Source organism: Kribbella sp. DT2 (genome assembly GCF_049844575.1).
GTDB lineage: Bacteria > Actinomycetota > Actinomycetes > Propionibacteriales > Kribbellaceae > Kribbella.
Window position 1 is genome coordinate 448,265 of sequence record NZ_JBNCLH010000002.1, and the last position, 57,006, is coordinate 505,270.

General features: G+C 69.4%; 46 protein-coding genes and 1 tRNA gene (1 of these 47 running past the window's edge). 24 read left to right on the forward strand and 23 right to left on the reverse strand.

What is annotated here, in order from left to right:
* Positions 1-709: the 3' portion of a DUF6923 family protein gene (locus ACLQ2O_RS10885; protein ID WP_425829923.1), read on the forward strand. Its footprint begins 500 nt before the window's first position; the window shows 709 of its 1,209 coding nt (coding positions 501-1,209); the start codon falls outside the window, past its left edge; the stop codon is at positions 707-709.
* 355 nt (positions 710-1,064) lie between these two features.
* Entirely contained in the window at positions 1,065-3,761 is a 2,697-nt protein-coding gene (locus ACLQ2O_RS10890) for an ATP-binding protein (RefSeq protein WP_425829925.1), read from the forward strand.
* A gap of 94 nt (positions 3,762-3,855) precedes the next feature.
* Here the strand turns inward: ACLQ2O_RS10890 and ACLQ2O_RS10895 are convergent, their stop codons facing one another.
* A complete protein-coding gene (locus ACLQ2O_RS10895; protein WP_425829927.1) occupies positions 3,856-5,910 on the reverse strand; it encodes a phosphocholine-specific phospholipase C in 2,055 nt (684 codons plus the stop codon).
* A gap of 201 nt (positions 5,911-6,111) precedes the next feature.
* Between ACLQ2O_RS10895 and ACLQ2O_RS10900 the strand changes: the two genes are divergently transcribed.
* Together ACLQ2O_RS10900 and ACLQ2O_RS10905 are read left to right on the forward strand one after the other, a co-directional pair.
* Positions 6,112-6,927, forward strand: coding sequence for an amidohydrolase family protein (locus tag ACLQ2O_RS10900; protein WP_425829929.1), 816 nt, complete (start codon positions 6,112-6,114; stop codon positions 6,925-6,927).
* 29 nt (positions 6,928-6,956) lie between these two features.
* Complete coding sequence (locus tag ACLQ2O_RS10905) at positions 6,957-7,676, forward strand: histone deacetylase (protein ID WP_425829931.1); 720 nt, start codon at positions 6,957-6,959, stop codon at positions 7,674-7,676.
* On the opposite strand, the gene ACLQ2O_RS10910 is transcribed toward ACLQ2O_RS10905, so the two are convergent.
* Both ACLQ2O_RS10910 and ACLQ2O_RS10915 read right to left on the reverse strand, forming a co-directional pair.
* Positions 7,612-8,058: a multidrug transporter gene (locus ACLQ2O_RS10910; protein WP_425829933.1), complete on the reverse strand. Its 447-nt coding sequence runs from the start codon at positions 8,056-8,058 to the stop codon at positions 7,612-7,614. The genes ACLQ2O_RS10905 and ACLQ2O_RS10910 overlap by 65 nt on opposite strands.
* Positions 8,059-8,110: 52 nt before the next feature.
* A complete protein-coding gene (locus ACLQ2O_RS10915; RefSeq protein WP_425829935.1) occupies positions 8,111-8,767 on the reverse strand; it encodes a DUF2306 domain-containing protein in 657 nt (218 codons plus the stop codon).
* A gap of 114 nt (positions 8,768-8,881) precedes the next feature.
* Here ACLQ2O_RS10915 and ACLQ2O_RS10920 point away from each other — a divergent pair, with 114 nt between their 5' ends.
* Positions 8,882-9,751: a phosphotransferase enzyme family protein gene (locus tag ACLQ2O_RS10920; RefSeq protein WP_425829937.1), complete on the forward strand. Its 870-nt coding sequence runs from the start codon at positions 8,882-8,884 to the stop codon at positions 9,749-9,751.
* A gap of 51 nt (positions 9,752-9,802) precedes the next feature.
* Here ACLQ2O_RS10920 and ACLQ2O_RS10925 read toward each other — a convergent pair whose 3' ends face one another.
* Positions 9,803-11,935: a M6 family metalloprotease domain-containing protein gene (locus tag ACLQ2O_RS10925; RefSeq protein WP_425829939.1), complete on the reverse strand. Its 2,133-nt coding sequence runs from the start codon at positions 11,933-11,935 to the stop codon at positions 9,803-9,805.
* A gap of 189 nt (positions 11,936-12,124) precedes the next feature.
* Here ACLQ2O_RS10925 and ACLQ2O_RS10930 point away from each other — a divergent pair, with 189 nt between their 5' ends.
* Both ACLQ2O_RS10930 and ACLQ2O_RS10935 read left to right on the forward strand, forming a co-directional pair.
* Positions 12,125-13,483: an NAD-dependent succinate-semialdehyde dehydrogenase gene (locus tag ACLQ2O_RS10930; RefSeq protein ID WP_425829941.1), complete on the forward strand. Its 1,359-nt coding sequence runs from the start codon at positions 12,125-12,127 to the stop codon at positions 13,481-13,483.
* 84 nt (positions 13,484-13,567) lie between these two features.
* Complete coding sequence (locus ACLQ2O_RS10935; protein WP_425829943.1) at positions 13,568-14,410, forward strand: phosphotransferase enzyme family protein; 843 nt, start codon at positions 13,568-13,570, stop codon at positions 14,408-14,410.
* Here ACLQ2O_RS10935 and ACLQ2O_RS10940 read toward each other — a convergent pair.
* Positions 14,407-15,573, reverse strand: coding sequence for an MFS transporter (locus tag ACLQ2O_RS10940; RefSeq protein ID WP_425829945.1), 1,167 nt, complete (start codon positions 15,571-15,573; stop codon positions 14,407-14,409). The genes ACLQ2O_RS10935 and ACLQ2O_RS10940 overlap by 4 nt on opposite strands.
* A gap of 106 nt (positions 15,574-15,679) precedes the next feature.
* Positions 15,680-16,582 (reverse strand): hypothetical protein, encoded by a 903-nt coding sequence (locus tag ACLQ2O_RS10945; protein WP_425829947.1) that lies wholly within the window; start codon positions 16,580-16,582, stop codon positions 15,680-15,682.
* A 186-nt stretch (positions 16,583-16,768) separates the two neighbouring features.
* On the opposite strand from ACLQ2O_RS10945, the gene ACLQ2O_RS10950 reads away from it, so the two are divergent.
* Together ACLQ2O_RS10950 and ACLQ2O_RS10955 are read left to right on the forward strand one after the other, a co-directional pair.
* Positions 16,769-17,389, forward strand: coding sequence for a papain-like cysteine protease family protein (locus ACLQ2O_RS10950; RefSeq protein ID WP_425829949.1), 621 nt, complete (start codon positions 16,769-16,771; stop codon positions 17,387-17,389).
* A gap of 2 nt (positions 17,390-17,391) precedes the next feature.
* Positions 17,392-18,114 carry a hypothetical protein gene (locus tag ACLQ2O_RS10955; RefSeq protein ID WP_425829951.1) on the forward strand — a complete coding sequence of 241 codons (723 nt, stop codon included), beginning with the start codon at positions 17,392-17,394 and terminating at the stop codon, positions 18,112-18,114.
* Between the two features lie 67 nt (positions 18,115-18,181).
* Here ACLQ2O_RS10955 and xylA read toward each other — a convergent pair whose 3' ends face one another.
* The 4 genes from xylA to ACLQ2O_RS10975 form a co-directional block, all read right to left on the reverse strand.
* Positions 18,182-19,348, reverse strand: coding sequence for a xylose isomerase (gene xylA / locus ACLQ2O_RS10960; protein ID WP_425829953.1), 1,167 nt, complete (start codon positions 19,346-19,348; stop codon positions 18,182-18,184).
* Positions 19,349-19,369: 21 nt separating this feature from the next.
* Positions 19,370-20,257 carry a carbohydrate ABC transporter permease gene (locus tag ACLQ2O_RS10965; RefSeq protein ID WP_425829955.1) on the reverse strand — a complete coding sequence of 296 codons (888 nt, stop codon included), beginning with the start codon at positions 20,255-20,257 and terminating at the stop codon, positions 19,370-19,372.
* A gap of 1 nt (position 20,258) precedes the next feature.
* Positions 20,259-21,101, reverse strand: coding sequence for a carbohydrate ABC transporter permease (locus ACLQ2O_RS10970; RefSeq protein ID WP_425829957.1), 843 nt, complete (start codon positions 21,099-21,101; stop codon positions 20,259-20,261).
* A gap of 83 nt (positions 21,102-21,184) precedes the next feature.
* Positions 21,185-22,531: an extracellular solute-binding protein gene (locus ACLQ2O_RS10975; RefSeq protein WP_425829959.1), complete on the reverse strand. Its 1,347-nt coding sequence runs from the start codon at positions 22,529-22,531 to the stop codon at positions 21,185-21,187.
* Positions 22,532-22,738: 207 nt separating this feature from the next.
* On the opposite strand from ACLQ2O_RS10975, the gene ACLQ2O_RS10980 reads away from it, so the two are divergent.
* The gene (locus tag ACLQ2O_RS10980; protein WP_425829961.1) at positions 22,739-25,111 is read left to right on the forward strand and encodes a glycoside hydrolase family 3 N-terminal domain-containing protein; all 2,373 of its coding nucleotides are present in this window, start codon (positions 22,739-22,741) and stop codon (positions 25,109-25,111) included.
* 4 nt (positions 25,112-25,115) lie between these two features.
* A complete protein-coding gene (locus tag ACLQ2O_RS10985; RefSeq protein ID WP_425829963.1) occupies positions 25,116-26,162 on the forward strand; it encodes a LacI family DNA-binding transcriptional regulator in 1,047 nt (348 codons plus the stop codon).
* Here the strand turns inward: ACLQ2O_RS10985 and ACLQ2O_RS10990 are convergent.
* A complete protein-coding gene (locus ACLQ2O_RS10990) occupies positions 26,152-27,198 on the reverse strand; it encodes a GntR family transcriptional regulator (protein WP_425829965.1) in 1,047 nt (348 codons plus the stop codon). The two genes, ACLQ2O_RS10985 and ACLQ2O_RS10990, sit on opposite strands and share 11 nt — an antisense overlap.
* Before the next feature lie 116 nt (positions 27,199-27,314).
* Here ACLQ2O_RS10990 and ACLQ2O_RS10995 point away from each other — a divergent pair, with 116 nt between their 5' ends.
* From ACLQ2O_RS10995 to ACLQ2O_RS11005, 3 genes are all read left to right on the forward strand, one after another.
* A complete protein-coding gene (locus ACLQ2O_RS10995; protein ID WP_425829967.1) occupies positions 27,315-29,654 on the forward strand; it encodes a polysaccharide lyase 8 family protein in 2,340 nt (779 codons plus the stop codon).
* Positions 29,655-30,400: 746 nt separating this feature from the next.
* Complete coding sequence (locus tag ACLQ2O_RS11000) at positions 30,401-30,913, forward strand: CBS domain-containing protein (protein WP_425829969.1); 513 nt, start codon at positions 30,401-30,403, stop codon at positions 30,911-30,913.
* A gap of 1 nt (position 30,914) precedes the next feature.
* A complete protein-coding gene (locus tag ACLQ2O_RS11005) occupies positions 30,915-32,201 on the forward strand; it encodes an SLC13 family permease (protein WP_425829971.1) in 1,287 nt (428 codons plus the stop codon).
* Here the strand turns inward: ACLQ2O_RS11005 and ACLQ2O_RS11010 are convergent.
* Positions 32,174-32,746, reverse strand: coding sequence for an SPFH domain-containing protein (locus ACLQ2O_RS11010; protein WP_425829973.1), 573 nt, complete (start codon positions 32,744-32,746; stop codon positions 32,174-32,176). The two genes, ACLQ2O_RS11005 and ACLQ2O_RS11010, sit on opposite strands and share 28 nt — an antisense overlap.
* A gap of 180 nt (positions 32,747-32,926) precedes the next feature.
* On the opposite strand from ACLQ2O_RS11010, the gene ACLQ2O_RS11015 reads away from it, so the two are divergent.
* Both ACLQ2O_RS11015 and ACLQ2O_RS11020 read left to right on the forward strand, forming a co-directional pair.
* Positions 32,927-33,874 carry a HAMP domain-containing sensor histidine kinase gene (locus tag ACLQ2O_RS11015; RefSeq protein ID WP_425829975.1) on the forward strand — a complete coding sequence of 316 codons (948 nt, stop codon included), beginning with the start codon at positions 32,927-32,929 and terminating at the stop codon, positions 33,872-33,874.
* On the forward strand, positions 33,871-34,515 hold the full coding sequence (locus tag ACLQ2O_RS11020) for a response regulator (protein WP_425829977.1): 645 nt from the start codon (positions 33,871-33,873) through the stop codon (positions 34,513-34,515). Before ACLQ2O_RS11015 ends, ACLQ2O_RS11020 begins: the two co-directional genes overlap by 4 nt.
* Before the next feature lie 68 nt (positions 34,516-34,583).
* Here the strand turns inward: ACLQ2O_RS11020 and ACLQ2O_RS11025 are convergent, their stop codons facing one another.
* Complete coding sequence (locus ACLQ2O_RS11025) at positions 34,584-37,433, reverse strand: ATP-binding protein (protein WP_425829979.1); 2,850 nt, start codon at positions 37,431-37,433, stop codon at positions 34,584-34,586.
* A 220-nt stretch (positions 37,434-37,653) separates the two neighbouring features.
* On the opposite strand from ACLQ2O_RS11025, the gene ACLQ2O_RS11030 reads away from it, so the two are divergent.
* Both ACLQ2O_RS11030 and ACLQ2O_RS11035 read left to right on the forward strand, forming a co-directional pair.
* The gene (locus ACLQ2O_RS11030) at positions 37,654-40,599 is read left to right on the forward strand and encodes a S8 family serine peptidase (protein ID WP_425829981.1); all 2,946 of its coding nucleotides are present in this window, start codon (positions 37,654-37,656) and stop codon (positions 40,597-40,599) included.
* Between the two features lie 140 nt (positions 40,600-40,739).
* Positions 40,740-41,516: a phytanoyl-CoA dioxygenase family protein gene (locus tag ACLQ2O_RS11035; protein WP_425829983.1), complete on the forward strand. Its 777-nt coding sequence runs from the start codon at positions 40,740-40,742 to the stop codon at positions 41,514-41,516.
* A 124-nt stretch (positions 41,517-41,640) separates the two neighbouring features.
* On the opposite strand, the gene ACLQ2O_RS11040 is transcribed toward ACLQ2O_RS11035, so the two are convergent.
* Positions 41,641-41,988, reverse strand: a complete 348-nt coding sequence (locus tag ACLQ2O_RS11040; protein ID WP_425829985.1) for a TraR/DksA family transcriptional regulator — start codon at positions 41,986-41,988, stop codon at positions 41,641-41,643.
* A 26-nt stretch (positions 41,989-42,014) separates the two neighbouring features.
* Here ACLQ2O_RS11040 and ACLQ2O_RS11045 point away from each other — a divergent pair, with 26 nt between their 5' ends.
* The gene (locus ACLQ2O_RS11045; protein ID WP_425829987.1) at positions 42,015-42,320 is read left to right on the forward strand and encodes an NIPSNAP family protein; all 306 of its coding nucleotides are present in this window, start codon (positions 42,015-42,017) and stop codon (positions 42,318-42,320) included.
* Between the two features lie 54 nt (positions 42,321-42,374).
* Here the strand turns inward: ACLQ2O_RS11045 and ACLQ2O_RS11050 are convergent, their stop codons facing one another.
* Together ACLQ2O_RS11050 and bla are read right to left on the reverse strand one after the other, a co-directional pair.
* A complete protein-coding gene (locus ACLQ2O_RS11050) occupies positions 42,375-42,578 on the reverse strand; it encodes an antitoxin (protein ID WP_425829989.1) in 204 nt (67 codons plus the stop codon).
* Between the two features lie 174 nt (positions 42,579-42,752).
* A complete protein-coding gene (bla, locus tag ACLQ2O_RS11055) occupies positions 42,753-43,682 on the reverse strand; it encodes a class A beta-lactamase (protein WP_425830940.1) in 930 nt (309 codons plus the stop codon).
* A gap of 94 nt (positions 43,683-43,776) precedes the next feature.
* Here bla and ACLQ2O_RS11060 point away from each other — a divergent pair, with 94 nt between their 5' ends.
* The 3 genes from ACLQ2O_RS11060 to ACLQ2O_RS11070 all read left to right on the forward strand — a co-directional run bounded on the left by ACLQ2O_RS11060 (position 43,777) and on the right by ACLQ2O_RS11070 (position 45,799).
* On the forward strand, positions 43,777-44,715 hold the full coding sequence (locus tag ACLQ2O_RS11060) for a LysR family transcriptional regulator (RefSeq protein WP_425829991.1): 939 nt from the start codon (positions 43,777-43,779) through the stop codon (positions 44,713-44,715).
* Positions 44,712-45,590 (forward strand): serine hydrolase, encoded by an 879-nt coding sequence (locus tag ACLQ2O_RS11065; protein ID WP_425829993.1) that lies wholly within the window; start codon positions 44,712-44,714, stop codon positions 45,588-45,590. Before ACLQ2O_RS11060 ends, ACLQ2O_RS11065 begins: the two co-directional genes overlap by 4 nt.
* 123 nt (positions 45,591-45,713) lie before the next feature.
* Positions 45,714-45,799, forward strand: a tRNA-Leu gene (locus ACLQ2O_RS11070).
* On the opposite strand, the gene ACLQ2O_RS11075 is transcribed toward ACLQ2O_RS11070, so the two are convergent.
* Both ACLQ2O_RS11075 and ACLQ2O_RS11080 read right to left on the reverse strand, forming a co-directional pair.
* Positions 45,781-47,082: a recombinase family protein gene (locus ACLQ2O_RS11075; RefSeq protein WP_425829995.1), complete on the reverse strand. Its 1,302-nt coding sequence runs from the start codon at positions 47,080-47,082 to the stop codon at positions 45,781-45,783. The two genes, ACLQ2O_RS11070 and ACLQ2O_RS11075, sit on opposite strands and share 19 nt — an antisense overlap.
* 260 nt (positions 47,083-47,342) lie before the next feature.
* Positions 47,343-47,540: a hypothetical protein gene (locus tag ACLQ2O_RS11080; protein ID WP_425829997.1), complete on the reverse strand. Its 198-nt coding sequence runs from the start codon at positions 47,538-47,540 to the stop codon at positions 47,343-47,345.
* 681 nt (positions 47,541-48,221) lie between these two features.
* Between ACLQ2O_RS11080 and ACLQ2O_RS11085 the strand changes: the two genes are divergently transcribed.
* The gene (locus ACLQ2O_RS11085) at positions 48,222-49,307 is read left to right on the forward strand and encodes a hypothetical protein (protein WP_425829999.1); all 1,086 of its coding nucleotides are present in this window, start codon (positions 48,222-48,224) and stop codon (positions 49,305-49,307) included.
* A gap of 987 nt (positions 49,308-50,294) precedes the next feature.
* Here the strand turns inward: ACLQ2O_RS11085 and ACLQ2O_RS11090 are convergent.
* Complete coding sequence (locus ACLQ2O_RS11090) at positions 50,295-50,855, reverse strand: hypothetical protein (protein WP_425830001.1); 561 nt, start codon at positions 50,853-50,855, stop codon at positions 50,295-50,297.
* 175 nt (positions 50,856-51,030) lie between these two features.
* On the opposite strand from ACLQ2O_RS11090, the gene ACLQ2O_RS11095 reads away from it, so the two are divergent.
* Entirely contained in the window at positions 51,031-52,140 is a 1,110-nt protein-coding gene (locus ACLQ2O_RS11095; RefSeq protein WP_425830003.1) for a toprim domain-containing protein, read from the forward strand.
* A 117-nt stretch (positions 52,141-52,257) separates the two neighbouring features.
* On the opposite strand, the gene ACLQ2O_RS11100 is transcribed toward ACLQ2O_RS11095, so the two are convergent.
* The 4 genes from ACLQ2O_RS11100 to ACLQ2O_RS11115 all read right to left on the reverse strand — a co-directional run bounded on the left by ACLQ2O_RS11100 (position 52,258) and on the right by ACLQ2O_RS11115 (position 56,521).
* On the reverse strand, positions 52,258-53,733 hold the full coding sequence (locus ACLQ2O_RS11100; RefSeq protein WP_425830005.1) for a carboxylesterase/lipase family protein: 1,476 nt from the start codon (positions 53,731-53,733) through the stop codon (positions 52,258-52,260).
* A 15-nt stretch (positions 53,734-53,748) separates the two neighbouring features.
* Positions 53,749-55,371 (reverse strand): carboxylesterase/lipase family protein, encoded by a 1,623-nt coding sequence (locus tag ACLQ2O_RS11105; protein ID WP_425830007.1) that lies wholly within the window; start codon positions 55,369-55,371, stop codon positions 53,749-53,751.
* Positions 55,372-55,392: 21 nt separating this feature from the next.
* Positions 55,393-56,019, reverse strand: a complete 627-nt coding sequence (locus tag ACLQ2O_RS11110; RefSeq protein ID WP_425830009.1) for a TetR/AcrR family transcriptional regulator — start codon at positions 56,017-56,019, stop codon at positions 55,393-55,395.
* A gap of 61 nt (positions 56,020-56,080) precedes the next feature.
* Positions 56,081-56,521 (reverse strand): hypothetical protein, encoded by a 441-nt coding sequence (locus ACLQ2O_RS11115; RefSeq protein ID WP_425830011.1) that lies wholly within the window; start codon positions 56,519-56,521, stop codon positions 56,081-56,083.
* Between the last annotated feature and the right edge of the window lie 485 nt (positions 56,522-57,006).

Genomic DNA, 57,006 nt, shown 5'->3' on the forward strand with positions numbered 1-57,006 from the left:
GGGGATCGGGTCGGCGAAGATCGTCAGCATCGATCCGGGCAGCGGGGTGATGCGGGCGGTCGCGACCGTCCGGGGCGTGCCGTCGATCGCGTCGTACAGCTCGGTGGTGATGTCGGGGAGGACGCTGTACGCCGTGCACACGCACCCGGGGCTGAAGAGCCGGCTGGTGCGGATCTCGCTGTCCGGGGACGCGCGGGAGGTGAGCTCGTTGCCGTCGGCCTGGAGCAGCGACGCTGCTGGTTGCCTTCAGCAAGTAGCTGCGCCGCCGCCTCCTCCGCCGCCGCCACCCCCGCCGCCTCCACCTCCGACGCCGACGCCTCGGCCGCCGAAGGTGACGCCGAAGCCGCCGGCTCCGCCGAAGACTGTTCGGCCGCCGATTCCGCGGCCGCCTGCGCCGACGCCCACGCCTCGACCGTCCACCCCTCGGCCGACACCGTTGCCTTCGCCAACGCCGAGTCCTACCCCGACTCCGACGGAGGCGATCGAGTTGCCGGTGCCGCCGACGCCGACTCCCATGCCGACCCCGACGCCCAGGCCGGAGCCGCCGGAGGCGACGCCGCCCGTGATCAGCGTGGCGCCGCGGATGGCGTCGGTCCCGGAGGACGAGGACCGGACCGTGCAGGTGCTGCGCCGGTGGTCGATGGCGACGCTGCTGGTGATCCTGAGCAGCGGTGCGGCGATGGCCGCTCAGCGCCGGATGCGCCGATGAGGAGGTACCGGGCGACCGGATGCGCCGGCGAGGAGGAGGTGCCCGGCGGCCGGACGCGCCGATGAGGAGGAGGTGCCCGACGGCCGGCTTCCTCCGACGGCCGGCCGGCGGCTCGGCCTCCCGGGGCCGATCTGCGACCGGGTCGCGTGAGGCGATGGTCCACCGGGAGATTGAAGGTGAAACCGGCTCAGTTCGACTGGGGGTCGGCGGTGCTCGGAAACAGGGAGCGGTCACACTATGTGCGTGATGCGGTTGACTGAGAGTAGTTTGAACGAAACAAACGGCCACCGGGCCGCCGTACGGACACGGAGGGTGGCCACCGGCCGCCCGGCTGGGTCGTACTAGGCGAGTGGCGGTGCGTCGGGCGAGCGGGGACCGGCCGGAGGGTCCGCGGCTGGTCGGGAGGGAACGCGAGACGCGGCTGCTCCGGGCCGCGCTGGCGGCGGCGCCGAGTCTGGTGCTGGTGGTCGGAGAGGCAGGGACCGGGAAGAGCAGGCTCGTCGACGAGCTCGCGCGGGACCACCCGGCGCGATGGCTGACAGGTCAGTGTCATCCGGTGCAGGACCAGGCGCCGCTGACTCCTGTGCTCGAGGCGCTGGCTCCGGTGCTGGACGCGCGACCGGGGACCGGTACGCCGTGGCGTGGCGAGCTGGTCCCGGGGATGCGGCACTCGGTGTTCGCGCGGGTGACCGAGGTGCTCGGCTCGCTCGGGCCGGCGGTGCTGTTCATCGAGGACCTGCACTGGGCCGATCGCGGGACGCTGCAGCTGCTGCGGTTCCTGGCGAGCCGGTTGCCACGGGAGGTTCGGCTGGTGGGCACGTACCGGCCGGAGGACACGCGATCGGCGGGGGAGATCACGGCTCTGGCGGGCTGCGTTCGGGCCGGGACGCGGACGGCCGAAGTGCGGGTGCAGCCGTTGCCTGCGGTCGCCGTACGGGAGATGGCTGGGCAGTTGCTGGGTGTGGATGCGTTGCCGGAGGCGTTGGCCGGTGAGTTGTTCGAGCGGACGGGTGGGTTGCCGTTCGTGGTGGAGGAGTTTCTGCGGGATGTGCAGGTCGGACCGGACGGGCTGATCTCGGCGGTGGAGCGCGCTCTGGCCGAGACCCGGGCGCCGGTGGCGTTGCGGGCCTCGGTGACGATCAAGCTGGAGCAGGTGACCGAGGCGTGCCGACGGGTGGTGTGGGCGGCCGCCGTACTGGATTCTCCCGCGTCGGACAGCTTGATCGGTGCGGTGGCCGAGGTGCTGGGGATGCAGCTGACCGAAGCGGTCGACGTCGCGCTGGCGCGCGGGTTGCTGGGGCAGGTGCGGCCGGGGCTGTACGACCTGCGGCACGCGCTGGCGCAGCGGGCGGTGTACGAGACGATCCCGCCGGACGAGTTGCGGCGGTTGCACCGGCGAGCGGCTGAGGCGTTGGCCGCTCGGGAGCCGGGGGCTCATGCGCGGATCGCGGACCACTCGCGGCGCGGTGGGTTGATCGACGTGTGGTTGGCGCAGGCCGAGCTTGCCGCGGGGCAACTCGTTGCGGCCGGAGAGGCGGAGAGCGCGATCTCGCAGTTGCTGGAGATGCTGCGGATCGAGGTGCTGCCGTGGGCGGACCGGGCGCGGTTGGCGACGCGGCTCGGGCACGCGGCGGTCGAGTCGTCGCTGTGGTCCGAGGCGATGGTCGCGATCCGGATGGTGCTGGACGAGGCGCTGAGGCCGAGCGCGGATCGGGGACGGTTGCGGCTGGCGTTGGGGGTGTTGCTGCACGATCGGGCGGGGGAGTTCGGTACGGCGCGGCGCGAGCTCGCGGGGGCGATCGCGGAGCTCGGGCAGGACCCGGCGAGCGCGGCCTGGGCGATGTCGGCGCTGGCGGTCCCGACGTCGGGGACGGAGGAGATCGCGGAGCATCGCGCGTGGATGCACCGGGCGTCGCGGCTGCTGGGGGAGGCCGGTGAGGATCTTCGCGCCGGGCGTGATCGGTCGGCCGGACCGGCCGACGACGGCGAGAACCTGCGGGGTGGAAGCGCCGGGGTGATGGTGCGGCGGAACCGGGGCCGGTTGGGACTGGCGTTGGGGGATCTGTCGGAGACGGACGAGTCGGCGTACTCGGCTCGTGGGCTCTTGTGGTTGGGGCACGATCGGCGGAGTGCGGCGTTGCCGGCCGGGGTGGGGACGCGGTTGTGGCAGGCGTGGCTGGCGGGGGACTGGGAGTTGCTGCCCGAGAGGTTGCTGAGGGCAAGGGCTGTGGGGGAGTCGGCGCCGTTGGTGCAGGCGGAGCTAGACCTGGTTGCCGGGCGCATGTGGTTGGCCCGCGGAGATGTTGCCGGGGCCAAGGAGTTGTTGCTGTCGGTGGGTGGAGAGCTGCCGGTGCGAGCGGCGGCGTTGGCGACCGTCGGACGGTTGCATCTTGCGGCCGAGCAGGGCGGCGCGGCGCTGGGGGCGATCGAGGAGTTCGTGGAAGTTGTCCGGCGCAAGGACGGGTGGGCCTGGGCGAGTGAGTTCGTGGCAACGACTTGTCTGGCGCTGGATGCGGTGGGGCGGCGAGAGGATGCGGTCGGGCTGCTGACCGAGTTCGAGGCCGGGTTGGTCGGGCGGGACGCTCCGGCGTCGGTTGCCGCGGGCAAGTTGGTGCGGGCGTTCGTGGTCGGTGACCTCGGGTTCGACGAGGCGGCGTCGGCGTACCGGGCCATCGGCCGGCCGTACGACGAGTGCCTGGCGCTGGAGGAGAAGGCGCGGCGGGCGCTCGACGTCGGGGACTCGGCGCAACTGGTCGCGCTGGCGGCGACGTACGAGAAGTTCGGGGCTCGGTGGGACGCGCGCCGCTGTCGGGACGCCTTGCGGGAGGCCGGGGTCGCGGTCACGTCGCGGCGGGGGCGGCGGGGGTACGGGAACGCGCTCTCTCCGCGGGAGACGGAGGTCGCGCGGCTGGCGGCCCAGGGGCTCAGCAACAGCCGGATCGCGGCCGAGCTGTCGGTGTCGGTGAGCACGGTCGAGGACCACCTGACCAACGCCATGCGCAAGCTGAAGATCAGGTCCCGCCACGAACTGGGCCCGCTGGTGAATCCGTAGTGGTCCGGCAGGGATCGCCTTGATCTACGGGCGCTGGGGCTGAGGCCGGTGCCGGACCCGCCGCACAACGTTGGGGTTGTGCGGCGGGTGAGGGTCAGCGGGTGTGGATGCCGGGGTCGGACAGGCTCGGCTTGCCGGTCTCCACGTGGCCGGCGAGGCGGCGGTGCCAGGCGTCGTCGGCGGTGCTGGTCAGCTCCACGTCGTACCAGCTGTGGCTGTGGTGGAGGTCGACGGTGTACTTGGCCGACGTACCGGCGCGGACCTTGAGCTGCTTCGGCTGCCCGCCGTAGGAGTTGGTGACGGTCACGTGGTGGTCGACGGCCGCCGAGTTGGTGATCGTCAGGTCGAGGTCGCCGGTCCGCGCGTTGTGGCGGGCCTTCACCTCCGGGCCGGGCACGGGCTTGCCGCGGAAGGTTCGCAGGAAGCCGTTCGGGCCATAGACGTCCAGGTCGTAGACGCCGTGCGAGTACGTCGTGTTCCAGCTGTCGGCGAGCGTCTTGCCGGCGCCCGTGGTGTAGGTCCACGGCCCGTCGGTGCGGTTCGGCGCCGCGACGTGGAACTGCGCGGCCGCCTCCGGCCCGGACTCGAAGGAGAGCGTGTACTTGCCCGTGCTCGGCGTCACGCTGCCGTCGACAAAAGGTGCGTACGGCAACGGCCGCGTCTTCCGGCTGCCACTCTCCTGGACCGGCAGCTTGCCGACCGCTGGCGGTGTCGGCTTGTAGTCCGGGTGCCGGTCGCCGTCCGGCGGCTGGTACGACGAGGTGTCGGGCAGCCGGGCCGGCCGGGTCTGCTCGGTGCCGAAGTCGAACGCCGAGGTGAGGTCGCCGCAGATCGCGCGCCGCCAAGGCGAGATGTTCGGCTCTTTCACGCCGAACCGGCGTTCCATGAAGCGGATCACCGAGGTGTGGTCGGAGACCTCGGAGTTGACGAACCCTCCGGTGCTCCACGGCGACACGACCAGCATCGGGACGCGCTGCCCGAGCCCGTACGCGCCGGCGGCGTACTTGCTGCTGCCGGCGTACAGGTCGGGGCCGACGGCAACGGTTGAGAGGCCCTGGTTCGCCGAGGACGGCGGGAACGGCGGGACGACGTGGTCGAAGAAGCCGTCGTTCTCGTCGTAGGTGACGAAGAGTGCCGTCCTGCTCCACACCTCGGGGTTCGAGGTGAGCGCGTCGAGGACCTGGGAGATGTACCAGGCGCCGTAGTTGGCCGGCCAGTTCGGGTGCTCGGTGAACGCCTCCGGCGCCGCGACCCAGGAGATCTTCGGCAGCTTGTTCGCCCTCACGTCGGCGCGCAGCCGGTCGAACAGACCGTCGCCGGCGGCAACGTTCGTCCCGGTCCGGGCCTTGTCGAACAAGGGGTTCCCGGGTTGCGCGTTGCGGTACTTGTTGAAGTAGAGCAACGAGTTGTCGCCGTAGTTGCCGCGGTAGGCGTCGTCGATCCAGCCCCAGCTGCCGTCGGCGTCGAGGCCGTCGCCGACGTCCTGGTAGATCTTCCAGGAGACTCCCGCGCGCTCCAGGCGCTCGGGGTACGTCGTCCAGTCGTAGCCGGCCTCGTCGTTGCCGAGCACCGGGCCGCCGCCGGTCCCGTCGTTACCGGTGTACCCGGTCCACAGGTAGTACCGGTTCGGGTCGGTCGAGCCCATGAACGAGCAGTGGTAGGCGTCGCAGATCGTGAACTTGTCGGCCAGCGCGTAGTGGAACGGGATGTCCTCGCGGGTCAGGTAGGCCATCGTGGTCGCGGTCTTGGCCTGGATCCACCGGTCGTACTTCCCGTTGTCGACCGCGTCGTGCGCGTCGCCCCAGCTGTGCGCGAGATCCTGGATGAACTGCAGGCCGAGGTCGTTCACCTGCGGCCGGAACGGCAGGACCTCGCGGGCGCCGTCGGACTGGTGCCAGACCGACTTGCCGTTCGGCAGGTTCACCGGGCGCGGGTCACCGAAGCCGCGTACTCCCTGCAGGGAGCCGAAGTAGTGGTCGAAGGACCGGTTCTCCTGCATCAGGACGACGATGTGCTCGACGTCCTCGATGGTGCCGTGCCGGCGGTGCGCCGGGATCGCGGCAGCGGTCTCGATACTGCTCGACATCGCGGCCAGGGCGGCGGTGCCCCCGGCCATCTGCAGGAACCTGCGACGGTTGACTTCAGCCATGCTGCATCTCCTTGTGGGCGGTCGGATCGGAGTTTTCACCATCAGCACTGCGTCGCAGACACCCGCTCACGAACAGTCGAAGGACGGCACGTGAACGAGCGCCGCGCAGGACGGTACGCGCGGAACTGTCCGTTAACAAGATTAAACGTGCAGTGAATTGCAGAGCTGCCGGTCGGCCTGTCGGTGGGTACGGTGAGATCCGTGGAGATCGTCGACGCGTGGATGCAGCACCCGACCGAGCGAATGATGGCCCAGGACTGGCTCGCCTCGCTACGGCGGTGGGTCGGGACCGAGGAGGTGTCGACCGCGCTGCCGCTGGAGCGCACGATCGCGGCGATGGACGCCGGCGGTGTGACCACCGGGCTGATCAGCGCCTGGTATGCACCCGTTGGACCGCTCGTCTCGAACGACGAGGTCGCGGACTTCGTCGCGCAGTACCCGGATCGCCTGGTCGGTGTCGCGTCGGTCGACCTGCGCGAGCCGATGAAGGCGGTCCGCGAGCTGCGGCGCGCGGTGAGAGAGCGCGGTCTGCGTGCTCTCCGGGTGGTCCCGTGGCTGTGGGGTCTGCCGCCGAACGACCGGCGCTACTACCCCCTGTACGCCGAGTGCGTGGAGCTGGGGATCCCGTTCTGCACGCAGGTCGGGCACACCGGCCCGCTGCGCACCTCGGAGACCGGGCGGCCGATCCCGTACCTGGACGACGTCGCACTGGAGTTCCCGGAGCTGACGATCGTTGCCGGGCACATCGGCTACCCGTGGACCGGCGAGATGATCGCGCTGGCGACGAAGTACCCGAACGTGTACATCGACACGTCGGCGTACACGGTCCGTCGGTACCCGCCGGAGCTGGTCGCGTACCTGCGGACGAACGGCCGGCGCAAGGTGCTGTTCGGGACGAACTACCCGATGATCACCGCGGAGAAAGCGCTGTCCGGCGTGGAGTCGTTGGAGCTGGACGCCGAGGCCACCGAGCTGTTCCTGAGCGGAAACGCGCGGCGGGTCTTCGGGCTGGACTGATGGGGGATCCGAGTGACGGGGGAGCGCACGTGCGTCGGGTCGCGGGGGCGAGTGCTGATCGCAGCGGTGGAGCCGAGCTGGTCTGGTACGTCGCCTACGGCTCCAACCTCGCGAGCGGACGGTTCCGGAGCTACCTCGCGGGCGGTCGCCCGACTGGTGGCCGGCGGGTGTACCCAGGGTGCAGGGATCCGAGGGAGCCTGCGCAGGTCGCTGCCGTCGAGGTGCCCGGCGGGCTGGTCTTCTCCGGCGAGTCGGCGGTGTGGGGCGGCGGTCGGGCGTACTACGACCTGGCCGCGCCGGGAGTTGTTGCCGGGCGCGCCTATCTGCTGACGGCGGAGCAGCTCGGCGATGTCGCCGCGCAGGAGATGTACCGAGAGCCAGGAAGCGCTTTCGCACGCGAGCTCGCCGGTGTGCTGGGTGAGGTCGAGTCGGTGCGGGTGATGGGGCCGGGCCGGTACGAGACGGTCGCGCGGGTGGGGGAGCGGGACGGCGTACCGATGTTCACCGTGACGGACGTCGACGCGGGGGATCTAGAGCCGTCCGCGCCGAGTGCTGCCTACCTGTGGTGGATCGCGGCCGGCCTGCGGGAGTCGCACGGGTGGGATGCGGCGCGGGTCGCCGAGTACCTGAGCGAGGCCCGCGGCGTCGAGGGAGCGTGGTCTCGGAACGAGCTCGCGGAGATCGCTAGCGCCGAAGGTCCCGCCACAGGTGGGCACGCGCCAGGCGCCCGGTCCGGAACAGCCGACTGAGATCCGCGCGGTTGTCGTACATGAGCTGCCAGTGGAAGTAGTTGACGTACTCAGCCGCCGCGAGCAGCAGGAGGACGACGCCGGCGACGTACTCGGAGAGCGGGCTGGTGAGGGCCGAGGCCACCAGCACCGCGGCCGCCACGACGACGAGCGCGCAGAGCACGCGGAGCCGGCGGAAGGTGTCGGCCCGCGGCAGGCGGGACAGGCCCGCGCGCACCTGCCCGAGCTTGACCGTCCAGTACGACGCTCCGACGACGAGCAGGATCGCGGTGGCGGCGTACCCGGCGACGTTGCCGACGGTGCGCGGCGCGTCCAGCGCGAAGAAGACGAACCAGCCGATCAGCGCGATGTTGACGATCTCGAGCACGGCGAGAGAGCGCATTCTCGACGCGATCCTGGGCCGGTGCATCCGGGCATTCTCGCTGACGGTGCGGTCATCCCGGTGGCTGGGGTGTCGTCCGGATCCACCACTCGGCGAAGGCCGCGTGCAGCGCGAAGGCCAGCCAGAAGGCGACCGCGAACGCGTCGGGGAAGTCGAGCCAGCCGGCCGCTGTGAACACGTAGACCCAGATCCGGATGGTGCCGACGCCGATGCCGACCGCGAAGGCGCGGATCATCCAGCGCCGGTGCCGTACGACGTCGTCGCGGCGGATCGCCCGGAACGCGCTCACCAGGCAGACCAGGAACCACAGGCCGAAGACCACCGAGGCGCTCGCCTCGCCCGGGCCGCCGTACGGGTGGAGGACGCCGAAGACGATCGCGAACACACCGCCGATCAGGGCGCAGCTCAGCAGGACCCGCCCGAGCCGCCGGTGCAACGAGTAGTGCCGCGAGCGGATCCGGTACGCGAGCTGGACCGGAGCGCCGATCAGGTAGACGATCGCCGGCGCGATGTGCAGGTAGGCGAGCCACGGGTGCGCGACGTACTCGCGATGGATCTCGTCGGTCGGCATCGTGCCGTTCACGAGATGCGGTACGTCGTGCAGCAACCGCGCCACCGCGAACGCCAGCACGATGCCCGCCAGCAGGACGATCACGCTCTGGACGACGCGCAGCCGGCTCCGCCCCAGCTGCACTCCGGTCTGCGCCATCCCTGCCTCCCACCTGGACCCAGCAACTCGTCTGACGCTACGGACGCGCCCTTTCAGCGCCCTGTCGCGAGAAAACCGTTCGGACTGCGGCGTGACAGGAGGCAGGATGACGGGATGGACGACCTGCTGAACGCGTGGGGGCTGGCCGGTGCCGTCGTGCGGCCGGTGGGGATCGGCACGAACAACACGAGCTACTTCGTGGGGGACGAGTTCGTGCTGCGGGTGCACCTGAACGCGGGGTTGCCGGAGTACGAGCACGCCGTGCTGCGCGGCCTGGGAGAGCTGTCGTTCGCCGTACCGGAACCGGTGGTGACCGGGGACGGGCGGACGTGGGTGCCGTACGGCGACGGGGTCGCGAGTCTGTGCCGGCGGATTGCGGGGGAGCACCCGACGCGGTCGGACGTGCGGCAGGCCGAGGCGTGCGGGCGGGCGCTCGGGGAGTTGGACGTCGCGCTGGCGGCTTTGCAGGGACTACCTGCGCGGAAGATGTGGAACGGCGACCTGACGCAGGTGCATCCGCTGGTGCCGGATCCGGCGCAGCTGGCGGAAGACGTGCCCGGCGTGGGGGAGGTGCTGGCGCGGATCCGGCCGCGGGACGACCTGCCGGTGCAGGTGATCCACGGGGACTTCGCGGCGGGCAACGTGCTGGTCGTGGGAGAGCGCGTCACCGGGATCCTGGACTTCGAGTTCGCCGGGCCGGGATACCGGGCGATGGACCTCGAGACCGGACTGTGGAGCTTCGACCGGGACGAGTGGGCGACCCCGAAACCCTGGCCGGTCAGCGACGCGTTCCGGCGCGGGTACTTCGAGCGGCTGCCGTTGACCGACGGCGAGATCGCGGCGCTGCCGTGGTCGCAGGTGGTGCGGGAGGCAACGAGTTTCGTGCACTGGTCCGGTCGCTACCGCGCCGGGCTCACGCCGTACGACGACTTGCTGGCGCGCGGGGAGCGGCTGCTGCAGGTCGCCGATGCGCTCAGATGGTGATGACGAGCTTGCCGCGGCCGGGCGGGGATCCCCGCCCGGCCTTCTTGCGAACTACTTGGCCAGGGTCAGGCAGCTGGTGGTGGACTTCTTGGTGGGGTCGGACTCGGAGGTGGCGGTCAGGGTGACCTTGCCGAGGGCGGCCGAGCGGCCGTCGTACTTGGCCTGGACGGGGACGGCGACGCTGGCGCCGGCCTTGGCGGTGGTGAGGGCGTTGGGGAGGTTGACCGACCAGCCGCGGCCCTCGACCTTGGCGGTGAGGCGGTAGACGTCGCTGTTCAGGTACTTGCTGACGTCCTCGGGGTGCTGGCCCTGGGCGGTGGCCGCCTTGCCTGTGTTGGTGAGCGGGAAGTTGCAGGTCGCGAAGCCGGCGCGGCCGGGGAGGCCGACCGTGGGCAGGAGCCGGACGCCGCGCTTGGCGGGGCCGTTGCCGTCGAGGGAGCGGACGGCGACGGTGTACGACAGGATGCCCTTCTTGTCACGCTTCACGTTGGTGACGTAGAAGTGCAGCCGGTTCGCCTGGTCGACGTACTCGTACTCGCTGCCGGAGTTGGTGCCGGCGTGGAAGAGCGCGTCGGACAGCTGCCGGTAGTCGCCGACCGTGATCGGGACCTTGGTGCCGTCGGGCAGGACGTAGTCGGTCATGTTGATGTCCTGCGGGTTGGCGTCGATCACCCACTCGAAGGGTGCGCGGTCCTGGTCCTTGGTCTTGGCCAGCAGTACGCCGGAGTCGGGCGTGAACGAGTCCGTGCCCATCCGGTCGACGACCTCGACCGTGTAGTTCTGGTAGCCGCGGCCGTCGCACAGCGGGTCGGTGTTGGTGTCGCACGCCGGTGCGAGGTCACCGCCGCCGAGCGTGATGTTGACGCCGGACAGGCCGGTCGCGCCCGGCTGCGCGACGCGCGCGGTCACGTCCGCGACCACGACACCGGACTGCGCGAGCGCCGCCCGGTCGAGCCGGAGCACGTTCTGCTCGTCGACCATCTCGAGCTTGATCTTGTTCCGCAGCATGTGCTGCGCGCCCATCGACGCGCCGCCGGTCGCGGGGATCATCCAGCGGCTGTGTGGACCACCCGGGCCGTTGAAGCTGCCGCGGCTGAGCATCTCCCAGACGCCGGTGTACGCCCGTCTGGCTGGTACGCCGTACGGGTTGTTGTAGTTGTCACCGATGCCCAGGATGTGGCTGAACTCGTGCGCGAAGACGCCCATCCCGGAGCTCTCGGCCTGCGTCGACGAACCGCCGCCGGCGTTCGGCCAGATCGACGAACCGGCCTGCCAGGACGTCCAGTCGACGTATCGGGTGTCGGACCAGTTGCGCTGCTCGGGGACCGGCCCGCCGAACTCCTCGGTGACCTCTTCCTTGGTCGGGAACTTCATCATCCCGAACTCCTGCCAGGTGGACGACTCGTCCTGCCCGGCGCTGAGGAAGAACACGAAGTCGAACCCGGCCGGGACCTCGACGCCCTGGTCGGCGACCCAGGCGGCGCGGCCGTCGGCGCGGATGTCCTTCGAGCAGTCGGAGCCGGCCGGGCAGTCCTCGTCGGCCTGGAACTCCATCGCGTACTCGTAGGACTTGCCGGGCATCTTGTACGGGCCGAAGGCGTCCAGCTCGACGCCGTACCGGCCGCCGGAGTCCTCCATCCAGTACTCGTGCAGGGTGTGGCCCCGGTTGAGGTCGCCGGGCTTGTTGAGGAAGTCGTGGTAGAACTGCGCGACCTGGTCCCGCGGTACGCCGTTCGCCTCGGCGCTCGGGTTGCCGAACGGTGTCGAGTTCTTCGGCTGGGTGATGACGAAGTCCTTGTCCGGGTAGTCGACCAGGACAAGCGCGCCCTTGAAGGTCCGGTCCGAGCCGGTCTTCGAGGGGTCGGCCCAGTTGGTACCGGGCGGCTTCTTGTAGTCCGACCACGTCATGTGGTCGGGGTTTTCCCAGTTCTGCGGGTCGATCGGGGCGCCGAAGTTTCCGGTGCCGCTGGTCGGGCCGGCGAGGCGGTTGGCGGCGGGAGCCGGCTGCGACTGCTGCCACGGCTGCTGCTGCGGCCAGTGGTCGAACTGCCAGGCGTTGGCGGGGTCGGGCTGGTCGGCGACGGTGGCCGGCGCGGGGGACGCGAGGGCCACTGCCGCGACCGCCGCTGCGGCGAGCACGGTCACCAGCCGCAGGACAGGACGGGACTTGCGTTGAACGGGCACGGGCGGTATCCGATCGACGATGGGCGGGGATTCCTGCCCAAGCATGCCCTGTTCGACGCTGTAGCGAACAGGAGTGATCTGCGGGTTTTCCCCTGTCTTACGAATCTGAGATGACTGTATACAGTATGTAGAGAAGTCGTTAGCCTGTGCTCTTGCGCACTGTCGTAGAGAACGGAGGACTCGTCCCCCATGTACTCAGTCACTGACCCGGCGACGGGTGAACTGGTCGAGGAGATCGAGAACGCCAGCGACGAGCAGGTCCGGGCCGCGATCGGGCGGGTGCACGCCGGGTTCTCGGCCTGGCGGCGACGGCCGGTGGCCGAACGGGCCGCGATCGTCGCCCGGGCCGCGGAGCTGTTCGCCGAGCGGGCCGACGAGCTGGCGGCGATCATGACGCTGGAGATGGGCAAACGGATCAACGAGGGCCGCGGCGAGGTCGGCATCGTCGTCGACATCTTCAAGTACTACGCCGAGCAGGGCCCGGCGCTGCTCGCCGACGAGCCGCTGACCATCAAGAGCGGCAACGCGGTGATCACCAAGGAGCCGATCGGCGCGCTGCTCGGTGTGATGCCGTGGAACTTCCCGATCTACCAGGTGGCCCGCTTCGTCGCGCCCAACCTGGTGCTCGGCAACACGATCCTGCTCAAGCACGCCTCGATCTGCCCGCGGGCGTCGGTCGCGATCGAGCAGATCCTGTACGACGCCGGCGTACCGGACGACGCCTACGTCAACGTGTTCGCGTCCAGCCGGCAGGTGCCGTGGATCCTGGCCGACCCGCGGATCGTCGGTGTGTCGCTGACCGGCAGCGAGGCGGCCGGGATCTCGGTGGCGGCCGAGGCGGGCAAGAACCTGAAGAAGACCGTGCTGGAGCTCGGCGGGTCCGACCCGCTGATCGTGCTCGACACCGACGACCTGGACGAGACCGTCAAGGCGACCGCGACGGCCCGGATGCGCAACTGCGGCCAGTCCTGCAACGCGCCGAAACGGATGATCGTGCTCGCCGACCTGTACGACGAATTCGTCGACAAGCTGACCAAGCGGATCTCCGAGTACTACGTGGCCGGCGATCCGGCCGACCCGAAGACGACGCTGCCGCCGCTGGCCTCGGTCGCGGCCGCGGACGAGGTCGCCGGGCAGGTCGCGACGGCGATCGAGCAGGGCGCCACGCTGCGCACCGGCGGGCACCGGATCGGTCCGGGCGCGCATCTCGAGGCGACCGTGCTGACCGACGTCACCCCGGAGATGGACGCCTACCGCGACGAGATCTTCGGCCCGGTGGTCCTGGTGTTCAAGGCCGGGACCGAGGAGGAGGCGATCGCGATCGCCAACGACTCGCCGTTCGGGCTGGGCGCGAGCGTGTGGGGCACGGACGCCGAGCGCAACACGCGGGTGGCCCGGCAGATCGAGGCGGGGATGGTCTACCTGAACAGCGCGGGCGGGTCGCAGGCGGACCTGCCGTTCGGTGGGATCAAACGCTCGGGCATGGGCCGGGAGCTCGGCCCGGCGGGCATCGAAGAATTCATGAATAAGAAAAGCATTCGCTTGTGAGCTGAGCCGGGGCCGCCCTCACGGCCCCGGCCTGCTGTCGAAAAGCGTGTGCTTGATTCGCCGGTCGCGGGAGATGATCGGTGGGTGGCGGACGGACAGTGGCAGCGGGTTCAGCGGTTGGATGCGGAGTGGGCCGCGGGGGAGCTTGAGCGGCTGGCGGGGGTGACGCTGGTGGTCGAGGGGCCGTGTGGCGGTGGTGAGGTCGGAGCCGCGTTCGTGCGGTGGGAGGACGGGCGGCGGTCGGTGCTGAAGTGGCGGCCCGACATCCGGCTGGAGGAACTGGAGCGCGGGCCGCTGGCAGTTGTCGACGTACTGCGGGAGGCGGGATACCCGGCGCCCCGGACCGAGTTGGCCGTGCAGGTCGGTACGGCGGTGGTGACCGTGCAGGAGTTGATGCCGGGGGCAACCGTCGCCGAGCTGACGCCCGAGCTGCTCGATCAAGTACTGGTGCTCAACGAGTTGCAGGCCGGTCGATTGGCCGGCTCGGCTGTGCCCCAGCTGCCTTTGTACTTGCAGACCGACGGACCGGGGTTCTGTTTCCATGAGCCGCTGAAGCAGCGCGACGCGCGGACGGCGGCTTTGGAGCGGCGGATTGCCGCTGTGGAGCTGGAGACGTTGGTGGGCGATGACGCGATCCACGTCGACTTCCACCCGGGGAACCTGTTGCAGACCGACGGGCGGATCACCGGAGTGATCGACTGGGACGGCGCCGGACGGGGGCATCGCGGGTTCGACCTCGTGACGCTGCGGTTCGGCGTCCGGGGTCCGATCACCGAGCGGCTCGACGGGCTGCTGGACGAGTTGCCGTACGACGTACTGCGGGCTGCCTGGGCGCACATGAGTCTGCGGATGGTGGACTGGGCGATCCGGCACTTCCCGGCCGGCGAGGTCGACTACTGGGTCGACCTCGCCGAACAGCGGATCTAGGCAGGGACAAGCTCCGGGGAGCGGCGCCGGTCCAGGGCGCCGGAGATCAGCGCCAGCACGAGCGCGCCGACGGCCATCGCGGCCCCGGCCCAGTTGGTTGCCGCGTACCCGTACCCGGCGGCGATCACCACCCCGCCAAGCCAAGCGGCCAGCGCGTTCCCCAGGTTGAAGGCGCCGATGTTGACCGCCGACGCGACCGTCGGGGCCGACGAGGCGCTGGACAGCGTGCGCAGCTGTAGCGGCGGCGTGGTGGAGAACGCGAACCCGCCGAGCAGGAACAGCGTGATGATCGCCGGCACCGCCCGGTGCACGGTGAACCCGAAGACTACCAGGATCAGCGCGAGCAAGCCGAGCGAGGTGTACAGCGTCGGCCTCAGCGCGCGGTCGGCGAAGCGCCCGCCGAGCAGGTTCCCGAAGACCATGCCGATCCCGAACAGCACCAGCAACCACGAGATCGCGCTCTCCGGCAGCCCGGCCTCCTCGGTCATCATCGGCGCGATGTAGGTGAACGACGCGAACACGCCACCGAAGCCGAGCACCGTCGTACCGACCGCGAGCCAGACCTTCACGCTGCGGAACACGGCGAGCTCCGCGCGCAGGTTCCCACCCGCGGGACGCGCGAGCTCGGGGACCAGGGCCGCGATCCCGATCAGGCCGATCACGCCGAGCCCGGCGACCACCCAGAACGTCGCGCGCCAGCCGAGGCCCTGGCCGATGAAGGTGCCCATCGGGACGCCGAGCACGTTCGCGACGGTGAGGCCGGTGAACATCAGCGCGATCGCGCTCGCCTTCTTCTCCGGCTTGACCAGGTCGGAGGCGACCACCGCGCCGACGCCGAAGAACGCGCCGTGGCACAGCGCCGTGACGACCCGGCCCGCCATCATCACGCCGTACGACGGCGCCAGCGCGGACAGGATGTTGCCCGCGACAAAGATGGCCATCAGCAACAGCAGCAGCTGCTTGCGGCGCATCCGGTTGCCCAGGGCGGTCATCGGCAGGGCTCCGACGGCAACGCTCAGCGCGTACCCGGTGATCAGCCAGCCGGCCGCCGGGATCGAGACGTCGAACGCGGTCGCCACCTCGGGCAGCAGCCCGGCGATGACGAACTCGGTGGTGCCGATCCCGAACGCGCCGATGGCCAGCGCGAGCAGAGCGAGCGGCATGACTGTGCCTCCATGAATCAGTACGACTGTTACCGGCGTCGACAATACTTGCAGACGCGGACTAAAAACAAGCGCGACTAATTCTGAAAGTCACCGGGCCAAGTTCTTAGTCCCACTCCCAGGTGATGCCGATCAGACCGGCCTCCGCCTCGGGCGCTATCACGTGGACCCGCCCGTCGGGGCTCATCATCAGGTCCCGCTGGACCAGGTCCGGCCCGCTCGAGTGCCGCCGGCGGAACTCGGTGACGCGGACCGGCATCGCGTCCCGGTGGAACTGGACCTCGAGCACGTGGTGCGTCCCGGGCCACTCGTGGAACCGGTAGTACTGCGTCGACGGCATCCCGCTGCGGTCGACGATCTCGTAGTGCACGACGGCGGTGTCGCCGGGGTGCAGCGTCCGGTCGAGCAGCAGCTCGCCGAGGATCGCGCCGGCCTCGGGATCGCGCGCGACCCGACCGGTACGGCAACCCGTCACGCCGTTCGGGCTGATCAGTGCGACGTCGCAGCCCGGTTCGCCTTGGTGCACGACGATCTGGCGGTCGACCTCCTTGACCGCGACCAGGGTCTGCACGACGCGCTTCGACTGCATGCTGCGGTCCGGACCGATGACGATCTCCTCGACCACCGTGACACTGCGCAGCCGCCCGTGGGCATCACCCCTTACGACGTCCAGCAGCCGCGTCAGCGTCGCCGCGTAGTCGACCACGGCGTACGGCCGGTGGCTGACCGTGGACTCCGGCCGGGCCGGCGGAATCCGTACGGCGAGCCAGCCGGCCGGCAGCTCGAGCAGCTCCTCCAGTGCGGTGACGACGGCCAGTGATCCGGCGCGGGGGAGTCGCCGGCCGCTCTGCCAGGTGCTCAGCGTCGCGATGCCGACGCGCAGTCCGCGCTCGGCCAGGCGCGCCTGGATCCGGTTCAGGGCCAGGCCGCGGTCCGCGATCGCGATCCGGAGCGCGTCGGCGAACGGCGTCTCCGGTCCGATGTCGGGCACGTGGAACCGCGGCTGCATCCGGTCTGACCTCCCGGGGAGTGAGTGTAAACGTTCACAGCCGGCGACGGCAGCGCCGCGAGGAGTGCTGTTCACCTCGGCGGGGTGTTCACACCGAGCCCGGCGGTCCGCGCCGACCGCTTGCCCCGGTGTGAGCGGGTGATCACGATGAGTGGCCTCACCGCCCCAGTGTGAAGGAGGCCCCCAATGAGGAGGGTCAGCACGCACCGCCCCTGGTCGTGGCTCGCGGCAACGGTCATCGGCCTGACACCGCTCGTCCCCGCGGTCGCCACGGCCGCGCCGGCACCGGTCGCGCCCGTCGCCCAGACCGTGGCTCAGACCGTGGCCGCCAGCCGGTACCTCGACGTGAACGGCCAGGCCCAGGAGAAGTCGAACTGGTGCTGGGCCGCGACCGGCAACAGCATCGCCAAGTACTACGGCAAGAGCTACTCGCAGAACCAGTTCTGCAACCTGGCCTTCGGCTACAGCCAGAACGCCGCCTGCCCGAACGACCAGGCAACGCTCGCCAACGACCAGCGCGCGTTCCGCAGCATCGGCATCAGCCAGGGCAGCTACATCAGCGGCACGCTGAGCTTCGGCACGCTGCAGACCGAGATCAACGCCAACCGGCCGGTGATGACGCGGATCGGCTGGAAGTCCGGCGGCGGTCACATGATGGACATCATCGGGTACGACGCGTCGAACTCGACGATCGAGTACTACAACCCGTGGGGCTCGGACCCGCGCTACAACACCTCGACCTACAACTGGTACCTGAACAACTCGCAGTTCCAGTGGACCCACTCCCTCTACCGGATCGGAGCCTGAGCATGAAGAAGCTTCGGTGGGCGGGTGCGATCGCCGGCGGTCTGATGCTCGCGGCAACAGCAGCCGGTACGGCGGGAGCCGCGACTCCGGACCTCGCGGCGGCGAAGGCGGCGGCACATTCGCCGCAAGCCGGTCAGCTGATCGCGAAGGCCGCGCAGCGACTGCCGCAGACCGCGGTGAAGGCGGGCACGGTCGTCCAGCAGGACGCCGTACCGGTCTACGCGCTGAATCCCGACTTCGTGGCCGAGAAGTCGGGGGACGTGGCGTCGCTCTGGTACGTCGCGACGTCGGCGTCGAGGGGCGGGGCCGCGATGACGGTCTACACGGCGCCGGACGCCGCCGGGTCCTGGCAGGCGGTGAACGTTGCCAGTGGCAACACGGAGTCGCGGATGGCCGGCGCGGCGAAGGGCGCGAAGCTCTTCACCGAGCCGCAGATCGGTGCCTGGTACGCGCTCGCGGGTGACCAGGTCCGCGCGCTGAACCCGTCGGCCACCGAGGCGATCGGTGCGCAGCCGATCAGCCTCACGGCGTACCAGGAGAAGGTCACCACCCGGTACGCCGACAAGCAGCCCGGCAGCCCGTACGACGCCAACGGAACCGCGGGCGGCTACGACGTCACCACAAGCGCCGAATCAAACTTCCCCATGGTGTGGGTGGCTGGTGCCGGCGGTTTGGTAGTACTCGGTGCGTACACGCTCGTGCTCTACCGCAGGAAGCACGCCTAGCAAACAGTTGGTGCAGGCAGGCTCTCGCCTGCCTGCACCTCCCTGCGCACTCACTCCAGATGTCGGGTCAGGAGCGGGTGCCGTACAGGTGCTCGATCGCGAGCTGGTCGAGCTGCTCGAAGGCCATACCGCGGCGGCCGGCCTCATCGGGGTCGAAGTCCTCGGCGCGCAGGGTGGCGAGGTTCTCGCCCGCTGCGAGCGTCGGCTGGGCGAGCTGGTCGAGGCGGGCGTCGAGCAACGCCTGCTGGACCTCGGGGTCGTTGCGGAAAGCACGGACCTTCGCGCGCAGGATCAGGTAGTTGCGCATGCACCCGGCCGCGGACGCCCAGACGCCGTCCATGTCCTCGGTGCGCAGCGGCTTGAAGTCGAAGTGCCGCGGGCCTTCGTACCCGCCGTTCTCCAGTACGTCGACCGTCCAGAACGCGCCCCGCGCGTTGCCGGCGCCGAACCGCAGGTCCTGGTCGTAGCGCGGACCGTTCTGGCCGTTCAGGTCCGCGTGGAAGAGCTTGCCGTGCCACAGCGCCTGCGCGATGCCGTGCGCGTAGTTGAGCCCGGCCATCTCCTCGTGACCGACCTCGGGGTTGAGGCCGACCCGCTCGGAGTGCTCCAGCGACTCGATGAACGCCAGCGCGTGCCCGATCGTCGGCAGCAGGATGTCGCCGCGCGGCTCGTTCGGCTTCGGCTCGATCGCGAAACGGATGTCGTACCCCTGCTCCAGCGCGTACGAGCCGAGGATGTCGAAGGCCTCCTTGTACCGGTCCAGCGCCGACCGGACGTCCTTGGCCGCGCCCGACTCGGCGCCCTCGCGACCACCCCAGGCGACGAAGGTCTCCGCGCCCAGCTCGGCCGCGAGGTCCAGCTGGTCGGCCGTCTTGCGGATGGCGTACCGGCGTACGTCGCGGTCGTTGTTGGTGAAGCCGCCGTCGCGGAAGACCGGGTGCGAGAACAGGTTCGTCGTCACCATCGGGACCTTGAGGCCGGTCTCGTCCAGCGCGGCCCGGAACGGTTTCAGGTGCGCGTCGCGCTCGGCCGCCGTGCTGGCGAACGGGAAGACGTCGTTGTCGTGAAAGGTGATGCCGTAGGCACCGAGCTCACTCAGCTTGTGCACGGCCTCGGCCGGGTCGAGCACCGGCCGGACCTCGCCGCCGAACACGTCGACGCCCTGCCAGCCGACCGTCCACAGCCCGAAGGAGAACTTGTCCTCTGGGGTGGGGGTGAAATCGGCGTTCGTCATAGGGGTGTTCCTCTCGAGGGGTTAGCGGCTGAAGCCGGCCGTCAGGCCGCTCAGCAGTTGCCGTCGCCCGATCGCGTACAAGATGACGATCGGCAACGTGGTCAGGACGACCGAGGCGAGCACGGCCGGCACGTTGACGGAGTACTGGCCCTGGAAGGTCCACAGCGCCAGCGGGAGGGTGCGTTTGTCGGGGCTCTGGGTCAGGATCAGTGGCAGGAGGAAGCCGTTCCAGACGCCGAGGCCGTTGTAGATGCTGACCGTGACCAGCGCCGGCCGGGTCAGCGGCAGCGCCAGGCTGCGCAGCATGCCCCACTCGCTGGCGCCGTCGACGCGCATCGACTCGAACAGTTCCTTGGGTACGTCGCGGATGAAGTTGGTCAGCACCAGCACCGACAGCGGGATCGAGAACGCGATCGACGGCAGCACGATCGCCAGCAGGCTGTCGTACAGGTGCATCTTGATGATCAGCAGGTAGACCGGGATGATCGTCGCCTGCAACGGGATCGCGAGCCCCATCAGGAACAACCCGTTGACCCCGGCAAGGAACCGGCTGCCCGCGCCGCGCACGATCGCGTACGCCGCCATGAACGCGATCGCCACCGCCGGGACGATCGTCCCGGCCGTCACGACCACGCTGTTCAGGAAGTACCGCGGGAAGTCCGACTTGATCACGAGCTGGTAGTTGGCCACGGTCGGGTCGGCCGGGAGTGTGAACGGGTTCTGGCTGAAGAACGCGCTCTGGTCCTTGAACGACGAGACCACGATCCAGTAGATCGGCACGATCACGATCACCAGCCACAACCAGCCCGCCGTACCGCCGAGCCAGTTCAGCCGGATCAGCTTGCGCCCGTACGACGTACCGCCGCTCGCGCGGGTCGTCGTCGCCTGAGCGCTGGTCGCCACCGCCATCTCACGCACCTTCCTGCTGGCTGGCCGTCGTGCTGCCGCCGAGCCGGCGCAGGATCAGGGCCAGCGCGAGTCCGATCAGCACCAGCAGGACGGCGATCACGCTGGCCGGTCCCATCAGGTTGGCCTGGAAGCCGCGCTTGTACATGTCGAGTGCCAGCACCCGGGTGGCATCCCCTGGGCCGCCGGCGGTGAGCACGAAGATCAGGTCGAAGAACGTCAGCGACCCGACCACCATCAGCGTCGACGACGTGATGATCGTGTACTTGAGCTGCGGCACGGTGATGCTGAAGAACTGCCGGACCCGCCCGGCGCCGTCGATCGAGGCCGCCTCGTACATCGTGGTCGGGATCTGCCGCACGCCGCCTTGGTAGATCAGCGAGTGGAACGGGATGAACTGCCAGGACACGACGAAGATGACCACGCCGAGCGCGAGGTTGTCCTTGCCGAGCCAGTCCTGGGTCAGGAACCCGATGTGCAGGCCGGCGCCGAGCCCGAAGTTCGGGTCGAGCAGCGCCTTGTAGGTGATGGCGATCGCCGCCGAGCTGAGCAGCAGCGGGACGAAGTACAGGACGGCCAGGAGCGCGCGGTACCGCTGACGTCCGGCCAGGAACACCCCGAGCAGCAGGCTCATCGGAGTCTGCACCGCCCACGACAGGATCATGATCTCGAACGTCACGAACAGCGCGTGCGGCAGGCCCGGGTCGCTCAGAACGCTGCTCCAGTTGGAGAACCCGGCCGGGTTGATCGCGCCGAGTCCGTCCCACTGGGTGAAGCTGAGCACCAGGACGCCGACCAGCGGGACGACGCCGAAGAGCAGGAACATCGCGAGGGCGGGCAGCGCCATCCACGCGACCGGGCCGCTCCGCCCGACCTGCCCAGAACCAGCGCGCCCACCGGCCCGCGTCGGAGCCGGGGGAGCGGCTGCCGTCACTTGCCGATCACCGCGTTCATGCTGTCGGCGAACTGCTGCGGGCTGATCGAGAGCTGGAACAGCTTGGCGATGTTGTCCAGCAGGGCCTCGGCCTGGGTCGGGCTGAGCGCCTGGTCCCACGACTGCCCGAAGGTCTTCGCGGTGCTGGAGGTGTCGTACACGAACTTCAGCCACTCGGCGTCGTTCTTGTCCGGTACGGCGGCCAGCTTCGACTCGGTGCCCTTGACCACCGGCACGCTGCCGGACGCGATCCACGCGTCGACCGAGGCGGAGTCCAGCGTGTTGTTCGCCAGGAACTTCTTGGCGACCTCCTTGTCGGCGTCGCTGGCCTTCGACGAGATCGACAGGTACTGGCCCGGGTTGCCGACCGTGCTGGTCGGGTCGCCCTTGCCGCCGTCGACCGGCGGGAAGTTCATGTAGCCGAGGTGGCCACCGGTGACGAAGTCGCCGCCGTCGGCCTTCATCCCGCCGTACGTCCAGGCGCCGTGCAGCATCATCGCGGCCTTGCCGGTGTAGAGCAGGGCCTGGTCGGCGTTGGAGTCGGCGGTGATCGAGGAGAAGCCCTTGATGAAGCCGTTCGCCTTGATCAGCTTCTGCATCTCCTCCAGCGCCTTGAGCGAGGAGGGGTCGGACCAGGCGTTCGCCTTGCCGTCGAAGATGTTCTGGAAGACCTCGCTGCCGCCGATCCGGTCGTACAGGAACTCCAGCCACATCATGTTGGTCCAGCGCGACTGGCCGCCGAGCGAGAACGGCGCGATCTTGGCCTCGTTGAACTTCGGCACCAGGTCGAGGATGTCGCCCCACGACTTCGGCGGCTCGGCGCCGACCTGCTCGAAGACCAACTTGTTGTAGAAAAGCACGATCGGCGTCGTGGTCTCGACCGGCATCGCGTAGATCTTGCCGCCGACGGTGGCGGCGCCGAACGCGGCCGGGAAGATCCGGTTCTTCAGCTCGGCGTTCTGGCCGAACCAGCTGGTCAGGTCCTCGACCTGGTTGGCGTCGACGTAGCTCTTCAGGCCGCCGCCACCCCAGCCCCAGATCAGCGTCGGACCCTGGCCGGCACCGATCGCGGTCTTGATCTTCTGCTTGAACGCGTCGTTCTGGAACTCGTTGGTCTTGATCTGCGTGCCCGAGTTCGCGTCGTTGAACCGCTTGATCTGGGCCGCGCGAATGCCCTGCTGCGGCTGGCCGGTGAGGAACCAGTACGTCGCACCGGAACCGGTGCTGCCCCCACCGGTCGAGCTGCCGGAGCTCTGTGGACCGGAGGTGCCGCAGGCGGCGAGGCCGGCCGCCACGGCGCCGGCACCGGTCAGGCGGAGGAACGTGCGCCGAGAAGTCGTCATGGGATCCACCCTGATCTCCGAAGTTCCTGGCCGCGAGACTTCACGGCGGTTAAGACTGTGTTTCGTAACGTAGGTTTCGGTGATGTGGCTGTCAAGGTCTTGAAACTTTCGACTTTCAGGCTGCACTGTTAGCGATAGGTGGTGTTCGAAACGGCGAAATGTTTCGATACCAAGGAGTGACTTTGAACGATCGAGAAGGAGACTTTCGTGGCAGCTCGGGACGATCGGCCGTGGCAGAACACCGCGCTGACGGCGGAGGAGCGGGCCGGGCTGCTGCTGGAGGCGATGACGCTGCCGGAGAAGGTCGCGCAGCTCGGCAGCCGCTGGGTCGGCAACGACATGGCTTCACCCCAGGAGCTCCCGGCCGAGGAGACGCTGAACGTGGCGCCCATGCAGGACGTGTTCGCCGAGGGCGGCGCAACGTCCTTGGAGGACGCGAGCCGGAACGGGCTCGGTCATCTCACCCGCGTCTGGGGCAGCGTCCCGCTGACCGTCGAGGAGGGCGTCGCCGAGGTCGTTCGCCAGCACAAGGTCGTGCTCGCGGGATCGCGGCTCGGCGTACCGGCGCTGGTTCACGAGGAGTGCCTGACCGGCTTCACGACGTACGGCGCGACCGTCTACCCGACGGCGCTGGCGTGGGGCGCGACCTTCGACCCCGAGCTGATCGAGCGGATGTCCGGTGCGATCGGGCGTGACCTGTCCGCGGCCGGGGTGCACCAGGGGTTGTCGCCGGTGCTCGACGTCGTGCGCGACTACCGGTGGGGGCGGGTCGAGGAGACGATCGGCGAGGATCCCTACCTGGTGGCGATGGTCGGTTCGGCGTACGTGCGGGGGCTGCAGAGCTCCGGAGTCGTTGCCACGCTCAAGCACTTCGCCGGGTACTCGGCGTCCCGGGCCGGGCGCAACCACGGGCCGGTGTCCGTCGGGCGCCGCGAGCTGCTCGATGTCGTCCTGCCAACGTTCGAGACGGCGATCGCGACCGGTGGTGCGGGATCGGTGATGACGTCGTACTCCGATCTCGACGGGCTGCCGGCGGGGGCCGATCCGTGGCTGTTCACGGAGTTGCTGCGGGACGAGTGGGGTTTCGACGGGACCGTCGTCTCCGACTACTGGGCGGTTCCGTTCCTGGCGACGATGCACAGGGTTGCCGTGGACACCGATGCCGCGGGTGCGCTCGCGCTCACCGCTGGAACGGACGTCGAGCTGCCCGACACGATCGGCTTCGGGGCCGGACTGGTCAAGCTGGTCGAGTCCGGTGAGTTGCCGGAGGACCTGGTCGACCGTGCTGCGCGGCGGTTGCTGGTGCAGAAGGTGAAGCTTGGGTTGCTTGATCCGGACTGGACTCCCGAGGGTTCCGTGCGGCCGGTCGATCTGGACTCGCCGGAGAACCGCGAGCTGGCGCGCGAGGTTGCCGAGCGGTCCGTCGTACTGCTGGATGCCGGTACGGCGCTGCCGCTGCGCGACGACCACCGCAAGATTGCGGTGGTCGGCCCTTCCGCCGCGGAGCCCAAGTCGTTCATGGGTTGCTACGCGTTCCCCAACCACGTGCTCCCGCGCTACCCGGACCGTGCCCTGGGCATCGACGTGCCCTCGGCACTCGATGCCCTGCGCAACGAACTTCCCGGCGTCGAGTTGCTGCACGCCCCAGGTTGCGCGGTCCTGGGCAACGATCGCTCGGGCTTCGCGGCGGCGGTCGAGGCGGCGCGGGACGCCGACCTGTGCATCGCGTACGTCGGCGACCTGTCCGGTCTGTTCGGGCACGGGTCGTCCGGCGAAGGATGCGACGCCGAGGACCTGCGGCTACCGGGTGTGCAGGAGGAACTGGTCAAGGAACTGCTCGATACCGGTACGCCGGTGGTGCTGGTGGTCGTCTCCGGTCGGCCCTACGCGCTGGGCGAGATCGCGGACCGCGTCGCCGGACTGGTGCAGGCGTTCATGCCAGGCCAGGAAGGCGGAGCGGCGATCGCCGGAGTGCTCAGCGGACGGGTGATGCCGGGCGGCAAGCTGCCGGTGCAGATCCCGCGGCATGTCGGTGGGCAACCCGGTACGTACCTGCAGCCGGCGCTCGGGAGCGTGGAGAGCGCGGGCATCAGCGGGCTGGAGACCGTGCCGCTGTTCCCGTTCGGGTTCGGGGCGTCGTACACGAGCTTCGCGGTCGGGGCGTTGCGGCTGAGCGAGACCGAGATCCCGACCGACGGCGAGCTCACCGCGACCGTGCGGGTGCGGAACACCGGCGCGCGGGCCGGGGACGAGGTCGTGCAGCTCTACCTGCACGATCTGGTGGCGCAGGTCGCGCGGCCGCTCAAGCTGCTGATCGGGTTCGCGCGGGTGTCGCTGGAGCCGGGCGCGGCCGTCGACGTGACGTTCCGCGTCGACGCCGACCGGACGGCGTACACGGGTCCCGACCTGCGCCGGATCGTGGAGGCGGGCGACATCGAACTGCTCGCCGGAACCTCCTCGATCGACCTGCCCGCACGGGGTACCGTGCGGGTCACGGGGGCGACTCGGGTGGTGGGGCACGATCGTACGATGGTGACCCCCGTCGGCCTGACGCCCGTCAACGCAGCAGGAGGAGAGTGAGCACGTGCCGTCGTTGAGAGGCCGGGTCACGCTGGCCACCGTCGCGGCCTCCGCCGGGGTCTCGGTCGCGACGGTCTCCAAGGTGCTCAACGGACGCAGCGACGTCTCGGAGTCGACCCGCGCCCGGGTCCAGGAGATCCTGCGCGAGCACGAGTACGTCGGCCGCCGGCCGGAGCCGGTCGTCGAGCGGGCCGCCGTCGAGCTGTTCTACCAAGGCGTGCTCAACAGCTACTCGCTCGAGGTGATCCAGGGCGTGGTCGAGGCCGGCCAGGCCGCCGACGTAGACGTCGTGGTGAGCGCGCACCCCGAGCGGGCACACGCTCGGTCGACCTCGACGGGGCGCGCGGCGCCGTGGATCCGGGAGATGACGGCCAACGGGCGGCGCGCCGTCATCGGCATCACCTCGGAGCTGACCGCCGCCGACGTCGCCGCGCTCTCGCGCGCGCGGCTGCCGCTGGTGGTGGTGGACCCGATGAACGTCGTACAGCCTGATGTGACGAGTGTCGGATCGACGAACTTCGCGGGTGGCATGGCGGCGACTCAGCACCTGCTGTCGCTCGGGCATCGGCGGATCGCCTACCTCGGCGGGCCGCCGACGTCGGGGTGCAACCAGGCGCGGATGAACGGCTACCGCGGCGCGATGGAGGCTGCCGGAGCGCCGGTGCCGAAGGACTACGTGTGGATGCGGGAGTTCCTGTACGACGACGGGCTCGCCGGCGGCGCTGCGCTGCTCCAGCTGCCGGATCCGCCGACGGCGATCTTCGCCGGGAGCGACGAGGTCGCGCTCGGCGCGATGGAGGCGGCGCGGGCGCGCGGGCTTCGGGTGCCGGAAGATCTGAGCGTGGTCGGCTTCGACGACACCCAGGTCGCGCGGCTGGCCTCGCCGCAGCTGACGACTGTGCGGCAGCCGATCCGGGAGATGGGTGCTGTTGCTCTGCGTACGGCGTTGCAGCTGGCAGCGGGGGAGAAGGTCGACTCGCACCACGTGGAGCTCGCGACCCAGCTGATCGTGCGGGACTCGGCGACGGAACCGGCGCGGGTCAGCTCGTAGGGCCGGGCCCGGTGGAGTCGCGGACGATCAGGCGGGGGACCAGCGAGATCTGCTGACGCGGCGCTTCGGGATCCTTGAGTCGCGCGCGGAGCACGTTGACCGCGAGCCGGCCGACCTCGAACTTGGCCGGCGACACGGCAGTGAGCGGTACGTCGGACAGGTCGGCGACCTCGTCGTCGTAGCTGATCACCGACAGCTGTCGCGGGACGTCGATGCCGCGGTTGAGCGCCGCTGTGAGGAGAAGGTTCGCCTCCCGGTCGGCGAAGCAGATCACGCCCGTGACGTCGGCGCCGAGGAGATCGTCGAGAAGCCGGTCCGCGTCCGCGGTGCTCCAGCGCTCGGTGGATCTGGTGAGGACGACGTCGTCCTCGAGGCCGGCGTACACCTGCGGTGCCGTGTGCGGTCCGGGGCGTTCGAGGTAGCCGATCCGGGTGTGGCCGAGGCTCTTCAGGTGGTTGACCGCCGCCCGCGCTCCGGCCGCGTGGTTGGAGCCGACGAACTCGTGCACGGTCGCCGGGTCCTCGAGGCCGCGCTCGACCAGCACGATCGGCAGACCGGCCTCCTCGACCATCCGCACGCCGCCGCCGTCTCTTCCTCCACCCGGTTGGTCGGGGGCGACGATCAACCCGGCGACGCCGGCGCCGATCAGGCTCTCGATCGCGCGCTCTTCCTCGGCCATGTCCCACTCGGTGCTGCGCAGCATCATCTGGCCGCCCTGCGCGGCGAGCTCGCGCTCGATGCCGACGATGATGCGCGGGTAGTAGTAGGTCATCGACGGTACGGCGACGCCGACCAGCGGACCGGTGACCTGGTCGGCGATATACATGCCCGAGCCCTGCCGCCGGTAGACCAGTCCGTCCTGGACGAGGAGGTCGACGGCCCGTCGTACGGTGTTGAGGCTGACGCCCTGCTCGTCCGCCAGCTGCTGCTCGGTCGGCAGCTTCCCGCCCGGCCACCGCAGCCCGGCGATCCCGCGCCGCAGCTCGTCGGCGAGATGACGCGCCTTCTGCCCGCGCGCGACCGGCTCAATGCTCACGGGGCAGAGCCTAGCGGTGACCGTACGGCAAAGTCATTAGAATGAATCTCTTGACCAAAGGAATGACCAGGGCCAGACTCGTTCGACAGTGATCCCGCCCACCCCGAGGAGACACTGTGCGACGCCGAACCTTCCTGACCCTTTCGACCGCGGCTGCCGCGGCCCTCTCGCTGCCGACCGTTCCTGCCTTCGCGGCGCCCGCCGACTTCGCCGCGCTGCGCGGCAAGTGGGCCGCCGACCTCACCGGCCGGGACGTGATCGACCCCGCCGACCCGGACTTCAAGGCCGCGCTCGACCGGATCGACGCCGCGGTCGCGTCCTCGCTCACGAAGCTCGACCGGTCCGCCGGGCGCAAACTCGTGTTCACCGACCAGCCGCTGACGGCCGACCCGTCCGTGGCGAACACCTACGTACGGCTCGAGCAGATGGCGACCGCCTGGTCGACGCCTGGTTCGGCGTACCACCAGGCGGCGGCGCTGCTGGCCGACGTACTGGCTGCTCTGGAGTCGATGAACACGCTGGTCTACAAGGCCGGAACCGTTGAGTTCGGCAACTGGTGGTCGTGGGAGATCGGTGCGACGCGGCCGCTCGCGTCGACGATGGTCCTGCTGTACGACGAGATCCCGGCCGAGGTGCGGGCGCGCTACTGCGCGGCGATCGACCACTTCGTTCCCGACCCGTACTACATGTTCCCCGCGGAACGTCGCGCTCTGTCGACCGGCGCGAACCGGGTCGACCTGTGCCAGGCGATCATCGTGCGTGCGTTGGTGACCGACGACGAAGCCAAGCTCACGCATGCGCGGGACGGGCTGAGCGACACCTGGCAGTACGTAACGACCGGGGACGGGTTCTACCGCGACGGGTCGTTCGTGCAGCACACGTGGGTCGCCTACACCGGGACCTACGGGCATGTCCTGCTGAGCGGGATCGGGAAGCTGCTCGCGCTGCTGGCCGGATCGCCGTGGGAGGTGACGGACCCGAAGCGGCAGATCCTGTTCGACTCGGTCGCCAAGGCCTATCTGCCGGTGGTGCACGACCTGCGGATGACGGACTTCGTCCGCGGGCGGGCAGTGTCGCGCTCGAACGCGTCCGACCACGACGACGGGTACACCGCGGCCGAGGCGACCCTGCGGCTCGCCGGTGGTGTCGACGCGGCTTTGGCTGCGCGCTGGCGATCGGCGGTCGCCGGGTGGGTGCAGCGGGACACGTTCGGCAACATGTTGTCCGGGGCAACGATTCCGCGGGTGGCGCTGGTGAAGTCGCTGGCCGGCGTCGCTCCGGCCGCCGAGCCGGACGGGCACACGTTGTTCGCGAGCATGGACCGGTCGATCCATCGGCGGAGCGGGTGGGCGTACGCGATCTCGATGGCGAGCACGCGGATCGCGCACTACGAGGCCGGCAACGGCGAGAACGACCTCGGGTACCACACGGGGTCGGGCATGACGTACCTGTACGACCGGGACAACGGGCAGTACGCCGACGGGTTCTGGCCGACGGTCGACCGCTACCGGTTGCCGGGCACGACGGTCGACACGTTGCCCTTGCCGCCGAAGGCCGGTGGGGAGTGGGGTGCTGCACGGCCGGCTTCCGCGACCTGGGTCGGTGGGTCAACGCATGCGGGCTACGCCGCGGTCGGGCAAGATCTCGAGGCCCCGTCGTCTCCGCTGCGCGCTCGGAAGTCGTGGTTCTGCTTCGACGAGTACGTCGTTGCTCTGGGCGCCGGGATCACGGGGTCCAGCGGTCATGCGGTTGAGACGGTGGTCGAGAACCGGAACCTGCATGCCGGTGGTGTGAACAAGTTGCTGGTCGATGGCGCGCTGACGGTCCCTTCGGTGGGTGACACCGCCAGCATGTCCCGGCCGCGCTGGGCCCACCTCGAGGGCGTCGCCGGCTACGTGTTCCTGCCGACCTCTGGCGCGTCCGGGCTGCGCGCGGTCCGGGAGGCGAGGACCTGCTCTTGGCGGGACATCAACACCGGCGGTTCCGCTGATCCGATCACACGGCGCTACCTCACGCTCTGGCTCGACCACGGGGTAGACCCCACCAACGCGTCGTACGGCTATCTCGTCGCTCCCGGCGCAACCGCCGCGAGAACTCAGCAGCTCGCGCGGACCTCCGCCGTCCGCGTGCTCGCCAACACAGCAGACGTCCAGGCCGTCACCCAAGGCGGCCTCACCCTGGCCAACTTCTGGCGCCCCGGCCACGTCGCCAACCTGTACGCCGACAACCCGCTCTCAGTCATCCAGCGCCTCCGCGGCCGAGACGTCGAGATCGCGCTCTCCGACCCGACTCAGCTGGCGACCACGATCCGCCTCCGGCTGGTCCTGCCGGGCGCGCGGGTGGTGCAGGCCGACGAAGGAGTGACCACCCGCCGAACGCTGCTCGGCCTGGAGCTCACCGTCGACGTCAAGGGAGCAGCCGGAGCCAGCCGGGTCGTGAAGGTGCGCCTGGGCTAGCCCGACGCCCGTACGGCGCGCTGCGTGGCGCAGGTCGACCCGGCCGCGCGCGGCCGAGGTGATGCCGGGGTGTGCGCGAGGCGGGGCGCGCCCCGCGCCTCGCGCGCTCCGCACCCCGCGCTCCGCACCCCGCGCTCCGCACCCCGCGCTCCGCACCCCGCGCTCCGCACCCCGCGCCTCGCGCACCCCGCACCCCGCGCCCCGCGCCTCGCGCGCTCCGCGCCCCGCGCCTCGCGCCTCGCGTACCCCGCACCCCGCGCCCCGCGCCTCGCGCGCCCCGCGCGCCCCGCGCCTCGCGCGCCCCGCACCCCGCGCGCCCCGCGCCTCGCGCGCCCCGCGCCTCGCGCGCCCCGCGCCTCGCGCGCCCCGCGCCTCGCGCGCCCCGCGCCTCGCGTACCCCGCGCCTCGCGTACCCCGCGCCTCGCGTACCCCGCGCCTCGCGCACCCCGCGCCCCGCACCCCGCGCGCTCCGCGCCGCGCGCCTCGCGCCTCGCGCCTCGCGCCTCGCGCCTCGCGCCGCCGGAGGCGGCTGCGGTCCGGGGCGACGGCTCCTACCTCCCACCTCCCACCTCCCACCTCCCACCTCCCACCTCCCACCTCCCACCTCCCACCTCCCACCTCTCTCCCACTTGCAGGAGATGGGGTCTGGACCCCATGGGGCGGTGGGGGATGGGCGGCGAGACTCGACGGACAAGGTTTGTTGCCGTCGGCGTGCTTCGCCGGCGGGACGAGAGTCGAGGTGACTGATGTCCGCACCGCTGGTGATCGACGGGAAACGGGACGGTGTCATGCAGGCAGGTGATATCGCTGTCGGGGTGCCGACCGTGACCGTGACGGACCCGGTGGCCAAGGCGGTGCGGATGATGGCGGTCGGGCGGCTGCCGGGGCTGATCGTCGTCGACGACCGGTCCCGGCCGACCGCCGTCCTGCCCGGCTCGCAGGTGCTGCGGCTGGCGATCCCCGGGTCCTTCCAGGAGGACCCGATGCTCGCCCGCACCGTCGACGAGGCCAGTGCCGACTCGTTCTGGCGGGAGCTCGGCGGCCTGACCGTCGGCGACTGCCTGCCGCGCCAGCCGTTGCGCCCGGCAACCGTCGCGCCCGACGCGACGCTGCTGGAGATCGCCGCGCTGATGGCCCGCCTGCGCAGCCCGCTGGTCGCGGTCGTCGGCGCGGACGGCGTACTGCTGGGGGCGATCACGCTGGAGCGGTTGTTGACCAGCTTGGCGGTCACCGGTCCCGGCGAGCCGCCGCCGGCCTGACGTGCGGCCCTACATCGCGCTGGCGATCTTCGCGCTGGCGTTCTTCTTCATCGCCACCGAGAAGGCGAACAAGGTCAAGGTCGTGCTGCTGGCGGCCGCCGCGATGGTCCTGCTCGGACTGGCGCCCGGCTCGGACGTGTTCTTCTCCGAGCACGAGGGCATCGACTGGAACGTCATCTTCCTGCTGCTCGGGATGATGATCATCGTCGGGATCATCAAGCAGACCGGGGTCTTCGACTACCTCGGCATCTGGGCGGCCAAACGCTCCCGCGGTGAGCCGTACCGGCTGATGGTGATGCTGATGGTGATCACCGCGATCGCCTCGCCGTTCCTCGACAACGTCACGACGATCATGCTGGTCGCGCCGGTCACCGTCGTGGTCTGCGACCGGCTCCGGATTCCCGCCCAGCCGTACCTGATCGCCGAGGTACTGGCCTCCAACATCGGCGGCGCCGCGACGCTGATCGGCGACCCGCCGAACATCATCATCGGCAGCCGCGCCGGGCTGACCTTCAACGACTTCCTGGTGCACATGGCGCCGATCGTGGTGGTCGTCTTCGTCGCCTTCGTGCTGCTGAGCCGGTTCCTGTTCCGCAAGTCCTTCCGCTACAACCCCGACGAGGTCGCCGCCGTGATGGCGTTGCAGGAACGCCGGGCGATCAAGGACGGTCCGCTGCTGGTGCGCTGCCTGATCGTGCTGGTCCTGGTCGTCGTCGGGTTCGCGCTGCACTCGGTGCTGCACCTGGAGCCGTCGATCGTCGCGCTCGTCGGCGCCGGCGCGATGGTGCTGGTCTCGAAGGTCGACGTACCGGAGGTGCTGCGCGAGGTCGAGTGGTCGACGCTGGTCTTCTTCATGGGCCTGTTCGTGATGGTCGCCGGGCTCGTGCACACCGGCGTGATCGAGACCATCGGTCACTGGGCGGTCGAGCAGGTCGGCGACAACTACCTGGTCGCGGCGACCGCGCTGCTGTTCGGCTCCGGCGTCCTGGGTGCGTTCTTCGACAACATCCCGTACGTCGCGACGATGACGCCCGTGGTCGAGGGAGTCGTTGCCGAAGCCCCCGATCCGGCGACCGGTCAGGCGCTGTGGTGGGCGTTTGCCCTGGGCGCCGACTTCGGAGGCAACGGTACGGCGGTTGCCGCGAGCGCCAACGTGGTTGCCCTCGGCATCGCGTCCCGCACCGGGCACCACATCACGTTCTGGCAGTTCACCCGCTACGGCATCGTGGTGACCGCCCTGAGCATCGCGATGGCCTGGGTCTACGTCTGGCTGCGGTACTTCGCGTGAACGACCTCGATGTCGATGGCGTCGACCAGAAGCCTTTCGACCTCCACGCCGTGCCCGGCCTCCCACGCGCTGCGCTCGATCGTCGTCCGGACCCGCAGCACGTCGTCGACGTCGTGGTCGGCGAGCAGCCGCCGCAGGATGTCGTGCACCTCGACGAGCGTCGTACCGATCGGGTCGGCCAGGGCACCGGCGGTGACGGGGTCGACGACGCGCAGTACCGCGGTGACCAAGAGCTGGACCTGGACGCCGTCACGCGTCAGCGCCGAAACCCCGATCGGCAGGTGCTGCGCCTCTCGCGGAAGCAGCTTGCATCCGTCGAGTCCGGGGATCCGCAGGGCAAAGCCGGCGGTGACCACCCGGCGGACCCGTCCGCGCCGGGTGATCACCAGCCAGTGCCGGGTCGGCGCCGTGCGCAACAAACTGACCGCCAGCGCGGCGAGCCCGACGATGCCGGTGACAACGAGCCGGTCCGCGGGGTCGCTCGGCGGCAGGCTCGCGAGCGCGGTTCCCGCCGGCAGAGCGGCGGCGATCGGAAGGAGACTCATGGTCAGCTCCTCGGGGTGGTCGCCGGACCGGCGGCCGGTTGGTGCGGCGGGACGGCCGGAGTCCTGGCCGTCCGCCGCGGTACCAGTCTCGTCGGGCCGGGCGGCAGGTGCCATGAGTGCTACCACCCACGTTCGGCGGGCTGCGTGGACACGGCGGACGCACTGGGCGAAGGTGGAGCGATGACCTCTGGGATGCGGCTACCTCTGTACTGGCGGGTCTGCCTGATCAACGGGCTGCTGTTCGTGGTCGGTACGTCGGCGCTCGCGTTCCTGCCCGTGACCGTGTCGGCTCGGGTCCTGGTGTCCGAGGCGATCGTGCTCGTGCTCGGGCTGGCTGCGATCGTCGGGCTGAACTCGTTGCTGCTGCGCACGAGTCTTGCCCCGCTCGACCGGCTCGTACGAATGATGGACGAGGTCGATCTGCAGCGGCCCGGGCAACGGTTGCCGGAGGGTCGCAGCGGGGTGGCGACGAAGCTCGTGCGGAGCTTCAACGCGATGCTGACCCGCCTGGAGACCGAGCGCGGCACGAGCAACGCGAAAGCGCTCGCGGCCCAGGAAGCGGAGCGGCACAGGATCGCGCAGGAGCTGCACGACGAGATCGGGCAGAGCCTGACCGCCGTACTGCTCGGGCTGAAGCGGTTGTCCGACCGGGTGCCGGAGGAGCTTGCGGACGAGTTCCGGCTGGTGCAGGAGACGACGCGCGCCGGGCTGGACGAGGTCCGCGAGGTGGCGCGCCGCTTGCGGCCCGGCGTACTGGAAGACCTTGGGCTGCACAACGCGCTCGCGGCGTTGGCGACCGAGTTCTCGTCGCACGGCATGCGTGTACGACGGGTTTCGTCGCCCGGGTTGGCGCCGCTGGCGCCGGAGACGGAGCTGGTTATCTACCGGGTCGCGCAGGAAGCGCTCACCAACGCGGCAAGGCACTCAGGCGCTACCGAGGTCGAGGTCTCCCTGCTCCGGCAGGGCTCGGAGGTGGTACTGGTGGTCGAAGACAACGGCCGGATGGACGGACTCCAAGAAGGAGCAGGAATTCGGGGAATGAGAGAGCGCGCTCTCCTCGTCGGCGGCAAGCTGCGGATCGGTCCTGCCCAGAGTGGGGGAGTCCGGGTGGAGCTGAAGGTCTCATGATCCGCATCCTGCTGGCCGACGACCACGCGCTGGTACGACGTGGCGTGCGGCTGATCCTGGACAGCGAAGCCGATCTGACCGTGGTCGCCGAGGCGGGCGACGGCGCGGAGGCGGTCGAGATCGCGCGCACGACGCCGATCGACCTCGCCGTACTGGACGTCGCGATGCCCCGGATGACCGGTCTGCAGGCGGCCCTGGCGCTGTCGCGGCGGCGGGAACCGCCCCGGATCCTGATGCTGTCGATGTACGACCACGAGCAGTACTTCTTCGCCGCGCTCAAGGCCGGCGCGTCCGGCTACGTGCTCAAGTCGGTCGCCGACCGTGACCTCGTCGACGCCTGCCGGGCCGCCGGCCGTGGCGAGTCGTTCCTCTACCCGGGCGTGATGAGCACGCTCGTGCGCGACTACCTCGACCGGGTACGCCGGGGGGAGCGGTTGCCCGGCCAGGTGCTCACTCCGCGTGAGGACGAGGTGGTCAAGCTGATCGCCGAAGGCCACTCCTCGAAGGAGATCGCCGGCGCGCTCACGATCAGCGTCAAGACCGTCGAGCGCCACCGGGCCAACATCCTGCAGAAGCTCGGCATGCGCGACCGCACCGAGCTCACCCGGTACGCCATCCGCGCGGGGCTGATCGAGCCCTGACAACGCTGAGCCGATCGAGCACGCCCGCCGCTTCGCGCGAACGCAGCCGGGTGATCCCTCTGCCAGCGTTAGCGGGCCAGCTCGGCCCGCGAACTCACCCCGAGCTTCCGCAGCACCTTCGCGACATGCTGCTCCACCGTCCGCGGCGACAGGAACAGCACCTCGGCGATCTCCCGGTTCGTGTGCCCGCTCCCGAGCAGCCGGGCGACCTCCTGCTCCCGCGGTGACAGCTCGGTCCCGTACCCCTTACGCCCCCGCCGCGACGGCGCCGTCGCACCCCGGCTCCGCAGCTCGTGCCGGCACCGAGCAGCGTCGTACGTCGCCCCGAGCTGATCGAACGAGTTCGCCACCACAGCAAGCTCCGCCAACCCAGCAGGCTCGTCGGCCACCAGCTCACACCGCGCCGCCCGTTCAGCGACCAGCGCAGCGAAGTACGGCGCCAACAGCTCGGCGTACTCCCGCTGAGTCGCGCGATAGAGCGCGATCGCCGCCGCCAGCTCCCCGTCGGCTTCAGCCATCTGCGCCCGCCCGCACCGCACGGCGATCCGGCTCAACGGCGCATCCAGCCCGTCCACCTCGAGATCCAACTCGTCCAGTACCCGCTGCGCATCGTCACGCCGCCCAGCAGCGAGCAACGCCGCCAACGCGGCAGGCACGATCTCACCCGCCCAAGCCCAGACCTGCTTACGCCGCAACAGCTCCAGCCCACGCTCCGCCGACTCCAGCGCGCCAGGAAGCCGCCCGCGCGTCAGCTCCATCCACGTCTGCAACGCGAACCCACCCAACGCGACCGGCGCGATCGCGTCCGCCGGATTCGGCACGCCCGTCGCGGCCAGATGCTCGGCCGCCTCACCCCACTCACCGCGCGCCACCGCCAGCCCGGCCAGCGCGAGCGACACCTCGCTGGTCACCGGAAACAGATCCCGGTACTCATCAAGCAGCTGCCCAGCCCGCTCGTCCAGCCCCGCCCACTGCCCGGTGATCCAATCTACCCGGGCCTGCGTCGACCGCGCCGTACTGACCACGAACGGCGCACCGGAGTCGGTCGCGAACTGCATCCCGCTCCGCAGCAGCTTCCCGGCCGTCGCCAGCTCCCCGATCGCGGCACAGGCATCCGCCAGGTTGCAGTGCAAGCGGGCGAGCTGCCGCTGCTCGGCCGGCTCCTCGGGCGGCCGGTTCAGTACGGCGAACGCCTCCCACACCCGGCCGTCTCCGGTGTGCAGCCGCGACGCCAGCAGGTTGGCCTGCAGCGAGGTCGTGAGGACGGGATCGGTCGACGTCCGCAGACCCTCCTCGGCGCGCAGGGACCAGCGACGAGTCTGTTCGAGCGACGCCGTCCCCAGCCAGGGCTGCGCGAGCACGGCGACGCCCTTCGCCACGAGATCGGGACGCGCCCCCAGGTCAGGGATCGCGCGTTCGATCTCGGCGCGGCCGGCCGCGACTCCGCCGTCGGCGCGGATCAGCAGCAGGCCGGCGTACAGACGGACCTCACCCCGTACGGCGGGGGAGAGGCGGTGGTCGGTGAGCAACCGCCGCAGCGTGTCCATCGGATCGGTCTGGTCAAGCCCCGTGTACGCCGCCAGACCGAGCTTGGCGGCCAGCCGGTCGACGGCAGCGCTGGGCAGATCCGGCTCGGCGAGCAGCCGCTGGAGCAAGCGGGTGGCCGTCGCGGTGTCGCCGATCTCGGTGCCGCGGTCGGCGGCTGATTCGGCGTACCGGCGCCAGTCCTCGGTCCGGCCGGCCAGGCGGCTGTGCTCGGCCAGCTGCAACTGCGGTTGCGGATCCGCGGCGACGAGCAGATCCGCGATCCGCCGGTGCAGTCCCTGCCGGCGCGGACCCGGCAGGCTGTCGTACACGGCCTGCCGGCCGAGGGCGTTCCGGTACGCGTAGCGCCCGTCCCCGGCCTCCCGCAGGACGCCGGCCGAGAGCGCCTCGGTGAGCGCTCTCTCGACGAGATCCGGCGGCAGTTCGGTGATCCCGCCGAGCAGCTCGGTCGTGACCGGTACGCCGAGCACCGCGGTCGCGCAGCTCACCGCGCGGGCCTCCGGGGCGAGGCTCGACAGGCGCTCGGACATCGCGTCCCGCAGCAACGCGGGCACCTCGACGTGATCGAGCAACCGCTGGGTCGTCCGGCTGTCGATCGGCTGCGGCAGCGTGCGAACCGCCTCCTCCACGACGAACGGGATGCCCGCGGTCCGCTGGTAGAGCAGCGTGGCCAGGTCGGTGCCGATCGTTTCCGCACCGAGGATCGCGGCGGTCAGCGCCCGGACGCCGGCGACGTCGAGCGGTTCGAGAGCGACGACCGCGCTGGGGAGACCGACAGGCGGCCGGTACGCCGTACCAAGTGGTGGTCCGGTGGTCAGATCCTCGCGGCGGTAGGTGACGACGACCGACAGGTTGTCCGGCGGATCGGTCATCAGGAAGCGCAGCAGCTGGCGCGACCCGTCGTCGGCCCAGTGCAGGTCCTCGATCACCAGCAGCGCAGGGCCTGCCGACGCCAGCAGTTCGCGGACCGCCCGGAACACCTGGTGCCGTTCGGTGGCGGGATCGCCTGCCGGGCGCAGTGCCGCGGGGAACCGGTCGGCGAGCTCCGGCAGCAGCGGCCGGAGTACGGCGGTGAGCGGCGAGAAAGCGCTCTCTGCGTTCTCCGGGAAGTTCCTCAACGCCTCGATCACCGCGCCGTACGGGAAGGGCTCCCGCAGTGGTTGGCAGTAGCCGATCAGGCGGTGCAGTCCGGCGGTCTCCGGCTGCTGCAGGAGTTCGCGGACCAGGCGGCTCTTGCCGATGCCGGCCTCGCCCTCGATCAGCGCGACCGACGCACCGCGCCCGACCGTGCCGGTGAGCAGGCGCAGCTCGGTCTCCCGGCCGACCAGCACCGGTGAACTCGTTCGGACCAACCGATCGATCGCGCGGGCCATGGGCAGCTCCCCGTCCAGGTGGAGGTGAGCCTAGACCCCCGCGGCGGCAGGGGACACCGATCGCGCGTGTCCAAAAGTCGCGTACCCCTACGTACTGCCGCCCGGATTGTTCGGCTCCGGGCCGCGGGCAACAGTGTCCGGACCGGTCGCCCCGCCCCTTTCGTCCCCGGCGGCCGCGCCCCGGCGGCCGCCCGCCGCCGGGGGACCGAACGGAGATGACATGACCGCCCATCTGTCTGTGCGCTACGGCGCCTTCGGCGCGATCGCGTGCCTCGGCCTGGCGCTGCTCGGCCCACCCACCGCCGGCGCGGCCACCGTGCCCGAGAACCTGACCCCGAGCCCCTCGATCCGCGGCGCCGGAGCGCCCGGCACGATCCCGGGCCAGTACATCGTCGTACTGAAGGACGGCGCCCGCAGTACGGCGTCGACCCTGGCCACCCGGTACGGCGGCCGGGTGAAGCTCACCTACACGACCGCGCTGCGCGGCTTCTCGGCCCAGCTGTCCGAGGCCGAGGCACTCCGACTGGCCGCGGATCCCGAGGTCAAGTACGTCGAGCAGGACGGCATCGCCAAGGCCGTCGACAGCCAGCGCAACCCGACCTGGGGCCTGGACCGGATCGACCAGGCCAAGCTGCCGCTGGACCAGGCCTACACGTACGCGACGAAGGCCTCGAACGTCACGGCGTACATCGTCGACACCGGCATCTACAAGACGCACTCCGACTTCGGCGGACGCGCCGCCGACGGGTACGACTTCATCGACAACGACGCCGTTGCCCAGGACTGCAACGGCCACGGCACGCACGTCGCTGGGACGATCGGCAGTACGACGTACGGCGTGGCCAAGGGCGTCGCGCTCGTCGGCGTCCGGGTGCTCAACTGCCAGGGGCAGGGTGAGTGGTCGCAGGTGATCGGCGGCATCGACTGGGTCGCGAAGAACGCGAAGAAGCCCGCCGTCGCGAACATGAGCCTCGGCGGCGAGGCGAACTCGTCGGTCGACGACGCGGTCAAGCGCGCGGTCGCGGCCGGAGTCAGCTTCTCGGTTGCTGCGGGCAACGACAACGGCGCCAACGCCTGCAACACCACCCCGGCCCGTACGCCGGAAGCGATCACCGTCGGCTCGACCGACAACCAGGACAACCGGTCGAGCTTCTCCAACCTGGGCTCGTGCCTGGACCTGTTCGCGCCCGGCTCGGGCATCACCTCGACCTGGAACAACGGCGGGACGAACTCGATCAGCGGTACGTCGATGGCCACTCCGCACGTCGCCGGCGCGGCCGCGCTCTACCTGGCGGGCAACCCGACCGCCACCCCGGCCGCGGTCGCCTCGGCGCTGACCACCAACGCGACCCCGAACGTGGTGAAGAACCCGGGCAGCGGCTCGCCCAACAAGCTGCTGAACACGACCTTCATCGGCGGCGGCGATCCCGAACCGCCGACCTGCGCGGGGGGCGCGAGCACCGAGGACGCGGCCGTCCCGGACGCCGGCGCGGCCGTCTCGACCGCGACCACGATCACCGGTTGCGACGGCAACGGCACCAGCGCGACCAGCGTGAAGGTCGACATCAACCACACCTACACCGGTGACCTGCAGGTCGACCTGGTCGCGCCGTCGGGCGCCGTACTGAATCTGCGTCGTCCTGGCGGTGTCGGATCGGCCGACGGGCTGCACCAGACCTTCACCGTCAACACGGCGGGGGAGAAGCGCAACGGCACCTGGAAGCTGCAGGTGAAGGACGTCTACCGCTTCGACACCGGCACGCTCGACGGCTGGTCTCTCAACTTCCAGCCCGCCGCGCTGAGCTACGAAGGCGACCTCGTACCGGCACGGCGAGGACCGGGTGCGGCGTTCTACAACGGGCAGAACGCGACCCTGAGCGAGTTCCCCGCGATCATCGCCGGGCTGCGGGCCGGCGGGACGCGGCCGCAGGGCCAGACCTGCACGGGCTCGGTGATCGCGCCGCGCAAGATCCTGATCGCCGCGCACTGCGCCGACGCCGCGGGGGAGAAGAGCTTCCTGTACGGGCTCGACGACCTGAACGCCGGCGGCGGCACGCGGGTCGCCGTGGCCGACTACAAGAAGCACCCGAAGTACGTGAACTTCGACCAGGGCTACGACGTCGCGGTGGTCACCACGGCCGCCGATATCCCGGTCGCCGGTGGTCAGTACGCCCAGGTCGCGACCTCGGCCGACGCCGGGCTGGAGCGTCCGGGCGGCAGCGGGCTCGGCTTCGGGTACGGCAAGAAGGACTTCGACGACACCAGCCGCGACGTCACGCTCGACAAGGCGACGCTGCCGGTGGTCGACGGCTCGCAGGTCTGCAACGGGGTCGGCGCCGGGTTCAAGCCCGCGACGATGGTCTGCGCCGGGTACGCCGACGGACGCACCACGATCCTGCCGGGCGACAGCGGCGGACCGTTGATTGTCCAGGGCAAGGTCATCGGGGTCGCGTCCTGGAGCCGGTCGGACTTCCGCTGGTACAGCGTCTACGGGCGGCTGACCAACGAGATGGGCGACTGGGTCAAGCAGCAGATCGGCGATGCTCCGCCGCAGGCCGACTTCCGGATCGGCGTCCAGCCGGCCGCGGTGAAGGTTGCTGGCGGCAAGTACATCTCCACCACGGTGACCAGCACGGCGGGGCAGGGCGGCGCCGAGAACGTCAGCCTGACCACGTCCGGTCTGCCCTCGGGAGCTTCGGCGACCTTCCAGCCCGAGTCGATCAGCAGCGGCGCGGCCGCCAAGCTCACGCTGGAAGCCGGTACGGCGGCCGCCGGCAACCACTCGGTCACGATCACCGGCACGAACGCCGCCGGAAAGACGTCGACGGCGACGCTCACCCTGACTGTTGAGGGTGACCAGCCGCCGACCGGCGACGTACAGGTCACCGCGACGCCGTCGAGTGGTTCGGTCGCTCGTGGGCAGCTGGCGCAGACCACGGTCAAGGCCTCTGGTGGGACCGGCAGTCTGACGCTGACCGCCACCGGGGCTCCGGCGGGGACGCAGGTGTTCTTCAACCCGGCGACGATCGGGCAGAACGGGTCCAGCAACGTCTGGTTCTTCACGAACTTCCAGACGCCGGCCGGGACCTACCCGATCACGCTCACCGCGCGGTCGGCGGACGGGAAGACGGGGACCACGCGGTACACGCTGACCGTCACGCGCTGACCGGCGGGAACCGCTCTCTTCGCGGGAACGCCGGGTCACCCTTCGTGGTGGCCCGGCGTTCGGGTCGCGCGGCGCGCGTCGTACGGGCAAGCTTGGCTCTGGGAAATCCTTTTCCAACCGCGTGAAGAGAGGACCGACTGATGCTCGAGCCCGTCGTCGGCAAGGGGCCACTGACCGAGACCGACCGCTTCATCTTCGAGTCGTGGGGCTACTTCATGATCCCCAACGTCCTGACCAAGGAGGAGGCCGCCGAGGCCTACGACGTTTCGCAGCGCCTGCACCAGAGCCGGGACCGCGAGTTCGGGCAGATCGGCCGGACGTACGAGAGCGAGCCGGTGCTCGAGCGGCTGATCGATCATCCGGACGTCCTTCCGAAGGTGCAGGGCCTGCTCGGCGACCGTTTCGTGCTGCAGGCCGGCTGGAACACCATGCAACCGGCGCACGGCGGCAACGGCGGCTGGCACCAGGACGGATCGTCCGCCTTCGACTTCAAGGACCTCGGGTACCCGGTGCCGCTGATTCAGCTCCGGGTGTCGTACCTTCTCACCGACCAGACCGTGCCGGGCATGGGCAACATGGAGCTGATCCCGGGCAGCCACCGCTCGCGAGTCGCTCTCCCCGACTCGATCCGGGAGAGCAAGGGCGACATCTCGATCGGCCATGTCATCTGCGCCGAGGCCGGGGCCGCGCTGGTGTTCCACAACGGCGTCTGGCACCGGACCTTCCGCCACGACGGCGACCGCGACCGCTACACGACGCACTACGTCTACAGCCCGCCGTGGGTCCGCGCGGCCGACCGCTTCACCAACGACCCCGAGTTCCTCGAGCGCACCACACCCCTGCGACGCGCCCTGATGGGGGAGTTCGCCCGGCCGGACGCCCCGTTCGGCGCCAACTACGAGCCGCTCCCGATCTGAGGCCCACTTTGAGCACCGCTCAGCCGCCCGAACCCTGATTTTCTGGCCGGCCGGTGCTCAAAGTTGCCGGGGCGAGGCGGTTCGCGACGCGGACCGCTCGTTCCTGGCGCCGGCGGTGCGGCCGTCAGGTCGCGCACTCGATGCAGGTGGTCGCCGTCGGCCGGGCCAGGAGCCGGTCGACGGCGATCGGGCGTCCGCAGGTCACGCACACGCCGTACGCACCGCTCTCCAGCCGCTTCAACGCGCTGTCCAGCTCCTCCAGACGTGTGCGGGCGTCCTCCAGGAACGTTCCCGTCTGAGACCTCTCGAACGCGATCGTCGACCCTTCCGGATCGTGCTCGTCGTCGGTCGACACCAGCCGCGACGCCTCGACGATCGCCTCGAGATCACCGGAGAGCGCGTTCACCCGTTCCGCCGCGCGGGCGCGCTCGGCCGCGAGCAGCGCGCGCAGTTCGCCGTCGGCGGGTGTCATCCGGTCTCCTTCAGTACTCTGCGCCCATGATCACCTGTGTTGTCGACTACGTCATCGACCCGGCGAAGGTCGAGCAGTTCGAGGAGTTCGCGCAGCGGTGGATCGAGCTGGTCAACCGGCACGGCGGGACCCATCACGGGTACTTCCTGCCCGCGGAAGGCTCGTCGGACAAGGCGCTGGCGCTGTTCAGTTTCCCGAGCCTGGCGGCGTACGAGGAGTACCGGAAGCTTTTCGGCGTTGATCCCGACTTCATCGCGGCCGACAAGATCCGTGACGAGTCCGGCTGCGTGCTGCGCTACGACCGGTCGTTCATGCGGCCGCTGCTGTCCTGACACGCGGACGGGCCGCAGGCGAAGTGCCTGCGGCCCGTCCGAGAGGTGGCGCAACTACTGGATGTCGTCGTCCTGACCGTCCAGCCCGTCGAGCTTGTCCTTGGCGAAGTCCGTGCCCTTGTCGATCTTGTCGCCGTGCTCGCCGCCGGTCTTGTCGTCGGCCATGTCACCGGCCTTGTCGAGCCCGTCGCTGACCTTGTCGCCGTGGTCGTCGACCGCGCCGGTGGCCTTGTCCTTGAGGTTGTCGAAAACGCCCATGTCGCCGGACTTCCTTTCCTGAAGATTGTCGCGCCTGGCGGTCCATCGCCCCCTCCGCAGGGCACGTGACCGAGGCACTTCTGACAGGTCGTACGACGCTCTGGTGCCCATCGGGTCCGTTGCCAAACGCAAGCGGCTCGTGACAGTCCTGTTGCCTACGGCATCAGGCAGCGTTCAGGAAAAGGTGGACGCGACAACCTTCGCCGCCTCGGCGACCAGGCGGTCATCGTAGTCCGCGTCGGCCGCCCCCAGGTTGGTGAACACCGCGAGCACGATCGGCGCCCGCCCCGGCGGCCAGACGACCGCGATGTCGTTGCGTCCGCCGTACGTCGACGCGCTGCCGGTCTTGTCGCCGATCACCCATCCCTTCGGGAAGCCGGCCCGGATCAGCTTGTCGCCGGTGGTGTTCGTCCTCAGCCAGGTGGTCAGCTGGGCCCGCTCCGGCTCGGCCAGCACGTCACCGAGCACGAAGGCGCGCAGGTTCTTGGCGAAGGCGCGCGGCGTACTGGTGTCGCGGGGGTCCTTCGGGTCCCACACGCTCATGTCCGGCTCGAGCCGCTCCATCCGCGTCGTGTCGTCGCCGAGCTGCTGCAGGATCGTGTCCAGCGCCTTGGGACCGCCGAGCTCCGCGAACAGCAGGTTTGCGGCGGTGTTGTCGCTGTAGCGGACGGTCGCGTCGCAGAGGGCGGCCAGCGTCATGGCGGTGTGCTTCTCGGTGACGGGGGAGTTGGGGACCAGGTCGGCCTTCGAGTACCTGATCACCTTGGTCATCCCGGCGAGCTTGTGCTTGCGCAGAACGGCGCCCGCGGCCAGCGCTTTGAAGGTCGACGCGTAGGCGAACCGGGCGTCGGCGTTGTACGCGATCTCGCGACCGTTGCCGGTGTCAACAGCGTGGACGCCGACGCGCGCGCCGTACTGCTTCTCCAGCTGCTTGAACTGCCCGACGTACGGCGTGGTTGTTGCTGTTGCTGTTGGTGTGGCCGTCGTGCTGACAGGTGCTGCGCCGGAGTCGTCTGAGGCGTCGGCACCACAACCGGCGACAGACACCACCGCCAACGCGATCACCGCCGCGAAGATCCTGCGAGCTCTCTGCTGCTGAATGATCAACCTCCCGATCCGGCTCGTCCCCTGCGGCGAGCTGTGCACCTACTCCACCCGCTCGAACCCATGCAGGTCCAATGCGCAAACGCTCGTCCTGATGCTGATTCGGCATAGCATGGCGCAGGTGGACCTGGTCGGAGCAAGTCGAGCTTTCGTCAGCGTGAGCGAACGGGGCAGCTTCACCGTCGGCGCCGCCGCGCTGCGGATGTCCCAGTCGGTCGCGTCCCGCCGCGTCGCCGCCCTCGAGGAGCGGTACGGCGAACGCCTCTTCGAACGCACAGCCCGTCGAGCCGTCCTCACCCCGTTCGGTCGCGAACTGCTGCCCGCGGCCCGCCAGCTCGTCCGTGCTGCCGACGTACTGGACCACGAGGCCGAAGTCGCCAAGCGCCGCCCCTGGCGCCTCGCGGTCCCCACCACCTGCGCCACGACGTCCCTGGCCCACCTGATCGCCGAGGCTCGCCTGCACGACGTCGTACTGGAGGTGCAGGTCGCACCCGCTGCGGAGCGAGCCGAGCTCCTCCAGACCCAGCAAGTCCGAGCCGCCCTTGTGGCAGCCCCAGCGGACGAGGCCCACTGGTCGGTTCCGCTGGGCCTGGCCGGCGACCTGAACGTCAGCCGCGTCTACATCGCAACCCTCCGCCCATCCCGTACGACGTCCAGACGCGCGACCTCCGCGGTGGCGACGGTCGGGCCGCGGGCGAACGCCGGGGTTCGCCGGATCTGGATCCAGCCCGAGGACGACGTACCGCACATCCGGGACCCGCTCACCCGCCTGCGTGACGCCGCCGGTCTCCGGCCCACGCAGGTCGCGGTCGCCCCCGACCTGACCACCGCGGCCGCCGAGGCGCTCTGCTCCCGCGACCTCCTGCTCTGCTCACCCGACCAGGCCCACGACCTCGGCCTGACCTGGCGCCCGATCGGCGACCTCACCCTCACGCGCGGCTTCGCCCTCACCGCCGCCCCCGCGGTCGACGTCGCCTTCCTCCACACCCACCTGGCCGACGCCGTCGCCCGATGCCTCGGAGTACCCCAATGACCGAAAGCCTGCTCCGCGACGTACGGCAGGACCTCGCCGACGGTGGCCTCGAGGCCTCGCTCCTCGTCCGCGACCTGCGAACCGGTGACGAGCTCGGCCTCGACCCCGACGTACAGGTGCCGTCGGCGTCCCTCGTGAAGATCCCGCTCGCCCTGGCGACCCTCGAACGCATCCACCGCGGCGAGCTCGACGGCACCCAGACCATCGAAGTCCCACCCGGCCAGATCACCACCCCCGGCCCCACCGGACTCAGCCGCTTCCAGCACCCGTCGTGGATCGCCGTCGACGACCTGATCTACCTGAGCACCTGCCTCAGCGACGGTACGGCGGCCGACGCGCTCTTCGCGCTCACCCCACCGTCGTACGTCACCGACCTCCTCCGCTCCTGGGGTCTGGAAGGCATCTCCGTCCGCCACGCGATCAGCGACCTCACCGACACCCTCGCCGCCCGCCTCGACGAGACCCACCTCGCCCACACCCTCGCAATAGATGCCGGCAGCAACATTTCCCAGCTCGACCCGACCCGCGCCAGCTCCGGCAGCGCCCGCGCCTACACCAACCTCCTCGAAGCCCTCTGGACCCCGTGCGCCATCCCCGCGCCGATCGCCGAGACCGTCCGCACCCTGATGGCCCACAACCTCCACCGCCAGCGCCTGGCCCCCGACTTCAGCTCCGACGCCACCACCTGGTCCTCCAAGACCGGCACCCTCCTCAACCTCCGCCACGAGATCGGCGTCGCCGAACACTCCGACGGCACGACGTACGCCGTCACCGTCCTCACCCGCTCCGCCGTCCCCGCCGCCACCCAGCCCGCCGCCGAGTCCCTGATGTCCACCGCCGCCCGCACCCTCCACGACCACCTCCGCCAGCGCTGAACCACCAGCCCCACCAGCCCCACCGCCCTCCCCACGACACCCCCAACCCCCCGATGTGAATTTCCCCCAAGACCTTTGCTACTGTTCTCCGGTCGGCGCCACTAACAAGTGCGCGGACCACCCGTCCGGGTGGCGGAATAGGCAGACGCGCTAGCTTGAGGTGCTAGTGCCCTTTACGGGGCGTGGGGGTTCAAGTCCCCCCTCGGACACGGACCTTATTCACACGCGGGCTGATGGAGACATCGGCCCGCATTTGTGCGTCGTCGTACGTAATCCACAACCCGAGCGCCTTGTAGAGCTCGGCTAGATCCTCACGTTTCGCCTCGTTGAGCACGTGGGCCATGTCACCGAGTTCAGCGGCCATCTGGCGGATCTCCTGAGCGGTCAGTTGCTGGGATGGCTCGATAGCGGCGAGCATGGCTTCAGCGGCCCTCTTCTCGGCGGCAGCGGCGTTGTACTGACTTGCCAGCCCCTCGGGGTCCCAGCCGGCTTTGAGCGCCCGCTGTAGCCGCACCTTGGTCGCCTCGGCCGCTGCGATCCGCTGACGAGCAGCCACCATCTGTGCCTCGGCCTGGTCGTCCTCCTCGGATCCGGCAAGAGCGATCACCGTGCTCTCCAGATTCACCGGGCTGAAGAGGCCGGCGATCCATGCGTTGATCGGCCGGGTCAGCTGCTCTTCGCGCACGTAGACCGTCGGCGGATGATCGAGGGCGATCCGTGTGTCCGGCAGAAGGGTTCGTGCCGGGCAGCGGTAGAAGATGGCGTGGTTACGAGGAGCTGCTTCCATCTTGCGACCGCAGAGTGAGTGTCGGATCGTCGACCGCAATACGCAGACGTGCTTTGCGACGACCGTGGTCCTTTCCCGCTTGGAGTAGTCGGCAACCCCAGCGCCACGCCTTGCTCGCAACTCCAGCTGAACCCGCGTGAAGTCCTCGACTGAGATGATCACCGAGTGGGCAGGCTCCCGCGATCGCACGATCTTCGCCTGCGCCGACCGCCGAAACCGCACGATGTGGCCGGCCGCGACGTCTTCAGGATCAAGCAGCTCCTCGACCTTCTGCCAGCGCCCGTAGATGGCATACGCGGTGTAACGAGGGTTATCCAGGATCGCTCGCACTGTGCTGTGCTGCCATCCGTCCATCTTGCGGTGCCGGTTCTGCGAAGGAGTCTGGGCCGAAGGGCAGGGGACGTGCTCGGAGTTGAGTATCGCGGCGATCGCCTTTTGTCCCAGCCCCTCAAGGTACAGCGCGAAGACCCGCTCCACCACCGGCGCCGCGATCTCGTCGATCGCCAGCACCCGCAGCCGATGCCCCTGCTGCGCCTTCCGCGGATTCGGATGCGGCCCCGCGTCCACGACTACATACCCGTACGGCGCGCGCCCACCCTGATGCTTCCCGTCGATCAGGACCTGCGCTGCCATCGCCGCCCGAGTCCGCCGCTGCACATGCTGCCGTTCACTTTTCGACAACCCGCTGGTGATCGTCATCGCCATGTCGTGCACCGTGTTCTCAGGATCGAACCGACCCCCAAGACTCGGAATCCACAACGAAGCCCCGAACCGATCGAACTTCGGCCACGTCAGACTGAACTGATTCCCGAACCAGCACCGGGTCGCCTCGCCTACGACGAGCCCGTCCCACTCCCGCCGCGGATCCTTCAACGTCGCCAGGATCAGACTCGCCTGCGTCCGCCGCTCCCACGGCGGCGACCGCGACTCGCCGATGTCGAAGTACTCGGCAACGATCTCGCCACCTAGTGGCCCACGAAGCGCTGAGCCTCCCCGAGCTGCCACGCCTTGGAGGTCCGCGGATCCTGATTGTCCTCAGTCGAGCACCGCCCGTAGAACACCAGCTTCCCGATCCCCGCGCCCGCCACCGGCGCATCCGCCATGGCCTCCAGCCCGAGCAGGTCATCCAGCGTCTGCCACTGCCCGCCGTCCACGTCGCTCAAGATCCACATCCCTCCGTCCACCCTGCCGTCCCGCACGTCTGCCGGACTCCACACTTCTTACAACAATCCGGCACAACACACGAGCAGCCTGTGGACAAAGCACCGGCACCCGGTCCGGCACCCGCACAGCAAGGGGCGCCTCCAGCGGCTCTGCAGCTGTCTCCTCCGTTCTTCTCGGGTCCATGACGGCTCAACGATCGAGCCGGTGCCCACCCTGCGCGCGGCCTGGTCGCGGCGGGGTGAAACTACTGCCCGTGACCACTGGACGAATCGGCCGGAGATCGACAATCTGTGCGGTAGTTCCCAGTGATGGGGCGTGTGCATCAGGACGAGGGGGACACGCACCTTAACCAAACGCTTGGACCTGGAGTCGGGAACATCGGATGGTCCGGCATTCGGATGACTTGGCGCTGACAGGGCATCGACACCTGTCCGGCGCGGTGGAGCCGCGGGCGGTGGGGCTCCGTGTCTTCAGGGCTATCGGTGGGACCAGCTCTAGACTCTTACGAAACTGGCCACGAGCTGCAGGCGGGACGTGACGATATGGTCCAGCGGTCCGACTTCTCGAACTCGACGCGGGACCTGCTAGCGAGTAGGGCTGGATATCAATGTTCGGTCCTGAACTGTGGTCGGCTAACGATCGGAGCTGGGCCAGGATCTGAGCAGGTTGTCCGAACGGGGATGGCTGCTCACATCTATGCGGCGAGTCCGAACGGCCCTAGAGGGTCGGGCGGGCTCACGTTCGAAGAGCTCCGGCAATCGGAGAACGGCATCTGGTGCTGCTATGACCATGGGAAAGTCATCGACTCCGGTGGCGGAAGCGTATTTTCCGCTGCGCAACTTAAGGCATGGAAGCGACTCCATGAAATGCGTAAGGGCGTGGAGATTCATGGCCTCGCTCCGGATCGGTTCGGACTCGTAGAGTCGATCACGATCAACTCTGCTCCTGTGCTCTCCGGCTCGACGTTTGAACTGGGCATGCTCAACTTTGTCATCGGCGCGAACGGGACTGGAAAGACGGTACTCGGTCGACTGCTGAGGAGCGTGTCTGATCTGAATTACGTCGCCCACCTGTCGCGGTCGCAAGAGGTCGATGTCGCCGTCAAATGGTTCGATCCTCATAGCCACGAGGTGTCCACCTCGGGACGCTCGGGCGAGTTGCGCCAGACCCTGGACGGACGACGTGTCCCATATGTCGCCAGACCCTACAAAACCATCATGCCAACCGACTTTCACGCGCAGTCCTGGAGCTTGATCTCCCTTGCGCAGCAGTTCGACTTGAGTGTCACGGCGATGGCGTCGACGTTGAGAGCGTTGCCCGACAGCAGCCGAATTGTCAGAGAGGTCACCGTGACCGATTCGGCGGTGGAGATGGTCGTGGTTCACAAAGGTCGAACATTTCAGGTCGGGGAAAGGGGGTGGTGGGATCACGGGCCACTCGACCTACTGGTTTTTCTCGAATTGGTGAGTACGCACGCGGCGCACCACGCTAGAGATGAACCCACTCTTCTGATTTTGGATGAACTGTTCGCTCGATACAATTCTGAAACTCGGTTCGCTGCACTTGGGCAAGTGGAAGCGACGGCAGAACATGTTCAGATTGCTGTCCTAACACATAACGCCGCGAATCCGCAAGCGTTCGGACAGGGATGGACTGTTACGAGACTTCCAGATTACTCGCCGGGGGATCGGGCCAATGCAGGTCGCCCAATTGACCTCGAGATCACTGCAACCAACCGTCCTGCGCCTGCTCGCTCAACTATCTGACGGGCACCGGGCCGACCGGCGCCTGGCTTTGTGATCACAACAACAGACGCCGACGCTCAGATCGAGTGGGCAGCCCGGTCCAAACATCGTTCGGTGTAGGTGAGAGGCAACCCTCTCCGCGCAGAGGTCGTTGAGCCGACCGACTTCTCGGTGCTGCCGGATTGGGAGGAAGAACGACGGGCGGATCCCCGAGCGCCACCGCATGTGTCAGCACCGGACCCGTCCCTGTGGCTTGGCAAGGTCAGATCCTTGTTTGGCCACCGCCCTTGGCCGGCTTCTCCCAGACCGCCTCCTTTCGACGACGAGCCACTCACCTGCTAGACCGGGATGCCCCTTCGAGTGCGCCGTAGCGGTCCAGTTGCCCTCCGACCTGACCGGCCCGTTGAACTTGCCCGCCTGGGAGGAGATCGCGGCCCGCGAGCACGAGCTCGAGCTGCTGCCCGGCAACGCCGCCCGGGGCGGTCCTCGGCGGGAAGCAAGCGCGGGTCGACGACATCCCTGGTACTCCGTGCCTTTGAGCAGGACGATCCGGCGTACGACCAAATGCAACTCCGGTACGGCGATCACTCGCACCGGCAGCGGACGGCGGAGACCAAGGTGGCCTCGCGCTGCTCCTCATCATCGCCTCGAACCGAGGTGCCAAAGTCGCCGCCGACGAGTGCGCCGTACGCCGGAGGAGGCTCCGGCTCAACTGGCCAGCCAAGCTCGTTCCGGCTGCACCCGGCCGTACCCGGCCATAGTGGGCAGGCCCTGGACCTTCTCCGCCGTACTGGACTTCCGCGGTCGCGGGCAACGAGCAGGCCGACTTCTCAGCGCGGATGGATCGACGGGCTCGCGGGTTCCGTTCGCGGCGGGGTTGAGGGTCAAGTTTGTCCACTTGGATGAGTTGGACGTCGGTGGACTGGCCGATGAAGTCGGACATCGCTCGACGAGCGCGAACGTCCATCATGACTTGGTGAGGCCTGATCTGCTGTGATCGTGTGCCCCTCAATCGTCACCCAGGTGTCGTTTCCGCGCGAGAAGGAATCGGGGCATGGCTGTCGCGGGAGCGGATGCCCAGTTCGGCCTTGATTGCAGCCACCAGTGTTCGTCCGAGATCTCCGGCGGCCGGATCCTGTGGATGTAGTCGGATCCTGGAGCCCGAATGAAGCACTCCCACAGGTGATCGGTCAGCTCGCGGGTGATCGTGGTGAGATCGGGGCCGGCAAGGATCGACACACGTGAGCATGACGTCTCCAGATCCCACAGGCTCTGCATGATCTCCGCCCCCGACGGCTTCCGTGGGTGCAGGCTGGCGTTGCCGTAGGCCTCGATCTGGGTCTGCGTCATATGAGCTTGGTGGGCAAAGTCGGTGTAGACCGCCTGTCGTTCGTCCCTCCAGTGCACGGCGTCGTCGCGCTTTGCGTGGATGAGAGCGACTCGAGCTTGGGCCTTGGCTGTTGCCCGTGACACCGCGATCTGGGTGAGCGCACTGATCAGGCCGCCGATCAAGGTCCCACCGAGAGCGAGCAGGGCTACGGTCGTTCCTTCTGTGAGCAGAGCTGGCACCGGCAGAGTTTACGCGTGCCGGCGGCTAGGGAGAGACCTGTCCAGGCGCGCGGCCTAGCGGATATCCAGGACTCTTGGATTTCTGATCGCGGTTCCCTCGAGGTCGGCAGACCACTGACGGTTGATTGACAACTGGCAATGGCCGGTGTCAATCCGGTCAGGCGAAGAAGTTGGCGTGCACAACGAAGGAAGGAGGGCCGGCGGTGCTGAATCGCTGGTAGCGGCTCATAGGGAGGCCATCAAGTTCTACCGCGGAGAGCTTGCGTTGAGGCAGACAGGCTGGGCAGCGCGCCATCTGAGGGCGCGCAGGCTTGGTCAAGCTCTCGAGGTCGGCACTCGCTGGAAGGTCGGGTATGCCCCCGATGCGCGGTCGCACCTCACCGAGCACCTGCGATCGGTGGGCATCGAGGAGCGAGTCATGATCGCGGCGGGGCTGGCGGTTGTGACGGACAACAGGTACCTGATCGATCGGTTTCGGGATCGGATCATGATCGCGGAGTACGACGCGGATCTGCGGCCGGTCGGGTTCATCGGTCGTGGGCGTGGTGGGATCGCGACGTACTTGAACACGTCGACGACTTCGGTCTACCGCAAGGGCCAAGCTCTATTCGGTGTCGCGGAGCAGCACCGGCAACTGGCCCTCGGGGCAACTCCGGTGCTTGTCGAGGGCACCTTTGATGCGGTGTCGGTGGGTGCGTGCAGCAACCGGCGCCGGCAGTGGTGTGGCGTTTCGAGCGGTGGCACGAGTTGGTCGGCTGAGCAGATTGCGATGTTGCGGTACTACTCGGTGTCGGACACGGTGATCGTTGCCTTTGACGGCGATGCGGCGGGGCGACCTGCAGCGGTGCGGCATCTAGGTTCTCTGGGGGGGGGGGCCTTCAGGCATGTGCTGGTGGCTGATCTGCCGCATGGGCGGGATCCGTCGCAGATGCTGCAGTTGGGCAACGGGGTTCGTCGGCTGCGGGCGCAGCTCGAGAACACTCGCCCGTTGGCGAGTTTGGCCGTGGAGTTGGAGTTGGAGTTGGGGCGTTGGTCTCGGGTGCTGGATCACGCGGTCGGGCGGGTGAGTGCCTTGAGGGCGGTTGCCGGGTTTGTTGCTCAGCTCCCGGCGCCGTTGGTGTCGGACGAGATCGGTCGGCTGTCACGGGTCCTGGATCTCGACGCGACGACCGTGTCGCGGGAGGTTCTGGATGCGGTCGGACAGCGGCCGCCGCGGCCGCGTGTTCGTCGCGAGCTGAGCTTGTCGGCCGACGTTGATCCGCCGTTGCCGAGCATCGGGCTGTGAAGCTCTTCCGGGAATCCTTGGATTGCAGATCCCGGTTCTAAGCGTGGTTGTTCAAAGCAGGTTTGTTCCCACAGATCGCAGACAGCGAATATGGGAGCGAACAGTGACAGTCGAACTTCAAGAACTGCTCACCGATGCTGCGGCATCGAATTGGGCGCCGGGTCCCTCGGAACGGCTTGCCGAGGGCATCGAGGAAAGGATCATCGCCTTTCTTCCTAGCCGGGCGCGAGCCGCTCTCGGGGCTGAGGAGGCGGCGCAGAGGGCACGGGTTGTCGCCTGGGAGCGGTGCAGGTTGCTGGCGGAGCGACGGCGGGGGATCGCGACCTGGGGGTTCCTGGCGAAAACGCGGTCGGTGACCACGTCGGCCCAGGAGCGGATGGGGGCTGTGCCGGGGCGTGAGTACGCGGCGAGGAGCTGGGGAGCTCGCGGGCCGGCGATGGTCTGTGCGTTGTGGCGGAGGCCGGCTGCGTCGAGTGCTTTGGCGGTGTACGCGCCGGTGACGAGGGTCGCGCCTTCGTCGGAGGCGTAGCCGATGACGGTGTCGACGGGATGAGCACGGCCTGCTGCGATCGCTGTGGAAGGACGGGCTGGCAGGAAGGGGGTCTCGACGGCGGGGCTGAAGTAGCCGAAGCGTGGGTCGAGCAGGGCGTTGGCCGGCTTGCCGCGCAGGCAGGTCAGTACGGCGTCCGGAGTGCCTTGGCAGCCGAGGGTCTTGGCTGCTGCTTGACCGGCGGCATCGACGATCTTGCGGGGTCGCCAGGTGTCGCCGAGGATGCCGACGCCGGGGACGATCGTGTCGACGACGTTGACGTCGCCGCACTCGGAGCTCTGCAGGATCCCGCGCTGGAACAGGCCTTCGGTCCGCGGGGAGGTCAGCAAGGCGCACATGCTGTCACCGCCGGCTGACTGCCCGGCGATCGTGACCTGGCCGGGGTCGCCGCCGAACGCGGCGATCTCGCGCTGGACCCAGTGCAATGCCTGGGTCTGGTCGAGGAGGCCGAAGTTGCCGCCGCCGTCGAGGCCGGGAAGGCCGAGGAAGCCGAAGGCGCCGAGGCGGTAGTTGATGGTGACGACGGCGATCTTGCCCGTCTCGACCAGCTTGCTCGGGTCGTACTCCGAGGCCGCGCCGTTCTTGAAACCGCCACCGGCAACCCAGACCATCACCGGTAGCTTGGCGTCCTTGGTGGTGCCGGCCGGGGTGGTGACGTCGAGGTAGAGGCAGTCTTCGGTGGTACTGGCCGGGATGGGGGTTCCACCTTCGGCGTACGGCGGGGAGATGGGCTGGGCGCAGCGCGGCGAGGGCCGGTTCGCCGGACGCTCGTCGTTCCAGTTCGCCGGTTCCTGGGGTGGTGTCCAGCGCAGTTGGCCGACCGGAGGTTTGGCGAAGGGGATCGCGGTGAAGCGTTGGACGGCGCCGTTCAACGTTCCTCCGACCGTGCCCTTCGACGTGGCCACCGAAGGTGTGGAGTCGGTCTGGTCGTTGGCGGACGTCGACGGCGTACTGCATGCCGCCAGCAACAGGCTGGTCCCAGCGCCTGTCGCGCCCACGGTGCGGGCACGGCGAAGAACGGAACTGCGCGAGGTGTTCGGCATGCGATCCTCCGGAGGTCAGAAGTCGATTGTTGCCCAGAGCCCGCAGTGGTGCTCCGCGGCGAAGTCGACGGGCTGGATCGCGGGAGCGAGCTGAAGCGTGGGACCGTCCTCACCACTGAGCTGCGGCCAGGCCGGGGCGTCGTTCGCGGTGGGGGTGCCGGTGCGGGCGAAGCTGGTCCAGTAGTCGATCATCTGGTTTCCGAGGGTTTGCTGGGCCGGGGTGCGCAGGAGGTTCTTGCCGACCAGGTCGAAGAGGTAGGGGACGTCGGTGGCGTGGGCCGCGCCCTGCTTGACTTCCTTGGTGGGTACGGCGTTGACGTTGGGGGAGTCGGGGTCGGCGAACTCGTAGCCGAAGACGGGGACGTCGTGGCTGGCCAGGGCGGCGTTGCCGCGCAGAGTGGGGCAGGCCCAGGCGGCGTCGGTGATGAGACGGGCGAAGGCGCTGGCGGCGTTGGGGTAGCGGGTGAGCGGGTACTCGGCGGAGACCTTCGCGGCGTTCGCGCCGAAGGCTTCCTTCAGCAGGGCGGGATAGTTGGTGGCGGTGTAGAAGGGCTTCACGGCCTGGACGCCGGCGATGATCGCGGCCTGTTCGTTCTGGTTGCCGCCGGACAGCACCCGGACTCCGTCGAGCACGTCGCCGTCGTCCAGAGCGGCCGCGGGGTCCTTCGGGAGCAGCGGAGTGCCGTAGGCCAGGACGTTGGAGAAGCTGCCGAAGATCTTCAACAGGTCGGCGACCGGCTTGCCGCGCAGGCAACTGACCGCGGACGCGCCCGTGCAGTTGAGTGTCTTGGCCTGTGACTGGCCGAGCTGCTCGGCGGCGGCCAGCGGAGTGACCGGCGCGTGGGCCGGTAGACCCGGTGCGAGTCCGCCGTTCGGCCAGCGCAGCTTGCACGACCCCGAAGAGATCGCGACCTTGTCGACGAGGTCCTTGGCTGCCGGCGAGGTGATCAGAGCACACGCCGACATGCCTCCGGCCGATTCACCGAACACCGTGAGATTGTCGGGGTCGCCACCGAAGGCTTCCGCGTTCTGTTTCGCCCAGGTGGTCGCGAGAATCTGGTCGGCCAGCCCGAAGTCGCCACTGCCGGCCAGGCCGGGCAGCGACAGGTAGCCGAAGACACCGAGGCGGTAGTTGACCGTGACAACCATGACGTGACCGCGGTCCGCGAGCCGCTGCGCGTCGTACGCCGCACCGGAGCCGCTGGTGAAGCCGCCGCCGTGCCACCACACCATCACCGGGAGCTTCTCGCCGTCGCGCAGTTGCTTGGGCGTGGTGACGTTGAGGAACAGGCAGTCCTCGTTCTTCGACGCCGTCGCCTCGGCGCCGGGTGCGGTACCGGCCTGCGCGCAGCTCGGTCCCGGCTTGGTCGCCTGGACAGTGCCCGCCGCCTTCGGCGCGGCGACCGGGTTCGTCCAGCGACGCTCACCGGCCACGGACTGCCCGTACCGGACACCGAGGAACTGACGAGCACTCCCCGCCGAGGTTCCCTGGAGTTGCCCGCTCGAGGTCTCGACCGTCAGCGGTGCGTCGTGCGCAACGTCAGGATCAGCTGCCTTGCTCGTGCAGGCCGACAGCAGACCGGCGATCGCGAGGCAGGTGGCGACGCGGCGGGTTGTGGTCCCGTGGCGCAGGTTCATGGCGCGCGCTCCTTCGTGGTGTTACGTCGATGGATTGGTGTCGGCCGCGGTCATGGCGTCGACAGCGGTGACGAGCTCGGCGCGCAGCAAGGCCACGTCGATGGTGTTGTCGCCCAGCGCGGCGATCGCGGAATCGAGGACGCCGCGGACGATCCTCGCCATCACCGATGCGTCGAAAGCCCGGAACTGTCCGGCCGCTTGCCCGGCGCGCAGCATCGTGACGACGTTGTCGGCCTCGTGCTGGTGCTGTTCGGTGCTGTCCCGAGCGCGGCGCGCGGCGGCGAAGATCTCGCTCAACGCGGCGATGTGCTCCGGAAACTCGGTGTAGAAGTCGACGCTGTCGGCGACGAAGGTCAGCAGTGCTTCGCGTGGAGTCGCCGCCTCGGCGACAGGCTTGTGCAGTTGCTCTCCGCCGAGTCGGTAGACCTCGCGCACCACTGCGCCGTGCAGGTCGGCGAGGTCGCGGAAGTGGTAGGCAACAACCCCGCGGCTGACCCCGGCGTGGCGGGCGATCCTGACCACCGATGCTCGTTCAGCACCCAGTTCGGCGATCACTGCGATCGCGCTCCGCACGAGCTGCTCACGCCGCGCGGAGTGAATGAAAGAACCGGGCAGTACCCGGTCCCGATCGTCGCCTGGAGAGGCCACGGTCCCGAACCTAGCAGGGCTGCTCAAAATATGACAGGGATGCATAACTTCGGGCGTGTCCTCACCGGGCGGCTTGGCCGTACGGCGTCGCGTAGCGCGGGAGGGATGGTTCGGAGGTTGCCCAGGTGGACCTGTCGAGCAGCCCCCGTGCGAGTGCGACCAGTGGCCGTGCGAAGCCCGTGGCGGCGCCGATGTCGATGCCAGGAAAGGTCAGTCCGAGACAGGTCAGGGAATTCAGGCGAGCTGGGTCGGCGGGCCCCTCGTGACTCAGTGCGTCGAGCACCAGTCGGTAGGCGACCGCGTCGGCCAGAAGCAACCCGTGGTCGACGACGCGGAGGGGGCAGATGCTCTGGACCATGACGGTGCGTGCAGCCGCGAGGGTACTCGCGTAGGGCTGGGGGAAGACGACCTCGTCGTTGCGCGAGCCGATCGAGGTGAAGGATGTTGCCGTCGGCAAGGGAGCGGCCGACGCGGCGTTGGTGAGACGAGAACCGAGCGCCATCTGCCACCGCGTGGGTCGAGTCCAGGCATCGAGGGCGAGCAGGCGATGGGCGCGCAGGAGCCTGGTACGCACAGCGTGTTGCCGAGACCGGTTCCGTGCATCGGGCCCGCCAGACCGACGATGTCGGTGGTGTGGGCGGCGACGTCGGGCCAGAACTTCGCGATCCACACAGCCATCAGTCCGCCTGGCTGTGGCCGAGAATCGCGAACCTTGCGGCCGGAGACCCGGTAGGCGTGACGTGCGGCGTGGACGGCGTACTGCGCTGCTCGGGTGAAGTCGCCGAGCGCCCAGTCGCGCAACGTCACCGTGCAGACACCGTAGCCCGCCAGGGGAAGCGCGCGTGCATAGTTCCAGGCCCAGGCCTCATCAGGGGTGGCGCCCGTTCCATGAATCAGCAGGACCGTCTGCTTCGTCGCCGACACCGAGCTGCAATGGGTGGCCGCGGCCAGTTGAGCGGCCGGAATCGTCAAGGGGGACCAGGTTCG

What these genes read in the sequence shown, in the direction of transcription:
- ACLQ2O_RS11050 (WP_425829989.1), bottom strand. Translation starts at nt 42,578, where the DNA reads ATGGGCGTTTTCGACAACCTCAAGGACAAGGCCACCGGCGCGGTCGAC.
- ACLQ2O_RS11025 (WP_425829979.1), bottom strand. Translation starts at nt 37,433, where the DNA reads ATGGCCCGCGCGATCGATCGGTTGGTCCGAACGAGTTCACCGGTGCTG.
- ACLQ2O_RS11075 (WP_425829995.1), bottom strand. Translation starts at nt 47,082, where the DNA reads ATGGCGATGACGATCACCAGCGGGTTGTCGAAAAGTGAACGGCAGCAT.
- ACLQ2O_RS10955 (WP_425829951.1), top strand. Translation starts at nt 17,392, where the DNA reads ATGAAGAAGCTTCGGTGGGCGGGTGCGATCGCCGGCGGTCTGATGCTC.
- ACLQ2O_RS10970 (WP_425829957.1), bottom strand. Translation starts at nt 21,101, where the DNA reads ATGGCGCTGCCCGCCCTCGCGATGTTCCTGCTCTTCGGCGTCGTCCCG.
- ACLQ2O_RS10915 (WP_425829935.1), bottom strand. Translation starts at nt 8,767, where the DNA reads ATGGCGCAGACCGGAGTGCAGCTGGGGCGGAGCCGGCTGCGCGTCGTC.
- ACLQ2O_RS11115 (WP_425830011.1), bottom strand. Translation starts at nt 56,521, where the DNA reads ATGGCGCTCGGTTCTCGTCTCACCAACGCCGCGTCGGCCGCTCCCTTG.
- ACLQ2O_RS10945 (WP_425829947.1), bottom strand. Translation starts at nt 16,582, where the DNA reads ATGCAGCCGCGGTTCCACGTGCCCGACATCGGACCGGAGACGCCGTTC.
- ACLQ2O_RS10950 (WP_425829949.1), top strand. Translation starts at nt 16,769, where the DNA reads ATGAGGAGGGTCAGCACGCACCGCCCCTGGTCGTGGCTCGCGGCAACG.
- ACLQ2O_RS11085 (WP_425829999.1), top strand. Translation starts at nt 48,222, where the DNA reads ATGGCTGCTCACATCTATGCGGCGAGTCCGAACGGCCCTAGAGGGTCG.
- xylA (WP_425829953.1), bottom strand. Translation starts at nt 19,348, where the DNA reads ATGACGAACGCCGATTTCACCCCCACCCCAGAGGACAAGTTCTCCTTC.
- ACLQ2O_RS11015 (WP_425829975.1), top strand. Translation starts at nt 32,927, where the DNA reads ATGACCTCTGGGATGCGGCTACCTCTGTACTGGCGGGTCTGCCTGATC.
- ACLQ2O_RS11040 (WP_425829985.1), bottom strand. Translation starts at nt 41,988, where the DNA reads ATGACACCCGCCGACGGCGAACTGCGCGCGCTGCTCGCGGCCGAGCGC.
- ACLQ2O_RS11010 (WP_425829973.1), bottom strand. Translation starts at nt 32,746, where the DNA reads ATGAGTCTCCTTCCGATCGCCGCCGCTCTGCCGGCGGGAACCGCGCTC.
- ACLQ2O_RS11100 (WP_425830005.1), bottom strand. Translation starts at nt 53,733, where the DNA reads ATGCCGAACACCTCGCGCAGTTCCGTTCTTCGCCGTGCCCGCACCGTG.
- ACLQ2O_RS10940 (WP_425829945.1), bottom strand. Translation starts at nt 15,573, where the DNA reads ATGCCGCTCGCTCTGCTCGCGCTGGCCATCGGCGCGTTCGGGATCGGC.
- ACLQ2O_RS11020 (WP_425829977.1), top strand. Translation starts at nt 33,871, where the DNA reads ATGATCCGCATCCTGCTGGCCGACGACCACGCGCTGGTACGACGTGGC.
- ACLQ2O_RS11065 (WP_425829993.1), top strand. Translation starts at nt 44,712, where the DNA reads ATGACCGAAAGCCTGCTCCGCGACGTACGGCAGGACCTCGCCGACGGT.
- ACLQ2O_RS11045 (WP_425829987.1), top strand. Translation starts at nt 42,015, where the DNA reads ATGATCACCTGTGTTGTCGACTACGTCATCGACCCGGCGAAGGTCGAG.
- ACLQ2O_RS11030 (WP_425829981.1), top strand. Translation starts at nt 37,654, where the DNA reads ATGACCGCCCATCTGTCTGTGCGCTACGGCGCCTTCGGCGCGATCGCG.
- ACLQ2O_RS10965 (WP_425829955.1), bottom strand. Translation starts at nt 20,257, where the DNA reads ATGGCGGTGGCGACCAGCGCTCAGGCGACGACGACCCGCGCGAGCGGC.
- ACLQ2O_RS11060 (WP_425829991.1), top strand. Translation starts at nt 43,777, where the DNA reads ATGCTGATTCGGCATAGCATGGCGCAGGTGGACCTGGTCGGAGCAAGT.
- ACLQ2O_RS10920 (WP_425829937.1), top strand. Translation starts at nt 8,882, where the DNA reads ATGGACGACCTGCTGAACGCGTGGGGGCTGGCCGGTGCCGTCGTGCGG.
- ACLQ2O_RS11035 (WP_425829983.1), top strand. Translation starts at nt 40,740, where the DNA reads ATGCTCGAGCCCGTCGTCGGCAAGGGGCCACTGACCGAGACCGACCGC.
- ACLQ2O_RS11000 (WP_425829969.1), top strand. Translation starts at nt 30,401, where the DNA reads ATGTCCGCACCGCTGGTGATCGACGGGAAACGGGACGGTGTCATGCAG.
- ACLQ2O_RS11105 (WP_425830007.1), bottom strand. Translation starts at nt 55,371, where the DNA reads ATGAACCTGCGCCACGGGACCACAACCCGCCGCGTCGCCACCTGCCTC.
- ACLQ2O_RS10930 (WP_425829941.1), top strand. Translation starts at nt 12,125, where the DNA reads ATGTACTCAGTCACTGACCCGGCGACGGGTGAACTGGTCGAGGAGATC.
- ACLQ2O_RS10975 (WP_425829959.1), bottom strand. Translation starts at nt 22,531, where the DNA reads ATGACGACTTCTCGGCGCACGTTCCTCCGCCTGACCGGTGCCGGCGCC.
- ACLQ2O_RS10895 (WP_425829927.1), bottom strand. Translation starts at nt 5,910, where the DNA reads ATGGCTGAAGTCAACCGTCGCAGGTTCCTGCAGATGGCCGGGGGCACC.
- ACLQ2O_RS10910 (WP_425829933.1), bottom strand. Translation starts at nt 8,058, where the DNA reads ATGCGCTCTCTCGCCGTGCTCGAGATCGTCAACATCGCGCTGATCGGC.